Here is a 55600-nt window from a genome sequence, read left to right on the forward strand (position 1 = left end):
GGAGATGTCAGACTTGCCCAGCAAGCAGTCCCCAACGAATCGTCTACCCACGGGTCGAATGTGCGGCACCGGGACTTCCGGGAAGTAATTCCCGGATCACTGAGAGAACTTGAAACTCAGTGAACGGCAGGTTGCGGTCTCGGAGACCGGGCTCTGACGACCATCACGCGCGTTCGGGTGCGACCGGCCGTGGTCATGACGAAGACCGGCTTTCGGCGATGATCGTCCGATAGGTCTGTACCGCGTCGGTCGGCCGACGGGTGAGGCTCGGATCGCTGCGGACATCGACGGTGTAGAGGCCGAATCGTGCGGTGTAGTCGCCCCACTCGTAGTTGTCGGTGAGCGACCAGTAATTGTATCCGAACACCGGGGCTCCGTCGGCGACCGCGCGGCCCATGGCATCGACATGCTCGCGCAAGTGCCGCGACCGGGTCCAGCCGTCGGCTCGCGCCGCCCCGTCGGCTGTGGCCATCCCGTTCTCCACGACGTACAACGGGACCCCCGGATAGCGTCGGGTGTAATCCATGAGGGCGTCGTACATGCCCTGCGGGTGCGGCACGACCGACGCGTACTCGCCGACGGCCGCGTGGGCCGCACTGGGGTTCTGGAGCGTCACACCGTAGTAGTAGTCGACGCCGACATAGTCCAACTCGGCACGGACCCGGTCGAGGAACCACGTGTCGAGATACGGTTGCGCACCGGGAATGTAGGCGGCGTTCGACGTCACCCGAGCATCCGGGTCGAACCGGTGGATCGCTCGGTACGCTCCGCGATGCGCGTCGACCAGCCGATCGAACATCACCGGCACCTCGGCCGGTGCGAGACCGCCGTTCGTCACCTCCTGCCACACGTACTGACTCGGTTCGTTGAACGTCACCCACAGGGCGCCCGCGTCGGCGTAGCGCTCGGCGACGGTCTCGGCGTGGGTGAGCCACGAGCGCACCGTGCCGGGGTCGGACCAGCCACCACGGTCGGCGATCCAGCCCGGATACACCCAGTGATCGAGCGTGAGCATCGGCGTCATGTCGTGGGCACGGATCTCTCGCACGACGTCGTCGTAGTAGTCGAGTTCGGTGTCGTCCCACCCGTACGGCGTGGGCTGGATCCGGGCCCATTCCACGGAGATCCGGTAGACATCGACCCCGAGTTCCGCAGCACGGGCGATGTCCTCGCGATAGCGGTGCCGGAAGTCGACGGACGACCCGACCGGCTCGTGACGGGGACCGTTCGAGTACCGCAGCCAGTTGCTGTCGGGCGATGATCCCTCGGACTGAAAACCGGAACTCGCTACACCCCACAAGAATTCGTTCGGTTGCGCCTGAGCGGGTGCGGCATGCGAGAGGCTGAGGGACGCAGTGAGCGCGAGGACGGCGAGGAGCGCGCGTCTCATCGTAACCTCACGAGATCGCGGTGAGCGTTCGAGCGAACGGAGTCCACACATCGGCCAAGGCTCTGCGACCGATGAACAACCCGATGTGTCCGGTGTCTGCGATCGTCGTCACGATATCCGAGCGCGGGGTGGATACCCGCCCCGCCAGCGCCGTGACCTGTGTGGGTGTCGCGATCATGTCCGCGCTGCCGGCGATCAGACGAATCGGGCAGGTGATCTTGGAGAGGTCGACGACACCGCTGCCGGTGTCCAGGGTTCCGGCGACGAGCTCGTTCCCGACGAACAGGCGCCGCATGATCCATTCGCGGAACGCGGCGGGGATTTCCTGCCGCCAGGTGAACCAGCGCCGCTCGGCTTCCATGCGGGACACCTCGTCCGGGTCGTCGAGGACGCCGAGCAGAGCCATCGCCCGTTCGATCTCGCCGATCGGGTCGGTGGGCTGCAGACCCGTTGCGCGTGCGGTGCCGTAGAGAAGATCGACCATCGAGGTCGCCGCGTCCGTCGGTACATGTGCCAGCGCCGCGAGCGCGGGTTGCTCTGCGTGGAAGTCGATGGGTGTGCCGGCTACGGTGAGGGTGTGCACGGTCTCGGGGTGCAGCGCAGTGTAGATCGTACCGAGCCATCCACCCTGGCTGTCGCCGATGATGTTCACCCGGCCGCCGAGATCAGCGACGGCGTCCGTGATCACGGCGAGATGCTCGTCGATCGAGGCGGGGTCGGTTGCAGCGCTCGCGGGAGTCCACTCGAGACAGTGCAGTCGGGTGAGCCCGCCGGCTCGCAGCGCTTCGACCTGGCTGCGTCCGGGTGAGTGATCGACGAGGCACGAGTGGGTTCCGGCTTGCGGTGGGAGCAGCAGGGTGGGCACCGTTTCCCGTTCGGGAGCGTCGGGAGCGCTGCAGTCGCGCAGGTTCGCGAGTGGCCATCGGCGGTGGACCGGCCACGGGTGGGCCCAGGTCGGTGGTGTGGTGTCGGTCAGCGCCTCGTAATAGCGACCGATGTCCGATGCGATGGTCCAGGGTGTGGGGCCGCGTCGCGCGAGGCCGATGAGATACGAGCTCCAACCGGCGATCGCCGCGACTCCGAGTCGAATCGGGGTCGCGGCGATCTGTGTATGCGTCACCGGAGTCATGTACCGCACCGTAGAGCGCCGTTCGGGCGCGCGGGCGGAATCGCGGTTCGCAAGCGGGATCGTGTCCTACTTGAGAAGGTCGCGTGCTGTGGTGGTGACCGTGCTGGTGAGCTCGCGAGCGAAGGAAACCTGAGCCTTGGTGATGTCGGCGACCCACTCGACCGGGGTGGCCTCGGCGAACTTCTCCTGCAGATCCAGGATGCTGCCGACTGCCTTCTCGTAGGTGTCGACACCGAGGTTGCCGCTCTGCTTGGCAGCCTCGACGAACTTGGCATTGAACTCGTTGACGCGCTCGGTGGTCTCGTCGACGGTCTTGGTCAGGTCGGCAGCGGCCTTCTCGGCAGCGGCAGCGGCGCTCGCCGTGAGCTTCTCAGCGGTCTTCTGAGCGGTCGCGGTGGCGTCGGTTGCGGCCTTGGCGGCAGCGTCGGTGGCCTTGGCGGCAGCGTCGGACGCCTTGGCGTCGGTGGCCTTGGCGGCGGTGGTCTTGGCGGGAGCAGTCATGGTGTTTCCCTTCGTTGAGCGCGGGATGGAGCGCTGTATGAGGTCGGTACGCCCTGAACGACGTTGTTAGCAGGTTAGCAAAATGAATGCTAACGCGCAATGGCTCAGCTGAAGACGAACGTCCCGGGGGCATCACCGAGCACGGGATGGCTCGTGCTGCCCATCGACGGAGGCGAGGTCAGGGCGCCCGCGCGCGTCGTCGACCACGCCGTCCAGTCCTCCCACCACGAAGCCGATGCGTGACGAGTGGCCTTCTCGTGCCACGACTTCGGATCCGACGGGAGCTCGGCCGGTGTGTCGTCAGGAGCGCCGACAGCCTCGAACCAGGCCTTCGGATTCGGCGGATTGACCGCGCCGGCAACGTGTCCGCCGCTCGTGAGGACGTACCGCACGTTGCCGCCCAGCAGGTTCACCGCCTTGTACGACGACGTCCACGGCACGATGTGGTCGTTGATCGCACCCACGATGTAGGTGTCGCAGGTCACATCCGACAAATCGAGTACCGATCCATCCAACTCGTATTTCTTCTCGGCGAGTTCGTTGCGCCCGTAGAGAGTGCGCAGGTAATGCGAGTGCATCGCGGCCGGCATCCGCGTGCTGTCCTCGTTCCATGCCAGGATGTCGAACGCGGCCGGCTTCTCGCCCTTCATCCACCGCGATACCCAGTAGTTGAAGATCAGGTCCTTGGCGCGAATCATGTCGAAAGTGCCGCCCATCTCCGACCCGGACAGGAACCCCTGCCGGCTCATGCGAAATTCGACCCGGTCGAGTGTTGCGGGGTCGGTCAACAGGGCCAGCTCCCCGACCTCGCTGTAGTCGAGAAGGGTGTTGAGCATCGTGAACGAGCTGATCCGCTTGTCGCCGACCGCACCCATCTTCGCAGCGGCCATCGCGGCCATCGCGCCACCGAGGCAGATCGAGAGCACCTCGATGCGCGGGGCTCCCGTGATCTCCTCGACGACATCCAGGGCGGTGGCGATGCCCTGCCGATAGTAATCGTCCATCGTGATGTTCTGCATCGTCTCGTCCGGATTGCGATACGAGATCATGAACACCGTGCGATTGTGCTGGATCGCCCACTCCGCCAGGCTCCGTCCCGGGGCCAGATCGAGGATGTAGTACTTGTTGATCCACGGCGGCGCCGCCAGGATCGGGATCTCATGGACCTTCTCGGTCTGCGGGGCGTACTGGATCACCTCGATCAGATCGTTGCGGAACACGACCTTGCCCGGGGTGGCCGCCATGTTCTCGCCGAGGGTGAACGCCTCACGGTCCACCTTCAGCGGAACTCCCTTGCGGTGCACCAGATCATCCACGGCGAACTTCGCGCCACGGAACAGGCTTGCGCCACCGGTGTCGAGGGCGCGTACGAGCACACCGGGATTGATCAAGAAGTTCGACGGTGCGAGCGCGTCGAACATCAAGTTCGCGAACTGGCGGGCCTTGGCGTCTGCCAGCGCATCACCCTCGCCCGCGTCGACGAGGTCGTCGACGTACTCGCGGGTGGCGAGGTAACTCTGCAGCAACGAGAAGTACGCGGGATTCTCCTTCCAGGCCGTATCGGAGAACCGTCGATCCTTCGGATCCGGCGGTACCGGGGCCTGAGGGTCGCTCGCGTTCCACACCCGCGTCGCCGCTGCCGGAATGTGCGCCAGCCGGTTGGCGTACTCCGTGGTCGCCTCGGCGATCGCACGCGGATTCTTCGCCGCACGGCTGGCGACGGACGCCACCGCCGGTCCCCATCCGATGGGGTCGAGTGATGACGAGATCTTCTTCTGCAGGTTGTTGAGCACCGGGGCAACTCCAGAACTGGGTCGGTTGGTTACCTCGAGGTTGACATCTCCGCAGCGAGCGCGCACCTTACCGCAAGGTACATGCCGAATGCACGTTCGGCTGCGTGGGACGGGAACCTCCCTGACCTGCCATCCAATCGTGGGCCACCCGCCTGACCTGCACACATGTGAATCTGCTCACGTGATGTCGGAACCCGGTGATCCACCACCGCGCCGCCGCTTTGCGACCGTGACCTCCCGGAACGCCTCGTACATCTCCTCGAGGGACCGCCGCTGAGCGCTCGTCAGATCCGGATCCTCGCGAAGTGCCTTGGTCACCGCGGATTCATCGCCGTTCTCCGGTGTCACCTGCGACACCAGTGCGTCCGCCGACACATGCAACTGCTCCGCAATCGCGTGGAGTACCCGATCGCTCGGTGCCCGCAGATTCCGCTCGATCTGCGACAGATACGGATTCGAGATCCCTACCATCGACGCCAGCTGGCGCATGGGGAGTTCCGCGAGCTCGCGCTGACGTCGGATGAGTTCGCCCAATGTCGTCGGGAGCTCGTCGTCCTGCTTCATGCAGCCAGCATAAGTCGGTGCCGACCCGAATCGGTCCCGGTGGGATGAGAACGCGGTGAGCGCGATACGGCCGGGACGCACCCGCGTGTGGTGAACCGGCTCTCAGTGCGGATAATGGGGGACGTTCCCCTGATCAACGAGAGAGGACAACTCATGCTTGCCCGCACCGACCTGCGCGGTCGTACTCCCACCACTGCGGAGCTGAGGGGCGCACTGCCCCGCGGCGGAGTGGACGTGGACGCGGTACTGCATCACGTTCGTCCTGTCGTCGACGACATCCGCGACCGCGGCGCCGACGCCGCGCTCGACTACTGCGAGAAGTTCGACAGCGTACGCCCCGACAGCGTGCGGGTACCGACCGTCGAACTCGAACGGGCCCTGGCCGAGATCGATCCCGCAGTGCGCGCGGCCCTCGAGGTTGCCATCGACCGGACCCGGAAGGTGCACGCCGACCAGCGACGCACCGACACCGTCACCGAGGTGGTGCCCGGCGGCACCGTGACCGAACGCTGGGTACCGGTCGACCGGGTCGGGCTGTACGTCCCGGGCGGAAACGCCGTCTACCCGTCCTCCGTCGTCATGAACGTCGTCCCCGCTCAGGCCGCGGGAGTCGAATCGCTCGTGATCGCGTCGCCCCCGCAGAAGACGTTCGGCGGCCTGCCGCACCCGACCATCCTCGCAGCCGCCGCGCTCCTGGGCGTCGACGAGGTGTGGGCGGTCGGCGGCGGCCAGGGGATCGCCTTGCTGTCCTACGGCGGCACCGACACCGACGGGGTCGACCTCCCCCCCGTCGACATGATCACCGGCCCCGGCAACATCTACGTCACCGCCGCCAAGCGACTGTGCCGGTCGGTCGTCGGCATCGACGCCGAAGCCGGCCCCACCGAGATCGCGATCCTCGCCGACCACACCGCCGACGCCGTGCACGTCGCCGCCGACATGATCAGCCAGGCCGAACACGACGTCATGGCGGCGTCGGTCCTCGTGACCACGAGCCCCGAACTCGCCGACGCCGTCGACACCGCGCTCGCCGCGCAACTCGACCTCACCACGCACCGCGAACGTGTCGCCACCGCGCTGTCCGGAAGCCAGTCCGGCATCGTGCTGGTCGACGACATCGCGCAGGGTCTGAACGTGGTCAACGCGTACGCAGCCGAACACCTCGAGATCCAGACCGAAGACGCGTCGGATGTCGCCGCGCAGGTCCGGGCGGCCGGAGCGATCTTCGTCGGCCCGTGGGCCCCGGTCTCGCTGGGCGACTACTGCGCCGGCTCGAACCACGTACTGCCCACCGCCGGCTGCGCGCGGCACCAGTCCGGACTGAGCGTGCAGACGTTCCTGCGAGGAATACACGTCGTCGAGTACGACGAAGCGGCCCTGAAAGACGTGTCCGGCCACGTGATCACCCTCGCGAACGCCGAGGATCTACCCGCACACGGTGAGGCCGTGCGACTGCGCTTCGAGGCACTGCGGTGAGCGCGGCGATACCGGGTGGTTCCGTCACGCTCGACGACCTGCCCCTGCGCGAGAACCTCCGCGGCAAATCGCCGTACGGTGCCCCGCAGCTGACGGTGCCCGTCCAGCTCAACACGAACGAGAACCCGCACCCGCCGACGCAGGCCCTCGTCGACGACGTCGCAGAGTCGGTCCGTGAGGCTGCGGCCCACCTGCACCGCTATCCCGACCGCGATGCTGTTGCCCTGCGCACCGACCTCGCCGCATACCTCACCGGGCAGACCGGTGTCGCAGTGGGAATCGAGAATGTCTGGGCCGCCAACGGATCCAATGAGGTGCTGCAGCAGATCCTGCAGGCGTTCGGTGGACCGGGCCGCAGCGCAATGGGTTTCGTGCCCTCGTACTCGATGCACCCGATCATCGCCGACGGCACCCAGACCGAGTGGCTGCCCACCTACCGGCGCGACGACTTCACTCTCGACATCGAGGCCTCCGTCGTCGCGATCCGCAACCGGCAGCCCGACATCGTATTCGTGACGAGCCCCAACAATCCGACAGGCCACAGCATCCCGCTCGACGAACTGCGCGCGATCCTCGACGCCGCGCCCGGAATCGTGATCGTCGACGAGGCGTACGCCGAGTTTTCCGCAGTGCCGAGCGCGCTGGCGTTGATCGACGAGTACCCGGCGAAGATCATCGTCTCGCGCACCATGAGCAAGGCGTTTGCCTTCGCCGGCGGCCGGCTCGGTTACCTCGCCGCCGCTCCGGCAGTGGTCGACGCACTGCTGCTGGTTCGTCTGCCGTACCACCTGTCGGTGATCACACAGGCTGCCGCGAGGGCCGCGCTGCGGCACGCCGACGCCACACTCGGCTCCGTTGCCGAACTGGCCGCCCAACGCGACCGCGTTGCAGCCGAACTCATCCGGTTCGGATACGAGGTCATCCCGTCAGACTCCAACTTCATCCTGTTCGGGCGCTTCCCCGACGCCGCAGCCACCTGGCAGCGGTACCTCGACCACGGTGTCCTGATCCGGGACGTCGGCATCCCGGGATACCTGCGTACCACCATCGGACTCGCACACGAGAACGATGAACTTCTGCGGGTCAGTGAAACACTCGCCCCAACCGAAATCGAGGCATTCCGATGAGCGACCGCATCGCCAAGGTCGAACGCACCACGAAAGAATCGTCCATCACCGTCGAGGTGAACCTCGACGGCAGCGGACACACCGACATCGCGACGGGCATCCCGTTCTACGACCACATGCTCACTGCGCTCGGACAACACGGCTCGTTCGACCTGACCGTGCACGCGCAGGGCGACGTCGAGATCGACGCACACCACACCGTCGAGGACACCGCGATAGTTCTGGGGCAGGCATTCCGCCGGGCGCTCGGCGACAAACGCGGCATCCGGCGGTTCGGCGACTGCTTCATCCCCATGGACGAAACCCTCGCCCACGCGTCCGTCGACGTCTCCGGGCGCCCGTACTGCGTATTCACCGGTGAGCCCGACTACATGGCGCACTCGGTGATCGGCGGCTACCCGGGCGTACCCTACTCGACCGTCATCAATCGGCACGTGTTCGAATCATTTGCCTTCCACGCGCACATCGCGCTGCACGTGCGCGTGCTCTACGGTCGCGATCCGCACCACATCACCGAGGCCGAGTTCAAGGCCGTCGCGCGCGCACTGCGCGAGGCCACCGAACCGGATCCACGGGTCAGTGGTGTGCCATCGACGAAGGGCAGCCTGTAGCCGATGGACGTTCTTCTCACATACGCCTGTTTCATCGTTGCGGGAATCACGGCCGGCGGTACCTGGTCGATGTGGAAATCCCGGAACCTGCTGTTCGCGGGGGTTCTTCTTGCGATCGCGGTACTCGCCGCGATCGCGGGTGTGCTCAGGTTGATCTGACGTGACGCAGGACAACCCGGCACTTCTCAGCGTGCGCGGGCTCCCCGCCGCGTGGGTACTGGCCGCCGCCGCCTTCGGCGGGTTCTCACTGCTGCTGCCCGTTGTGCCCTGGGCGATCGCCGAAACCGGAGGATCCGACACACTCGCCGGGTCTGTGACGGCAGTGTTCATGCTCACCACGGTGCTCACCCAGATCGCCATGCCGCGACTGATGCGGACGTACGGCCACCGTGCCACGCTCGTCGCCGGTTGTCTTCTACTCGGCCCGCCCTCACTGCTGTTCCTTCTGTCGATGGCTCCCGCTGCGGTTCTCGGGATCTCCGCGGTGCGCGGGATCGGATTCGGCATGATCACCGTCGCGGCATCCGCGCTCGTGGGCGAACTCGCACCTGCTCGCCTGCTCGGCCGGGCGACAGGAGCCCTCGGCGTCGGGATCGCCGCGTCGCAGATGATCGGCTTGCCCGCCGGGCTCGCGATCGCCGAGCGATACTCCACCACACCGGTGTTCATCCTCGGTGCGGTCGTGACGTCGGCGGCGCTGGTCGCGGCGTTCCGGCTGCCGGCGAGATCGACACGCGCAACCATGCCGGGTGGTCGAATCCCGCTGCGAGTGCTGTTGTTCCCCATGGTGGCGGTCGGAGCGGGTGCCATCGCATACGGCGGACTGACCTCACTCCTGCGCATCGCGGTCGTCGATCTCCCCGTGCCGACCGCACTGGCCGTGCTCAGCGCGTCCACGCTCGTCGGACGCTTCGGGGCGGGTGCCCTCGCCGACCGCCTCGGCGCAGGCAGGATGCTGCCCGTCGGTCTCGGTCTCGCCGCGGTGGCGATGGTGCCCTTCGCGCTCATCGCCGACGGTCGAGCCGGTACCGGTGCTCTGATCGGCGCCTCGGTGTGCTTCGGACTCGGCTTCGGCGTCGTGCAGAACGAGGCCCTGCTCGTGGCCTTTCGGCGTGCCGGTTCCGGGCACATCGGATCCGCGAGCGCGGCCTGGAACATCGGCTTCGACGCCGGCACCGGCGCCGGGTCGTTCGCGCTCGGCGCAGTAGCCGCCGCATCCGGATACCCGGAAGCGTTCGTCGTCGCCGCACTTCTCGTCCCCACACTTCCATTGCTTGCGCGGCTCGCCGGTCCGTCCGAACGTCCCCGTTCCTCCACATAGAATCGACAACCATGAGCGCAACCACGGTGGCCGTCCTCGACTACGGCTCGGGAAACCTCCACTCCGCGACCCGGGCACTTGCCCGCACCGGCGCGCAGGTCGAAGTTACCTCCGACCCCGGGATCGCGCTCGCGGCAGACGGTCTCGTCGTACCCGGTGTCGGCGCGTTCGACGCGTGTATGAGGGGTCTGCGCAGTGTCGGTGGTGAGAAGATCATCGGTACCCGACTCGCCGGGGGCCGTCCGGTACTAGGCATCTGCGTCGGCATGCAGATCCTGTTCGAGAAGGGCGTCGAACACGGCATCGAGACCGAAGGCTGCGGTGAATGGCCCGGCACCGTCGACCGCCTCGACGCGCCCGTCCTGCCCCACATGGGCTGGAATACCGTCGAGGCAGCGACGGATTCGGTCCTGTTCGCCGGGATGGACGACAACACGCGCTTCTATTTCGTCCACACCTACGCGGCGCAGACGTGGGAACTGCCCGTACCTGAACGACTTGCTCCGCCGCGCCTGACCTGGGCGGAGCATGGCAGCAGGTTCCTCGCCGCGGTCGAGAACGGTCCGCTCTCGGCAACCCAGTTCCATCCCGAAAAATCCGGTGACGCCGGCGCTGTACTGCTCCGGAACTGGGTGGCCTCTTTGTGAGCACACCCGGCGAGGGAAGACGGTCCGACGAGCCGACCGGTGCCTTGTCGGTCGGCAGACTCGCGATGTCTGCGCTCGGCGCGGCCGCCGCAGTGCTCCTCGTCGCCGCTGTCGTCATCGTCGTGCTGAAACCGGAACCGGTGATCGGTCTGATCGTGGCGCTGCTCGGAGTGGCCGGCGCGATAGCCGTAATGGGGATCGTGTCGAAGCGGATGACGCGGAAAGCGTTCGGTCCGGAAAAGAAGAAGTAGGTCGTAGCACCGAACCATTCCCGCTGATACGTCCTTCCCTCTTCAACATATATCCCACCCGGGGGCTTGCGGCAAGCCCCCGGGTATACCCCAGAATCATGCTCCTGGCCGAATCCGTGCACGTCACGGTTGCATCCGGCCGGGAGAGGGGAAGTAGCTTTCATGACGTTCGACGACACATACGGGACGCGACGGCGTCCACAGGACCACGAGAAGGAACTGCACTCCGAACGCCGCTACGTGGCACGGCTCCACGCACAGCTCGATTCGGAGCGGGCCGGCGCGAAGGCACGGTACGACGCGGCGCTACGCGAGAACGGGCACTCACCCATGGAACGTGACGTCGAGGTGCGTTCGCAGGCCCGGGCCATCGCACGGTTGGACGTGGCCGACGCCGGATTGTGCTTCGGGCGATTGGACGCAGAGTCGGGCGCGCGCTCGTACATCGGCCGGATCGGGCTCCTGGACGAGGCGAACGACTACGAATCGCTGCTGCTCGACTGGCGGGCACCGGCGGCGAGACCGTTCTACGTGGCGACCGCGGCGAATCCCGAGGGCATGCGTCGACGTCGCCAGTTCCACACCCGCGGACGGGAGATCGTCGACTTCACCGAGGAAGCACTCGGCCGTCCGTCGGGCGACGAGACCGGTGACGCGGCGTTGCTCGCGGCGGTCACCGCGCCGCGCGGGGACGGCATGCGGGACATCGTGGCGACGATTCAAGCGGAACAGGACGAGATCATCCGACTCGACCACCCGGGCGTGCTCGTGATCGAGGGAGGTCCCGGTACCGGTAAGACCGTGGTGGCGCTGCACCGCGTCGCCTATCTGCTCTACACCCAGCGTGAGCGGATGGAACGGCATGGTGTGCTCGTTGTGGGACCAAACCCGGCGTTCCTGCACCACATCGGACGCGTGCTGCCGTCACTCGGCGAAACCGACGTGGTATTCGCGACCACGGGTGATCTGGTTCCCGGCCTGCGTGTCACAGCAGAGGACACACCGGATGTGGCTCGGATCAAGGGGTCGCTGGCGATGCTCGACGTGCTTGCCGCCGCCATCGCCGACCGGCAGCGGCAGCCGCTTGACCCGATCATGGTCGAGTTGACCGATGTCACGGTGCGAATCGACGCAGAGACCGCCGAATGGGCGATCGACGAGGCGCGAGCGAGCGGCCTGCCGCACAACGAGGCGCGCGCTGTATTCACCGAGATCGTCACCTGGGTACTCACCGAGCGGGCCATCGCACGGATCGGTCGCGGATGGCTCGATCGGTCCGATAAGCAGGCCTGGGAGGACATGCGCTCGGACCTGAGTGTGGAACTCGAGGAACACGAACGGTTTACGGATGCACTGCATGAACTGTGGCCGATCATGACACCGGAAGAATTGTTGGCGCAGCTCTACACATCGGATGACCGACTCCACGCGGCCGGTGCCGACCGGGCGCTGCGGCGCGTAGACGGTGACGCATGGACGGTCTCCGATGTACCTCTGCTCGATGAACTCGTCGATCTCCTCGGGCGAACCGGTCCCGTCGACGACACCGCGGACCGCGAACGCGCGGCCGAGGCCGAGTACGCCGCAGGCGTGCTGGACATCCTGGTGAGCCGGGAAGATCATATGGACGACGAGGACCATCTGTTCGCGCAGGACATGCTCCACGGCTCCGATCTGGCGGGACGATTTGTGGAGCGAGACACCCGCGACCTCGCCGAACGTGCTGCAGCGGATCGGGAATGGACCTACCGGCACGTCGTCGTCGACGAAGCTCAGGAACTGTCCGAGATGGACTGGAGAGTGCTGATGCGCCGCTGCCCGGGACGATCCTTCACGATCGTCGGTGATCTTGCTCAGCGGCGATCTGCGGCGGGGGCGACGTCGTGGGGTGAGATGCTCGAGCCGTACGTTCCGGGACGGTGGGTGTACCGATCGTTGACCGTGAACTACCGGACACCCGCCGAGATCATGACCGTCGCCGCGGGTGTGCTCGCCGAGTTCGCACCCGGCATCACGCCGCCGGAATCGGTCCGTTCCTCGGGTTCGGCGCCCTGGTCCAGGCGCGTGAACGGGGGCGAATCAGGGCTCGTGGTAGAAGAATTCGTGAGGGACGAAGCCCTCAGAGAAGGGACGAGCATCGTGATCGGGCCGCCGGACGTCCCCGGCGCGGTACTGCCCTCGGAGGCGAAGGGGCTCGAATACGACGCGGTCCTCGTCGTCGAACCCGAACGGATCCTCGCCGAGGGACCGCGCGGGGCAGCGGAGCTGTATGTTGCGCTGACCCGCGCCACCCAACGTCTCGGCGTCCTGCATCGCGCGCCGTTGCCGCAGATCCTGTCGGGGCTCACGGACAGGACTCCGCTTACGCGGTGAACCAGGGGCGAGGCCTGGGTCAGGGACGAAACTTGATCTGGGCCTGGGCTTTTCCGAGGACGGTGCGGCCCTCGCAGCTCACCGTGATGTCGATCCGCGCCAGGTGTTCGTCGGGGTCGAGTCGGGCGACCTTGGCGGAGATCGACAGGGTCGCGCCGTCGACCGAATCGACGACGACGGGTCGTGTGAACCGTGTCTCGTAGGCGATGACCGCGGTGGGGTCGCCGATCCAGTCCACCACTACCTGTAGCGCCAGGGCTGCAGTGAGCATCCCGTGCGCGAGCACCCCGGGGAGGCCGACCTCGGTAGCGGTGACGTCGTTGTAGTGGATCGGATTCAGATCGACCGAGGCCCCCGCATAGCGCACCAGGTCGTCGCGGGTGATCCTCGGTTCGGCCTCGGCGATCACGGAACCGATCTCGAGGTCGCCGAATGCGCGGCGGGCAGGGAGGCTCATGCCTCGCCTCGATGCAGGAAGCTCGACGTCACCGTCGCCACCAGTGCGCCGGTCTCGTCGCAGACTTCGCAGATCGTCGAGAGGAACGAATTGCCCGCGCGCTCGGACACGTCGACGATGGTCAACGTGGTCGACAGGTCGTCGCCTGCGACGATGGGCCGACGGTATTCGATCTTCTCCGAACCGTGGACGACCCGATGCAGCTCGATGCCGGTGCCGGGGGACTCCATGAGCTGGGCTACAGCCGGACCCAGCACAACGGTGCTGAAGGTCGGTGGTGCGACCACATCGGCGAACCCGGCCGCGCGGGATGCCTCGACGTCGTGATGGAGTGGGTTCGTCGAGCGCACGGCGCGGGCGAATTCACGGACCTTCTCGCGGCCGACGAGATAGTTCGTCGGTGGGAAGACCCGACCTGCGAGATCAGGGTTCAGTGGTGCCATCCGCCGAGCTTATCGGGCAGCGAGGTCGGGTCGGTGCCGGAATCGTCCGTTGCGGTCGACAATCGCCGCGCGAACAGCCGGCACGAGCGTAGAAGCGCCTCGCTGCCGTCGATCCTGAAATCGGCATCGACGAAGGCGAGGATGAGGACGAGCCATTGCCACGAGTCCACATCGAGGCCGACAGCGGTGCGACCCGGTGCGACGGAGCGGATCCGTGATTCCTGGAATTTCAGCGTGTCGACGACATGCTCGAACGATGCATCGATCAGCAGATTCGCCGGTTCCGTGCCCCGTCGGAAGTTCTGTCGAAGGTAGTCCGACGCCGAGCTTGCCGGCAGATCCCGTACTGGGTAGCGGTGTCCGGTACGAACCGGATCGTGCATCCGGTCTACCCGGAACACGCGCCAGTCCTTGCGTCGGGTGTCCCAGCCCATCAGATACCACCGTAGGAGGTGGTGGATCTGGCGGTAGGGGTCGACGCGTCGCTCGGTGGCGTTCCCCGCTGCATCGAGATAGCGGAAGGTGATCGTCTCCCGGTGCGCGATGGCCTCGGCGATGGTGCTCAGGTGCTGTGCAGCAACCGTCGGTGCCTGCTGGGGGCTGGCCTCGAGTCCTGCACGGATCGCGGTGAGCAGCGGGCGGAGCCGAGTAGGAAGGAACTGGTCGAGTTTGCCGTACGCGCGGGTCGCCGCCTCGGTGATGCCGTGTGCTGCCGCATTATCGATGCGATCTGCCGCAGCATTGTCGATGCCACCTGCAGTGGGCCCCACGGCGCTCAGTGCGGCGAGTGCCAGCAGGGTGGCGACGGCTTCGTCGTCGTCGAGAACGAGCGGTGGCATCGTTCGCCCGGCGGCGAGTCGGTAGAAACCGCCGGGACCGGGTTGCGTCTCGACCGGGTACCCGTACCCGCGAAGACGGTCGACGTCGCGGCGCACCGTCCGCGGGCTGACGCCGAGCCGGCGTGCGAGTTCGTCGCCACCGATCGCGCGGCCGGTCTGCAGGAGTGACAGCAGTGCGAGCGTCCGTTCGGTCACATCGGCCATGTTCCGATTCTCCCCGAAAATGCGGTCAGGATCCGGCCGCATCCGGTCGTATCGTCGACCTATGGCACCAACGCGACACATCACCGTCCGCCGGGCACGCACCAACAACTTGGCCGATCTCGACCTCGACATCCCGCGCCACCGGCTGGTCGTCGTCGTCGGGGTGTCCGGCTCGGGCAAATCGTCGCTGGTGTTCGACACGATCGCGGCCGAGGCGGGTTACCAGCTGGGCGAGACGTTCCCGCCGTTCACCAGGAACCGACTGCCGAAATGGAACCGGCCGGACGCCGAACACATCGCGGGCCTGACCCCCGTCATCGTCATCGATCAGCGCAGGATCGGCGGAAACGCCCGTTCGACCGTCGGCACCATCACCGATACGTGGACCTACCTGCGATTGTTGTACTCGCGCATCGGGACACCGCACGTGGGCGAATCGAATTGCTTCTCGTTCAACGATCCCGCGGGAATGTGCCCCACCTGCTCGGGCCTGGGCGACGTCGTCGCCAGTGCGGTCGACCGCTTCCTGGACCTCGACAAGTCGCTCGCCGACGGCGGCATCGTGCTCCCCGGCTTCGGTCACGGCGGATACTGGTACTCGCTCTACGCCGACATCGGTACGTTCGACGCTCACACCCCGCTCCGGAAGTGGAGCGAGGCCGAACTCGACGCACTCTTGTACGGCGGCGAGGCCGCGGCGAAACTGGGTCGCAAGACACCGAAGGAGTACGAGGGCGTCGTCCCGCGATTCGAACGCATCTATCTGCACACCTCCGACAACCTGTCCGAGCGCAAGCAGGACACCATCCGCCGGTTCACGAGAGCGCAGACCTGTCCCGAGTGCGATGGCGACCGGCTGAACAAAGCCGCCCGCACCGCGGTCGTGCTCGGCCGTACCCCCGGCGAGATGTCCCGTCTCGAAGTCGCCGAACTCCTCGGCCTCGTCCGCGCGATCGACTCCGCCCACGTCGCGCCGGTCGTCGCAGCACTGACGGAACGGCTCGACGCCATGGTGAGGATCGGACTCGGGTACCTGACGCTCGCCCGCGCGACCACGAGCCTGTCCGGCGGCGAATCCCAGCGCATCAAGACGGTCCGACATCTCGGATCGAGCCTGACCGAGATGACCTACGTGGTCGACGAACCGACGGTGGGGCTGCATCCGAGCGATGTCGAGTCGATGGTCGAATTGCTCGAACACCTCTGCAACAGTGGTAACAGCGTGCTGGTCGTCGAACACGACCCCGCGGTGATGGCCCGGGCGGACGAGGTGATCGAGATCGGCCCGGACGCCGGCGCTACCGGTGGCCGGCTCGTGTTCCAAGGAGCATTCGACGACCTGCGCCGCGCCGACACTCCGACCGGACGTGCTTTGCGTCGACGAACGCCGCCCGAACGAGCATCACGGCCCGCGACCGGGTCCTTCACCGTCGCCGACGCACGACGCAACAATCTGCAGCACCTCACCGTGCAGATCCCCAGAGGCGTGATGACCGTGCTCACCGGTGTGGCGGGATCCGGGAAGTCCAGCCTCGCTGCGGAACTCGTCGACCAGCGCGAGGCGATCGTGATCGATCAGAAGCCGGTGAGCGCCAACCGGCGCTCCACCCCGATCACCTATACCGGCATCGCACCCGCGATCCGCAGGCTCTTCGCACGCCACAACGACGTGCCTTCGAGTCTGTTCAGCGCCAACTCCGACGGCGGATGCCCCGACTGTAGGGGCACTGGTGTGATCTACACCGACCTCGCGTTCATGGAGGGGCAGGAAGTCGGGTGCGAGACCTGCCGCGGACGTCGATTCACACCGGAGGTCCTCGCGCACACCGTCGACGGGCTGTCCATCGCGGACGTGGACGATCTGACCGTCGAACAGGCCGTGACCCGGTTGCCCGACAAGGGTATCGCTCGCGCGCTGGAACAGCTCGCGACTGTCGGCCTGGGCTACCTGCGCCTGGGCCAGTCGTTGAGCACGCTCTCGGGAGGCGAATGCCAACGAGTCAAGATCGCCAAGGAACTGCGGCAGGCGCAGCAGACCACCACCTATGTCCTCGACGAACCGACCACCGGGCTCCACATGAACGACATCGACGTCCTACTGCACGTCCTCGACAGGCTCGTCGAGCAAGGAAACGACGTGGTGGTCATCGAGCACAACCTCGACGTCATCCGCCGCGCCGACTGGCTGATCGATCTGGGCCCCGGACCCGGCAAGCACGGTGGGACGATCCTGTTCGAGGGGCACGTGCCCGACTACACGGGATACGACACGCCCACGTGTCGCGCGTTGACCGCTACCGGTGTGCAGTGACCCCACGCCGATCCGCCGCGCAAGCGATACCGTTTTCGGGCCTCGCCGAAGCAGGCACTACTGTAGATCCAGTGAGCCTGGTCCTTTTGCCTGCAGTCGACGTCGCCAACGGTGAAGCAGTTCGCCTCGTCCAGGGAGAGGCGGGCAGCGAAACCGGCTACGGCTCCCCGCGCGACGCCGCCTTCGAATGGCAGAACGCCGGTGCCGAATGGGTGCACATGGTCGATCTCGACGCGGCGTTCGGTCGGGGAGACAACCGTGAACTCATCGCGCAGGTCGTCGGCGATCTCGACGTGTCGGTCGAACTGTCCGGTGGCATCCGCGACGACGCCACCCTCGCTGCGGCCCTCGCGACCGGCTGCGCCCGGGTGAATCTCGGCACCGCCGCCATCGAGAATCCCGAGTGGTGTGCACGGGTCATCGGTGAGCACGGCGACCGTATCGCCGTGGGCCTCGACGTCAAGCTCATCGACGGTGAATGGCGTCTCCGGGGACGTGGATGGGTGTCCGACGGCGGCGATCTGTGGGAGACACTCGAGCGACTCAACGGCGAGGGTTGTTCTCGGTATGTCGTCACGGACGTGACCAAGGACGGCACCCTCAGCGGCCCGAACCTCGATCTGCTCGGCTCGGTGTGCAATGCCACCGACGCTCCCGTCGTTGCGTCCGGTGGTGTCTCGACGGTGGACGATCTGCGTGCAATCGCCACGCTCGTCGACGAAGGTATCGAGGGCGCGATCATCGGCAAAGCACTCTACGCAGGCCGCTTCACCCTGCCCGAAGCACTCGACGCGGTCTCGCGCTGACGTCGATGGCCGCGAACACGGACCTCGAACACCTCCTCGCAGTGGCGAGTGAGGTCCTCGACGGTGCGTCCGAACGGTTCGTCACAGGCCATGGCGCGCCGCGCTCGGTGGACAAGGGGCGCAACGACTTCGCTACCGATCTCGATCTCGAACTCGAACGCCGCATCAGCGGTGAGCTCGCCGAGCGCACGGGGATCGCTGTGCACGGCGAGGAGTTCGGGGGTCCGTCGGCGAGCAGCGGGACCGTGTGGCTGCTCGACCCCATCGACGGCACCGTCAACTACTCGGCCGGACTGCCCACCGCGGGGATCCTGCTGTCGCTCGTCCAGGACGGCGAACCGGTGGTAGGCCTGACGTGGATGCCGCTGATCGGCCACAAGTTCGCTGCGGTGGTCGACGGTCCGCTGCTGTTCAACGGTGAGGTCCGCAAGCGGCTCGCACCTCAGCGGCTCGAAGACCACATGATCGCCGTCGGCAGTTTCGATGTCGACAGCCGCGGTCGCGTGCCCGGACGCACCCGGCTGTCCGTCATCACCGAACTGAGCCGGCGAGTGGCGCGGCTGCGCATGCACGGCTCGACGGGTATCGACCTCGCCTACACGGCGGCGGGGGCGCTCGGCGGTGCGGTGGTGTTCGGGCACCACCCCTGGGACAATTCGGCCGGTGTTGCGCTTGTCCGCGCGGCGGGTGGGATCGCCACCGACTTCGACGGCAAGCCGTGGCGCATCGGCTGTGGATCCGTCTTGGCCGCAGCACCCGGTATCCACGATGAAATATTCGACATTCTGAGATCCGTGAGGACGGAATCTCGTTCAGAAGGAGAATCTCAATGACGCTCGCCGTGCGAGTGATCCCCTGCCTCGATGTCGACGCCGGACGGGTCGTCAAGGGAGTCAACTTCGAGAACCTCCGCGACGCCGGCGACCCTGTCGAGCTCGCTGCCCTCTACGACGCTCAGGGCGCCGACGAGCTGACCTTCCTCGACGTCACCGCCTCGACCGGTGATCGCGGCACGATGCTCGACGTCGTGACCCGCACGGCCGAGCAGGTCTTCATTCCGCTCACCGTCGGCGGCGGTGTCCGCACGGTGGACGACGTCGACCGGTTGCTGCGCGCGGGCGCAGACAAAGTGTCTGTGAACACCGCTGCGATCGCACGCCCCGAAGTGCTGCGCGAGATGTCCGAGCGGTTCGGATCCCAGTGCATCGTGCTGTCCGTCGACGCCCGCACTGTTCCGGACGGCCAGGAGCCCACGCCGTCCGGCTGGGAGGTCACCACCCACGGTGGTCGTCGCGGCACGGGTATCGACGCAATAGAATGGGCCCGGCGCGGCGAGGAACTCGGGGTGGGGGAGATCCTGCTCAATTCGATGGATGCCGATGGAACCAAGGCCGGGTTCGACCTGAAGATGATCGAGTCCACGCGCGCCGCGGTACACGTTCCGGTCATCGCCTCGGGCGGTGCCGGCGCTGTGGAGCACTTCGCGCCCGCCGTGCAGGCGGGTGCGGACGCGGTGCTCGCGGCGAGCGTGTTCCACTTCCGCGAACTGACGATCGGGCAGGTCAAGGACGCGATGCGCGCGGAAGGAATTGTGGTCCGATGAGCGACATCCTGAATCCGGAGATTGCGGCCAGGCTCAAGCGTAACGAGGACGGGCTGTTCGCCGCGGTCGTGCAGGAGAAGTCGACCGGTGCGGTCCTGATGATGGCGTGGATGGACGACGAGGCGCTCGCGCGCACCCTCGCCACCCGCAAGGCAACGTATTTCTCGAGGTCCCGCAATCAGTACTGGGTCAAAGGTGAGACGTCGGGACATACCCAGTACGTGCACGAGGTGCGCCTCGATTGTGACGGCGACACCGTGTTGCTCATCGTCGACCAGGTTGGCGCAGCGTGTCACACGGGTACGCACACGTGTTTCGACGCCGACGTGCTGCTTCGGAACTCCCGCGAATAGGTGTGCACTGAATCAGGTCCCGTTGCTAGGGTTCAAGGCATGTCAGGCGCTTCGAGTTCGGCCGCGTGCGCGGCAGTGACCAGGACGTCCCGCTAGCGGCGGGGCGTTCCGATCACAGACCCTTCTCAACCAGGACGTCCAGCCGCTTCGTGATCAGTCCGAAGCGGCACTTCAGTGCTGCTCGGGAAATCTTTCTGAGCAACGGAGCACCTGATGTTTCAGGCATTCTCTTCACGCAGACGACCCCGGTCCCCGGCGCGCGCATGGCTCGTGTTGGGCGCGATGTCGCTGCTGCAATTCTTCATCGCGGTCGACGTGACCGTGGTCAACATTGCCTTGCCCTCGATCGGCGCGGACCTCGGCGTCGATGGCCACTCCCTGACCTGGTCGTGGTCGGCTACACCATCACCGGTGGCGGGCTGCTGATGCTCGGCGGCCGCCTGAGCGACCTGCTCGGGCGCCGCCGCGTGCTGCTGGCCGGCACCATCGTGTTCGGTGCCGCGTCGCTACTGGCGGGGCTGGCGCCTTCGTTCGAACTTCTCGTTCTCGCGCGACTCCTGCAGGGAGCCGGGGAGGCCATCGCGCTCCCGGCGGCGATGGCCACCATCGTGTTGATATTCCCCGAGGGATCGGCCAGGTCGCGGGCCCTGAGCGTGTGGGCCGCGGTGGCAAGCTGTGGGCTTGTGCTCGGCTTCGTCTTGTCGGGACTCATCACCGCACACTTGGGCTGGCGATGGATCTTCCTGATCTCCGTGCCGTTCATCCTGGTCGTGGTTGTCTTGGCTCTGGTCCTCGTCGAGGGTGATCGGCCGGTGCGCGAATACGCCCCGCTGGACGTCCCGGGAGGCGTGCTGCTGACCACATGCCCGCTGCTGTTCACCTACGGTGTGGTCGAAGCCGGTGAACCCGATACTCACTACGGGGTGAGTCTTGCGGCTCTGACGGGTGCGGCGCTGGCAGGTGTCGGGTTCGTGCGTGTGGAGGCACGTTCCCCGAATCCGCTGGTGCCGCTGGGCTTCTTCGCCAACCGTGCGCGCGTCACAGCAAATTTGACGACAATGCTGATCAGCGGAGCATTGTCGACATCCTTCCTACTGTTCACGTTCTACCTGCAAGACAACCTCGGGATAGGCCCACTGGGAGCCGGACTCACGATGCTGCCTCTGGCCGTCGCGTTGGTCGTGGCGTCTCTGTTCGTGCCCCGGTTGCTCGACCGGTGGGGAGCAATCCCGTGTGTACTCGCTGGTCTCGGCTTCGTTGCGGTCGCGCTGACCACTATCGCGCTCGTTGCAGTACTCGAGGCCGGAGCTCTGTGGCTGATCCCGGCCATGGTGCTGATCGCTTCCGGGATGGGCTTCGGCCTTGTCGGCCTGCAGTACATCGCAGTCAGCGGCACGACCGACGACGATGCCGGAATCGCTTCTGGGGTCCAGCGAGCAGCAGACCAGCTCGGCGGCGGTAGTGGGGTGGCGGTGTATGTGGGGATCGGGTTCGCTCCTGCGCTGCATTCTGCAGACCCGTTCCTGATCGCGACTCTGCTGGCGGGCGCCGGACTGGTTGTCGGTGCTCTGATGATGCGGCGCTCAGCCGCCGCAGACCGGTAAGGAACAAGCCGGGTAGGTGGGCGCCCGCCGCCGCGTTGCCGTGACGTCCGACCCGACCGCGACGTTGTGTCACATCACGACCTCGCGGACTTGATCTGTGTGATGTGACACAGATGTGTATCGAGTTGCGTTTCTGATGGTCGATCTCGTGCCTGATGCCGATGGGGCGAACACGGGCGCGGAAAGTGCCGGCCCCGGGCCGGTGGGCGAGCCCCGGTCGGGTCGGGGCGGAATCCGGATCGAAGACGAATAATATTGCAGCACAGTTGGTGCGGTCTCATCGTCCGGCTGGAGGTGGCGCCGGGGCGGGCGTGCCATCGCGCTGTCGGATGTCGTGTTCGGGGCTGTCGTCGAACATCTCTGAACGGCAGAAGCCACCAGCGAAGAGAGATGGCGCAGAAAATGTGCTCTGAAGTGTCGTCAGTCACTATCGCTTGAACCCGCGATCCCGGCAGCGTTACCTGGTTGTGACCTTAGGGCCGCTGAATCGTGATCTTCCAGGGGTGGACGACCCCCCCGGTGAATGCGCGTGGCCCCATTTCCGGAGGCCGAACCGAACTCGGTCGAATCTTGGAGCACGATCCATGTCTCTTTCACATTCGCGCCACTTCCGTGCCGCCATCGCGGCTGCGGCCTTGATCGGCACGGCGACCACCACCGTCCTCGGGGTGGCCGACGCGAACGCCGATCCGGTGACCTCGGCGCCCACTCGCTACGAGGAACCCGGCAACCTGCTCGAGATTCTGGAGTTTTCCACTCTTGCTGAGGGCGCGTGGGCCGCCGCCGATGAATCTCCGGCCTCCGTGCCGGTCGAGTCCCCGGACACCTCCGTGGACGTGCCGCAGGCTCCCCCGGCCGAGGCGCCTGCGCCACTCGCTGTCACGTCAGGCGAATTGAGTCGAATCGTGCCGGGTATTCCGGCGGAGAAGGTCGATCAGTACATCACACCGTTGAACAACGCGATGGCGCGCAACGGCATCGACACGCCGGTTCGTCAGGCGGCGTTCATTGCGCAACTCGCGGTCGAGTCCGACTCCTTCCGGACTTTCGAGGAGTACGCGTCGGGGCGCGCCTACGAGGGCAGGGCCGACCTGGGCAACGTCGAACCCGGAGACGGGGAGCGATACAAGGGGCGCGGTGCGATCCAGGTCACTGGTCGTCACAATTACGAGGAGCTGAGCCGGCACGCAGGGGTGGACTTCGTCGCGAACCCCGAGTTGCTCGCCGCGCCGGAGAACGCCTTCGTCAGCGCTGCGTGGTATTGGACGTCGCGTCATCTCAATCAGGTCGCAGACACCGCGGGGATCGTCCGGGTGTCGGAACTCGTCAATGGCGGTCACAACGCGCTCACTCGTCGGGTCGCTGACTTCGAACGCGGCTTGAACGTACTGCTCGCACCGTAGGCGCCGTGAGTACAGTGCGTTCATGCCTCTGATCCAGATCAGCCAGACGCCCGGACTCACGAGCGAGCAGAAGGCCGAGGTGATCGCCGCGGTGACCCGCGCCTACGCCGAGGCTGCAGGCAAGGACGAGTCGTCGGTGTGGGTGACCGTCACCGAGGTGCCGCGCGAGAATTGGGGTGTCGGCGGGACGCCGCTGGGGTGAAAAGAGTCGGGCTGCGTGGGGTAGCGGTCAGAATGATCGGACCATGGTGAGTTGGTGCACTCGGGTACCCTCGTAGCGAAGTCCGGGAACCGGTGGAGTACTGCCGTGCGGAGTAAATCCCATCCGCTCGAAAAATCGTGCTGCCCTAGTATTTTCGACCAGCGTCTGCAAGTGGCAACCCGGTACCTGTTCGGAGCGTAGACGCTCGAACCAGGCATCCATCAGTGCTGCAGCGGCCCCGGTGCCGCGAGCTTCCGGTGCGACGTTGATGTGCAGGTGCGCAGGCCAGCGGGGATCGTTGATCTCGCTTGCCGGCGGTATCCGGCGGATTGCTGCTGTGGCTGCGTCGAGCATGCTGCGGCCGAAGAATGCGGCGGCCTGCTTGCTGAAGAACGGCCGGTGTCGACGGAGTGCGTCGGTGATACGTGTGTCCTCGTTGGGGAACGCGTCGGTGTCGGTGCAGCCGGTGAGGTAGCCGACGAGCGTTCCGTCGTTCTCCGCTACGAACAGTGAGGCGGGTTCGAGGTCCATGTATGGATCGAGGTAGACAGCTGCCTCGGAATCGACGTGCCCCCAGAGTGATTCGGTGGGGGATCCTTGGCCTGCGCGTGCGAACAAGGTGCGCAGCTCGGTGCGGTCGCCGTCGTGGAATACCCGAATCCCCATTCGGTCAAGATACCGCAACGTTCATGCCTTGCCGGTGCCCTCGGCGATGCCTTTGTCGAGTTGGGTCAGCAAGGCGGTCCCGATGGTCTCGAGAGTGCTCACTTGTTCGTCGTCGAGACCGTCGAATACGAGCCGCCGCACCGTGTCGACGTGCGCGGGCGCGGCGTCGACGACCTTGGCGTACCCGTCGTCGGTGAGGACGGCATACGATCCCCGGCTGTGCGGGATGGCTTCGCGGCAGACCCAGCCGCGTTTGGCGAGTCGGGTGATGACGTGCGAGAGCCGGGACAGTGACGCGTTGGCTTCCTCGGCGAGGGTGGAGAGTTGCAGGCGGCGATTCGGGGTCTCCGAGAGGAGGGCGAGAACGAAGTACTCGAAGTGGGTGAGATCGGCGTCGCGCTGCATCTGGGTGTCGAGCGCCGCCGGCAATCGCGTGCTCACTGCCACGAGCGAACGCCAAGCTTTCTGTTGCCGGTCGTCGAGCCACCGGGGTTCGTCGCTGCTCATGGTCGAAGAAGCCTCTCTTGAAACGTTGCGATCCAATCAGCCTGCCAAACCGGAGTGTTGTGTCCCTCGGTGGGGAATGCAATCGGTGCAGGGGAGTGTTCCCTATGGTTTCGCGAAGCGCTCGTTCCAGGTTGTCCAGAACCGCCGACGCGCCGCGGCGACCGCGGCGCACCCCGTCGACGCGGTGCCTGGGATGATGTGCACATGTCCGGCGAGCCCACCACCATTCCCGCAGCCACCACGACCGCATCCGTCGGGGGGTGGTCCGATTCGACAACCTCCCGCGAGCAGTTCAGGTTTCTCGCAGCCGAGCACCGTGTGGTCCCGGTGACCCGCAAGGTGCTCGCCGATGCAGAGACCCCGCTCTCGGCATACCGGAAGCTTGCGGCCGACCGCCCCGGCACCTTCTTGCTCGAGTCCGCCGAGAACGGCCGGTCATGGTCGCGCTGGTCGTTCATCGGCGCGGGGAGTCCGGCCGCGTTGACTGTCGTCGACGGCGAGGCAGCATGGTTCGGTCAGGTACCCAACGGTGCGCCGTCGGGTGGAGATCCGATCGAGGTGCTCCACGAGACCCTTTCGGTGCTGCATACCGACCGCATCCACGGATTGCCGCCGCTCACCGGCGGCATGGTCGGGTATCTCGGCTACGACATCGTCCGCCATCTCGAGAGACTGCCCTCGCTTGCCGTCGACGACCTGCAGATACCCGAGATGGTCATGCTGCTCGCGGCCGACCTTGCTGCGGTCGACCACCACGAAGGCACGATCTGGTTGATCGCGAACGCGGTCAACTGGGACGGCTCCGACGAACGCGTGGACGAGGCGTACGACGACGCCGTAGCGCGACTCGACCGAATGACCGCCGACCTCGCCGCTCCGGCGTCCTCGACCGTCACCACCTTCTCGAAGCCGGACCCGGACTACCGGCGGCAGCGCACCACCGACTCGTTCTGCACCGATGTGCGCAAGCTCATCGGCGACATCGAAGCGGGTGAGGCATTCCAGGTGGTGCTCTCGCAGCGATTCGAAATCGATTGTGAAGCGGAACCGTTCGACGTCTACCGGATGTTGCGTGCCTCGAATCCGAGCCCATACATGTTCCTGCTGCACATTCCCGACACCGACGGAGGGACGGCGTTCTCGATCGTCGGGTCCAGCCCCGAAGCGCTCGTGACAGTTGCCGACGGCGTCGCCACCACCCACCCCATCGCGGGCACCCGCTGGCGCGGTAAGGACGAAGAGGAGGACGTCCTCCTGGAGAAGGACCTCATCGCCGACGAGAAGGAGAACGCCGAGCACCTCATGCTCGTCGATCTCGGCCGCAACGATCTGGGACGCGTCTGCGAGCCCGGCACCGTCAAGGTGCACGACTACCGGCACATCGAGCGCTACAGCCACGTCATGCATCTTGTGTCGACCGTCACCGGTCGCCTAGCGGACGGCAAGCACGCTCTGGATGCCGTGACCGCGTGCTTCCCGGCGGGAACCTTGTCGGGCGCACCCAAGGTGCGTGCGATGGAACTGATCGAGCAACTCGAACCGACCCGCCGCGGCGTCTACGGCGGGATCGTCGGATACCTCGACTTCACCGGTGACGCCGACACGGCAATCGCGATCCGGTCTGCCCTCATCAAGGACGGGGTGGCCTACGTGCAGGCCGGCGCGGGCGTGGTGGCCGATTCGGTACCGGAGGCCGAGGATACCGAGGCGCGCAACAAGGCCATGTCGGCGCTCGCCGCGGTCGCCGCGGCAGCCACCCTGACCCGATTCGGAGGTGACCCCGAGTGACAGGTCCAGAATCGTCGCAACCGGAAGCTGGACAGCCGGCAACCACCGCGGATCACTCCCGGCCGGTGCGGCGCCGATCGCCCGCGCTCGCCGCCGTGCTTCTCGTCGTAGCGGCCGCGGCCCTGTGGGCATCGAGCCGGATGACCTGGGTGCAGGTGGATTCGGCCGACGGTCTCGGTACCGACCGGATCACCGATCTGGGCGGCGGCGCCTGGGCTGCCGCGACCACCCCGCTCGCCCTGGCGCTGCTCGCCGCGGTCGCCGCCGCGTTCGCGGTCCGCGGTCGCGCGGTACGGATCGTGGCCGGCGCGGTGGCGCTCGTGGGGGTGGCGGCGGCGATTCCAGTGGTGCAGTTGTTCACCTCCGGGGCGGATCCGGAGACCGCCAAGCAGGTCGCGGAGCTGCCCGACCGCGCCACGGTGGTGGCCACCGAAGTCTTTCCGCTGCCCGCGGTCATTGCCGGTGTCGGTGCGTGTGTCGCACTGGCCGCGGCCGTTGCGCTGTGGCGCACACCGAGTACGCAAGCCGGCCTGTCCTCGAAATACGACCCTCCCGCTGCGCGCCGCGAGGCCGCTGCGCGAAGCGCCGAGAAGGGCGAACCGATGACCGAGCGAACCCTGTGGGACAGCATCGATGCGGGGCACGATCCGACCGTCGACGGCGAGGGCGGCGATGCCGATGACAACCCGGATGCGAATCCGGGCGAATCGGGGACCCGCCGCTGAGCGGCGTCGCGAGGCGGACTAGGCTGAGACCGTACTCCCGATGAAGTTGATCACATCGGGATTGACATGGGGCGAAAGGACTCGAGCCACGATGACAGTTCTCGACTCGATTCTCGAAGGAGTGCGCGCAGACGTCGCCGCCCGGGAGGCAGTCGTCGACTTCGCTGCCGTCAAGGCCGCCGCGGCCGCCGCGCCCTCGCCGATCGACGCCAAGGCGGCGTTGCTCGAACCGGGTATCGCGGTCATCGCCGAGGTGAAGCGCGCGAGTCCGTCGAAGGGCGCGCTCGCCGACATCAGCGACCCGGCGGAGCTTGCCAAGGCGTATGAGGCCGGCGGCGCCCGCGCGATCAGCGTGCTGACGGAAGAACGTCGATTCCGCGGTAGCCTCGCCGATCTCGACGAAGTGCGTCGTGCCGTAGGTATTCCGGTGCTGCGCAAGGATTTCGTGGTCGGCCCGTACCAGATTCACGAGGCTCGCGCGCACGGCGCCGACCTCGTGCTGCTGATCGTCGCGGCTCTCGAGCAGACGGTGCTGCACTCGCTCATCGAGCGGGTCGAATCGCTCGGAATGACGGCGCTGGTCGAGGCACACACCGAGGAGGAGGCCGATCGGGCCCTCGAAGCCGGTGCCAGCGTCATCGGAATCAACGCACGCAATCTCAAGACCCTCGAGGTCGAGAAGAACACCTTCGGGCGTATTGCGCCGGGGTTGCCGTCCGACGTCTTGAAGATCGCCGAGTCCGGTGTTCGGGGACCGGCCGATCTGCTCGCGTACGCGGGGGCCGGAGCCGACGCCGTGCTCGTGGGTGAAGGTCTGGTCACCAGTGGGGATCCGCGTCAGGCTGTCGCGGAACTCGTCACGGTGGGTACACACCCGTCGTGCCCGAAGCCGGCGCGCTGAGGGCCGATACGGACCGCGCCCCGTACCGGGGCGGACCGCACAACCCGGCGGTGAACAGACGCCGCCGGTGGGGCAGACTGGACGTGTGACTGACGATCCCGCACTGTCCGCCAAAGGTCGCGGACTTCCCCTCATGAGCGAAGCCGTCTCGACTTCGACCGCGCATGAACCCGATGCCAGAGGGCATTTCGGTGTGTTCGGCGGGCGCTATGTCCCCGAAGCGCTGATGGCGGTCATCGAGGAGGTCACGGCGGCGTTCGAGAAGGAACGCACTGATCCGGGGTTCCTCGGCGAACTCGACCGATTGCAGCGCGACTACACCGGGCGGCCGTCGCCCGTCTACGAAGCCGCTCGCCTGCGTGAACACGCCGGAGGTGCCCGCATCCTGCTCAAGCGCGAAGACCTCAACCACACCGGCTCCCACAAGATCAACAATGTGTTGGGGCAGGCGTTGCTTGCCAAGCGCATGGGCAAGACCCGCGTCATCGCCGAGACGGGAGCGGGTCAGCACGGCGTCGCCACCGCCACCGCATGCGCACTGCTCGGGCTCGAATGCCGCGTGTACATGGGCGAAGTAGACACCGAACGACAGGCACTCAACGTCGCCCGTATGCGCCTGCTCGGTGCCGAGGTGATTCCCGCGAAGACCGGCTCGCGCACCCTCAAGGATGCGATCAACGAGGCCATGCGCGATTGGGTCACCAACGCCGACAACACCTACTACTGCTTCGGCACCGCAGCCGGACCGCACCCATTCCCCGCGATGGTCCGCGACTTCCAGCGGATCATCGGACTGGAGGCGCGCGCGCAGGTCCGGGAGCTGACCGGTCGTCTGCCCGATGCTGTTGTGGCATGCGTGGGCGGCGGCTCGAACGCGATCGGAATCTTCCACCCCTTCATCGACGACGCATCGGTCAAACTCGTCGGTTTCGAAGCCGGCGGCGACGGAGTCGAGACCGGCCGTCACGCCGCGACCATCGGCGGCGGTACCCACGGGGCACTGCACGGCGCGTACTCGTACCTGTTGCAGGACGAGGACGGCCAGACCATCGAATCGCACTCGATCTCGGCGGGCCTCGACTACCCCGGTGTCGGCCCCGAACATTCGTGGCTGAACGACACCGGTCGCGCCGAGTACCGCGCGGTCACCGACACGGAAGCAATGAACGCGTTCGCGTTGCTGTGCCGCACCGAAGGGATCATTCCCGCGATCGAGTCGGCGCATGCCGTCGCGGGTGCATTGAAGCTCGGCCCCGAACTGGGTGAGGGCGCGATCGTCCTCGTGAGCCTGTCCGGGCGCGGCGACAAGGACGTGGACACCGCAGCCAAGTGGTTCGGGTACCTTCCCTCGGACGAGGACACCAGCAGCGAAGGAGCAGCGCAGTGAGCGCCCCGCACGAACGCCTCAGCGAGATCTTCGCGACCTGCCGCGCCGACAAGCGCGCAGCACTCGTCGGATATCTGCCCGTCGGATACCCCACGGTCGACAAGTCGATCGAGGCCATGATCACCCTCGTGGAGGGGGGATGCGACCTCATCGAGGTCGGCATCCCCTACAGCGACCCCGTGATGGACGGCACCACCATTCAGGACGCAGCATTCGAAGCGATCGCGAACGGCGTGCGGGTGCGCGACGTGTTCACGGCAATCGAGGCGATCACCGCCGCCGGTGGCGCGGCCGTGGTCATGACGTACTGGAACCTGGTGATGAAGTACGGCGTCGAGAGTTTCGCCCGCGACCTCGCCGCCGCGGGTGGGCTCGGCATCATCACCCCGGACCTGATTCCGGACGAGGCTGCCGACTGGATTGCCGCGTCCGACAAGTACGGGCTCGGACGTACCTTTCTCGTCGCACCGTCGTCGACGAACGAACGTCTCGTGAACACCCTCGAGCAGTGCCGCGGATTCGTCTACGCCACCTCCACCATGGGCGTGACCGGCGCGCGCGACGCCGTCGACAATCGCGCGCCCGCACTCGTGGCCCGGGTGCGCCCGCATTCGGATATCCCGGTCGGTGTCGGACTCGGTGTCCGCAATGGCGCTCAGGCCGCGGAGATCGCCGGTTACGCAGATGGTGTCATCGTCGGTTCTGCCCTGGTCACCGCCGTCGTTCAGGGACCCGGCGCGCTGCTGGCGCTGACGCAGGATCTCGCGAAGGGCGTGCGCTCGGCTACCGTGGCGTCGTGACTTCGACTGCAGCAGTCCTGGCTTATCTGCCGAGCCCTCCGCAGGGCGTCTGGTACGTGGGGCCGTTTGCCCTCCGCGCCTACGCCCTCTGCATCATCGTCGGCATCATCGTCGCAATCTGGTGGGGGGATCGCCGCTGGGTGGCTCGAGGTGGGCAGTCGGGGACCGTGCTCGACATCGCCGTGTGGGCGGTACCGTTCGGACTGATCGGCGGCCGGCTCTACCACGTCGCAACCGACTGGCAGAAGTATTTCGGCGAGGGCGGTGACCCCGTGGATGCCCTCAAGATATGGGAGGGCGGCCTCGGGATCTGGGGCGCGGTGGCGTTCGGCGCGGTGGGTGCGTGGATCGGGTGCCGCCGGCGGGGGATACCGTTGCCGGCGTTCGGTGACGCCCTGGCACCGGCGATTCTGCTCGCGCAGGCCATCGGCCGTCTCGGAAACTGGTTCAACCAGGAGCTTTACGGCCGTGAGACCACGGTGCCGTGGGGTCTCGAGATCTACGAGCGCACCGACGACGCCGGCCGGAGTGCACCGGGACTGATCGACGGCGTCTCGACCGGTGAGGTGGCGTTCGTCGTCCACCCGACGTTCCTGTACGAACTGCTGTGGAACGTGGCGTTCGTCGTTCTGCTGGTGCTCGTCGATCGCAAGTTCGCAATCGGTCACGGTCGTCTCTTCGCGCTCTACGTGGCCGGGTACTGCGCGGGCCGATTCTGGATCGAGCTCATGCGTGCCGACCCCGCAACCGAGATCGCGGGCATCCGCATCAACACGTTCACCTCGGGAATCGTGTTCGTGCTCGCCGTCGCCTATGTGATCTTCGCGCGCAAGGGCAGGGAAGCACCCGACACCCTCGACCCCGACGCAGCGAAAGCCGACGACGCCGCAGCCGACCGCCCAGCAGCCGACGAGGACGCCGGTGCCGAGGTCGTCGAAAAGCAAGCAGAGTCGAAGAAGGGCGACGAGGATCCGGCTCCGGACGACTCCGATTCCGCCGGTAAGGTCGGAAACGGCACGCCCGGTAGCAGCAAGGGGGAAAAGTAGTGACTACACCCGATTCCGGTAACTCGGACAAGCGCGACGACTCGTCGGGGCGCGATCCCGTCGACAGGCCGGATCTTTCCAAGAAGACCGATTCTCCACCGCAGCCGTCGTCCACGGAGAGCACTCCGGAGAGCGCTATCGGGGCCGCCCACGAATTCGGCCGGACCTTCGACTACGACGCGACCGCACAGGCATCACTGTCCGAGCAGCCGCCGACCCCGGAATCGCTCGGGGGCTCGGTCGGTACGCCGGGGCCGGGCTGGGACACCTACTCGGGTGTGGGCAACGGACCGGGGTGGGGCACCACCCCGAGTTATCCGCCGCCGTCGGAGAATCCGCAGTCCGACTACCCGGCACCGGGAAGTGCAGAGTTCGGTGCGGCTGCACCGCACTCGCCTCCGGGCGGTCCGCAACAGGGATTCACACCGACGCAGTACGGCGCACCAGGTCCGGTCTACGGCACGCCCGATCCGCAGTACCCGATCGGTGGCGCCCCCGGGTACACCACCCCCGGATACACCACGCCGACCCCGCCCAACGCGCCGCAGGACCCGTACGGCAACCCGCAGCCCTACGGTGCATACGGTCCACCACCCGGATACGGCTCACCCGTCGGGTATGTCGACCCGTCCGCGCCCTATGGCCGCGATCCCTATACAGGTGAGCCGTTCTCCGACAAATCCAAGATCACGGCGGGTATCCTCGAGATTCTCCTCGGCCCGTTCGGTGCCGGCCGCTTCTATCTCGACCAGCCCGGAATTGCGATCGCTCAGATCGCTGTCACGTGGCTGACCTGCGGTATCGGCGGAATCTGGCCGCTGATCGACGGTATCCTGATGCTCACCGGTAAGGTCCGCGACAACCATGGGCGTCCGCTGCAACCGTAACGAAGCGGCTACCGGCCGGTAACCGATGCGACATGGTGGCGTAGAGCGGAGGGGACTAGGCTCGTCTCGTGACCCGACGCACCAAGATCGTTTGCACCATGGGCCCCGCGACCGCCGATCCCGATGTTCTCCGAGAACTCGTCGATGCCGGCATGAACGTGGCCCGACTCAACTTCAGCCACGGAGAGTATTCGGAACACGAAGGCCACTTCAACCGGGTCCGCGCGGCCGCAGAGGCCACCGGCAACGCAGTGGGTGTCCTCGCCGACCTGCAGGGACCGAAGATCCGGCTCGGGCGCTTCGCCGAGGGTCGCACCGTGTGGGAAAACGGCGAGACCGTGCGGATCACCGTCGATGATGTCGAGGGCACGCACGACCGCGTGTCCACCACCTACAAGCAACTCGCGGAGGACGCTGCCGCGGGCGACAGGCTCCTTGTCGACGACGGAAAGGTCGGCCTTGTCGTCGAATCCGTCGAGGGCAACGACGTGATCTGTCGTGTCACCGAAGGCGGACCGGTCAGCAACAACAAGGGCGTGTCACTTCCCGGCATGAACGTGTCCGTTCCTGCCCTGTCGGAGAAGGACATAGCCGACCTCGAATTCGCGCTGCGGCTCGGAGTCGATTTCATCGCTCTCTCGTTCGTCCGTTCACCGGCCGACATCGAACTCGTCCACGAGGTCATGGACCGGGTGGGGCGTCGCCTTCCGGTCATCGCCAAACTCGAGAAGCCGGAGGCGATCGAGAACCTCGAGGCCGTCGTTCTCGCGTTCGACGCGGTGATGGTGGCGCGCGGCGATCTCGGTGTGGAACTTCCCCTCGAGGAAGTGCCGCTGGTGCAGAAGCGTGCGATCCAGATCGCGCGCGAGAATGCCAAGCCCGTCATCGTCGCGACGCAGATGCTCGAGTCGATGATCGAGAATTCGCGGCCGACCCGCGCCGAGGCGTCGGATGTCGCCAACGCGGTGCTCGACGGTGCCGACGCGGTGATGCTCTCCGGTGAGACCTCCGTCGGCACGTTCCCGATCGAGACCGTCAAGACCATGGCCCGGATCGTCGCGGCCGTCGAATCGGACTCGACGGACGTGCCCGCTCTGACGCACGTGCCACGCACCAAGCGCGGCGTGATCTCGTACGCGGCGCGCGACATCGGCGAGCGCCTCGATGCGAAGGCTCTGGTGGCGTTCACTCAGTCGGGCGACACCGTTCGACGTCTTGCGCGACTGCACACCCGGCTGCCGCTGTTGGCGTTCACGCCGGCGCCGCACATCCGCAACCAGCTCGCGTTGACGTGGGGCACCGAGACGTTCTCGGTCGAACCCGTGGACACCACGGACCAGATGGTGGAGCAGGTCGATTCGGCGTTGTTGTCGCTCGGCCGGTACGAGCGCGGCGACCTTGTGGTGATCGTGGCGGGTGCCCCTCCGGGACGATCCGGATCGACGAACTTGATCCACGTGCATCGCTTGGGGGAGAAGGACAGTCGGTGACGGATACCGAGTCGAGAGGTCATGCTGCCGGCGACCTCGACGTGCTCCTCGGTCTGCTCGCTCTCGAGCAGACCGAGGAGCACGTCTTCGTGGGGCAGCATCCGGAGCAGACCGGTGCCCGGACCTTCGGTGGCCAACTCGTCGCGCAGGGGCTCATCGCTGCCGGGCGCACCGTCGGGGATCGACCCGTGCATGCCGTCAATGCGCACTTCATTCGGGGTGGCGACGTCAAAGAGCCGATCGAATACCACGTGACCTCGCACCGTGACGGCCGCGATTTCGCCAACCGCATGGTCACCGCCGTGCAGGACGGCCGTGAATTGTGCGTCATGCTCGTGGCGTTCCAACGGTGGGGTAAGGGCCTCGAGCATTCGGTCGAGGTACCCGAAGTGCCTATGCCGGAAGCGCTTCCGCCGATCGGTGACCGGCTGAGCGGGTTCGAGGAGCAACTGCCGCACTTCGTCGGCGCGCTCAAGCCCATCGACATGCGTTACGCGAACGATCCGGCGTGGGTACTCAAGGGAACCGGGGAACGCTTGAATCACAACCGCGTGTGGATGCGCTCCGACGGCGATCTTCCCGACGATCCGATGCTCCACGTCGCGACGCTCGCCTACGGGTCCGACACCACGGTCCTCGATTCGATCCTGACGACGCACGGTCTGTCGTGGGGGTTGGATCGTATCGTCGCCGCCACGGTCAACCATTCGATCTGGTTCCACCGCCCACTGCGCTTCGATGACTGGCATCTGTACGCCACGGAGTCTCCGGTCGCTGCGGGTTCGCGGGGGATGGCGACGGGCCGCTATTTCACGCTCGAAGGTGAGTTGGTGGCGACAGTGGTGCAGGAAGGGCTCGTGCGGCACTTCCCACGTCGTTCCTGATTTTCGCTGATCCGGGTCAGTCCTCGGTGATCGCGTCGAGAGCGGTGGTGAGTCGCCGCATCGCGTCGAGGGCCGCGTCCAGTTCGTCCCTACCCATCAGTTCGGTGAGTCGCGTGGCGGCGGCAGCGTGAGCGGGGTCCAGTGCGGTCACGGCGTCGAGTCCGGCCTGTGTCGGTGCCACGAGTTTTGCGCGTCGGTGCGCGGGATTCGGCCGATACTCGGCCATGCCGCGCTCGACGAGGAGATCGGCGATGCGCTGCACGCTCTGCCTGGTGATACCCATCTCGCGGGCTATCGCGGCGACGGGCAACGGCTTGCGCAGGACGGCTCCGAGTACCTGCCACCACGCGGCGGTCAGGCCGACGGGTCGCGCCAGGGTCTCGGCAAGCGCCAGGAACTGACCGTTGAGGCGGAACGATGTGAGCGCGACTCCGCTGAGTAGGTCTTGATCTCTGCGTGTGTGCGTGGTCGCCGCTGTTTCGTTGGTCGCCGCTGTTTCGTTGGTCACTGCTGTTCCATCAGCGCGTAGAAGCCTGCGGGGTTGCGGTCCGCGTAGAGCGCGAACCATGCGTCGAGGACCTCCGGTTCGTAGAGGTCGAGTCGTTCGAAGATGGCGCGCGCGAAGTGGATCGGTGCAATTCCGGTAGCGGTGATCAGCGTCCCGTCGGTCACTGCCGGCTCGTCGCGGTACAGGGCGCTGCCTGCATAGCCGACTTCGTCGAGGAACTCCGCCGCGTTGCTGGTGTGGGCCCGCTCGTCGAGAAGTCCGGCGGCTGCCAGGGCGCCGGTGGCGCCGCAGATCGCTGCGACCGGGACGTCTACGTCGAGGAAGTCGTGGGCCTTGTCGGTGAACGGGGCGAACGCATCGGTGTTCCAGATGTCGTTGCCCGGGAGGATCAGCATGGCGCTGTCGTCCGGCCGGAGTTCGTCGAGGGTCAGATCCGGAATGATCCGCAACCCTCCTCTCGTCGTGATCGGGTCGCGGGTCGCGGCGACGGTGGCGATGGCGAGGTTTCCGGGGTTTTTTTGGAATTCGGGATTGTTGATTCCCGCGACGGCGTATCCGTATTCCCAGTCGGCGAGTGTGTCGTACAGGGCGAGGTGAACTGTTCGCGTCATGACAGCAGTGTGTCATTGTCGACAGCATGCTGTCAATACTCGCTGGAGCGCCTCGCGGGACGGGTTTCTGCTCGAGGTCGAAGTCGACTCCGGCGGTCGCCGTTATGACGTCGATCATGGTGGGTGCGACTCGAAGGTGCTGCGCGCCCCGACCTATGGGTAATTTGCCCTCCGGAGGCCCGCGCGGCTAGCGTTGAGCACCATGTTCGGGACAGATCGCGCGCAGTTCGTGAGCACACGCATGGTGGGCGTCGTCGCTCCTGCGTGTCGTTGTCGCCGCTGTTTCTGAGGGGCCTGCACGAGCGATCTACCGTAAGTTCTGCCTGTTCCGGATGCTGGGTTCGATATCGGTGCCGGAATAAATCCGTGATTGCACCCGTTCCGTTTCGGGACTGTGCGACTCGGCTCGAAAGGATCCACCATGCCTGGATCGGCAACATTGCCCATTATCGATCTCGCCGACCTCGACCGGGGCGACGACGAGCGCGCCGCGCTCCTCGACCGCCTGCGGGTGGTCACGCACGAGATCGGATTCTTCCACCTCGCCGGACACGGTATCGATGAGGCGCTTGCGGATCGCCTCATCGGGGCATCACGCCAGTTCTTCGCTCTCCCCGATGTCGACAAACTCGAGATCGAGAACTCGTACTCACCCCACTTCCGCGGGTACACCCGTGTCGGCGGCGAACGTACTCAGGGATACATCGACTGGCGGGAGCAACTCGACATCGGGCCCGAGCGCGCTGCGGTAGCGAATGTGGATCCGGAGCGGCCCTGGGAGGTACTGCACGGGCCGAACCTGTGGCCGTCGCAAGTGCCGCAGCTGCGCGACCTGGCGTTGGAATGGATCACGCGCACCAGCGACGTCGGCCTGACCCTGATCCGCGCATGGGCCGAATCATTGGGTGCCCCAGCCGATTTCTTCGACGATGCGTTCGCCGATCCCGATCCGCTCCTCAAGATCGCCCGGTACCCTGGGCGCGACCGGACCGTCACGGGCCAGGGTGTCGGCAGCCACAAGGACGTCGGTGCGCTCACCCTGCTGTACCCCGAACCCGGCAGCGGCGGATTCCAGGTCGAACGTGACGGCGAGTGGCTCGACATCGACCCGCTGCCCGGCCACTTCATCGTCAACATCGGCGAACTCCTCGAAGTCGCGACCGGGGGCTATCTCAAGGCCACCGTGCACCGTGTGCTGCCGCCGCCCGCAGGATCGGATCGCGTGTCGCTACCGTTCTTCCTCAACCCCGGACTCGACAAGGCTCTGCCCACCGTCCCGCTGTCCGCAGACCTGGCCGCTGCCGCAAAAGGCGTGGGCAGCGACGTCCACGGCGGTACGTTGCATTCTGTGTACGGACTCAACGCCTTGAAGTCGAGACTGCGGGCGCACCCCAACGTCACCGAGCGCTACCACGCAGAATTGGCCAATTCATTCGTCAGGTGACAGATGGTCTGCTCGACCCGGTACCGCGCCGCGGACCGGTCTCCACCCACGGAAGGTAAGAAACGATGTTCCTGCGCCGCACCGCCGCCGCAACGGCAGCTGTTGTCCTCGGTCTCGGCCTGGCGGCCTGCGGCGCCTCAGGTGGTGACGAGAACACCCTGGTCATCTCCGCATCGTCCACACCGCACGTCGAAATCCTCGAGCAGGTCGTCAGCAGCGGAGCGCTCGGCGACTACTCGCTCGACATTCGTGAAGTCACCGGGGAGATCGACCCCAACGAACTCCTCGCTGCAGGCGATGTCGACGCCAACTTCTTCCAGCACGAGCCATACCTCGTGGACTGGCAGACGCAGAACGGAGTCGACAACCTCGTCGCCGTCGCCGACGTCCACCTCGAGCCGATCAGCCTCTACTCGAACAAGGTCGGTTCGCTCGATGAGCTCGCCGACGGCGACTCGATCGCGATCCCGCGCGACACCACGAACTACGCGCGTGCGCTCTACATTCTCGAATCCGCGGGCCTGATCACGATGGATGTGCCGTTCACCGAAGCCGATCTGTCCGTGGTCACCGAGGCGAACATCGCCGAGAACCCCAAGAACCTGCAGTTCATCCCGATCGAACGCCCGCAGCTCGCCCGTCAGCTCGACGACCCGCAGATCACCGCCGCAGTGATCAACTCCAACTATGCACTCGAAGCCGGGCTCACCCCGGCGGACGATTCCATCTTCACCGAAGAAGTGGCGAACAACCCGTTCTCCAATCTCCTCGTGGTTCGCGCGGAGAACGAGAACGACCCGATCGTGGTTGCGCTTGCCGACGCCCTCGAATCGCCCGAGACTGCCGCATGGATCGACGAGACCTACTCGGGTTCCGTGGTTCCGGTGCACCCGGCGAACTGATGATCGTCGTCGACACCCTGGTCAAGACCTTCCCCGGTGCGGGCGGCGCCGGGGAAGTTGCGGCGCTGCGCGGCATCGAACTCGAGATCGGCGACGGCGAGATCTTCGGGATCGTCGGACCGTCCGGGTCGGGCAAATCCACCCTGCTGCGCTGCCTCAACCTTCTGGAACACCCCACGTCGGGTCGGATCCTGCTCGGCGGCGACGACCTGTCGACCTTGTCGGGAAGCGAACTGCGGTCGGCTCGGCGTCGTATCGGCACGGTCTTCCAGCAGTTCAATCTGCTGCACTCGCGCACCGTGCTCGGCAACATCGAGTTCCCCCTCGAGGTCGCCGGGGTCGGCAAGACCGAACGACGGACACGCGCGAAGGCACTGATCGACCTCGTCGGGCTTGCAGGCAAGGAACAGTCGTACCCGTCGCAACTGTCCGGTGGCCAGCAACAGCGTGTCGGTATTGCCCGCGCACTCGCCGCCGAACCGGATGTGCTGTTGTGTGACGAGGCGACGAGCGCACTCGATCCCGATACCACCGACCAGATCCTCGATCTCGTCGCGGAAGTCAACCGCCGGCTCGGGGTCACCGTCGTCATCATCACCCACGAACTCGGTGTACTGCGGCGCGTCTGCACGTCCGCGGCCCGGCTCGAAGCCGGCCGAATCGTCGAAACCGGCCGCATCTCGGATCTCGTGGCGAACCCCCACTCCGCGCTCGGCGCCGCGATCGTACCGGTCGGCGACGACCCGTCGGCCGGGCCGATCAGCGACACAGCGCTCGTCACTGCGATCGGCGACTACGCGCACGGACCGTGGCTCTCGGAGATGATCCGCGAACTCGACACCGACATCGCGGTGGTCGGAGGTCGTGTCGAGACGGTCGGCGACACCACCGTCGGCAGACTGCGCCTGCGTTTCGACGCGGGCGTCGATCGTGCTCGGATTGCCCGATTCGTCGACGAACGCGAGCGGCTGACGTTGTCGTGGGGAACCGACACCGATCTCGAAGGGCTTTCTGCATGAACAAGACTGCCTGGTACGAGGTTTTTCCCGAGGTCTGGGTCGCGTCACTCGAGACCCTCTACATGGTCGGGGTCTCGTTTGCGCTCACCGTGATCGGCGGAATACTCGTCGGGATCATCCTGCAGATCACCGGGCCGAGCGGCCTGTGGCCCCAGCCGCTGATCAACGGTGTGCTCGGGGTGATCGTCAACCTGTTCCGTTCGTTGCCGTTCTTGATCCTGCTCATCGCCCTGATCGGCGTGACCCGGTTCATCGTCGGGACCGCGATCGGCCCCACTGCGGCGATTGTGCCGCTCACCATCGGCGCGATCCCATTCTTCGCGCGCATCGTCGAATCCGCATTGCGGGAAGTGCCCCGCGGACGCGTGGAGGCGGCGGAGGTGATGGGTGCGACGAACACTCAGATCGTGCGCAAGGTGCTGCTTCCGGAGGCGACGACCGCGCTCGTGGCCGGTGCGACACTCACCCTGGTACTTCTCGTCGGTTACTCGGCGATGGCCGGTGTGATCGGTGCCGGTGGCCTCGGCGACTTCGCGCTCGTCTACGGCTACCAGCGTTTCAACACCCCCGTACTGCTCGTCGCCGTCGTCGTACTCATCGTGATGGTGCAGATCATGCAATCGATCGGCGACACGATCATCAAGCGGATGGCGCACCGGCGTTGATGACCGGCACTCGGATGAACGCTGCGCATCGGCAACGTGATTCCCGGATCCGATTCGACTGGGGATTGCAGGGTGCCGCGGCTGTTGCCGAGGGCGCGGATGTCGCGGTCGTGGTGGACGTGCTGTCGTTCACCACCACACTGTCCGTCGCAATCGACGCCGGCATCGAGGTCCTGCCGTACCGGTGGCGGGACGAGACCGCGGCGGACTATGCAACCGCACACGACGCTGTGCTCGCAGTGGGGCGGCGGGAGGCGATCTCCGGCGCAGTGAGCCTGTCGCCCGGAACGATCCGGTCCGCCCGCACTGTCGAGCGGTTGGTGCTGCCCTCCCCGAACGGGTCGTCGATCGCGTACGACCTGGATTCGCGGGCCGCGACGTGCCTCGGTGCGTCGCTTCGGAATTTCCATGCCGTAGCCGAGTGGATCGCCCGATATCGCCCGACCGCGGTGGTCGCCGTAGTGGCGGCGGGGGAGAAATGGCCCGATGGGTCGCTGCGCCCGGCCGTCGAAGACCTGTGGGGAGCGGGCGCGGTGATCGCCGAGTTGGTGGACACATTCGGTGCGGAGGCGTTGTCGCCTGAAGCCGAACACGCACGCTGCGCATGGGTCGCGGTCGCCGATCGAGTCGCCGGTGCCCTGCGCGACTGTGCTTCGGGCCGCGAGCTTGCCGCGGTCGGGTTCGCCGACGACGTCGCAGTCGCAGCCGAGGTTCGGGGCAGCGACTGCGTTCCGGCACTCGTCGACCACCGGTTCGTCGATGTCGATGCCGTTGAAACTACGTCCAGATGATTATGTCCAGATGATGGTGATGCCGTCGTGCACGGTGATGCTGTCGTGCACACGGACACGACCGAAGAACCGCTTTCCGATATCGGTACCGTCGCGGTTGTATTCGCCCATCAGGTCTGCGAGGGCCTGGGCGAGCGCGTGTAACGCCGGACTCGGGGTCTCGACGCCGTACTCCGGCACCCATCCCCAGTCCTGAGGGACGTTGCCGAGAGTGATGACGATCTCGGTATCGTTCCGAGTGGAGACGGTGTAGTCGATGTCGGCCGGCGCATCGGCGATCGGGTCGGATTCCGCGGGGAGGCAAGGCTGTCCCGGCGTCGACAGGACCGCTCGCGCCACAGCGATGTCCTCGCGGACCATCTCCGCGATGCGTGACAGATCCGCATGCCGGCCGACACGATGGTGCCGCTGGCCGTAGGTGCGGCCTCCGGCGTTTTGCGAAGGCCGTGACGCGGCGAAGACCCGCTCGAACATGCGCTGCGCCGCAGCGCGTTCGGCGTCTCCGGTGCGAGGATGGTCGATCAGTGCGCGCAGCCGTGAGAGCCGAGCGGCCGTGGTGCCTGCCATGTGCGCACGATACCGCGCACGGTGCCGATGCTCGACCGGGCACGCCACCACCTGTGTGGCCGGCGAGGTGCGTGTTGCGACAATGTCCGGCATGAGCAGGTCCCGCGGGGTGGAGGACGCCGACGACGTCCGATCGTGGTTCGTCGAACGATTCGCCGACTACTGGCAGACGGGTGGAGCATCGAGGATCGAGGGGCGCATCGCAGGTTATCTGCTCGTCGATGAATCGGGTGGGGTCAGCGCGGACGAACTTGCGCGTGCGCTCGGCACGAGCCGAGGTTCGGTCTCCACGTACACCCGCCGACTCGTCGCCCGCGGCTTCGTGCAGCGCGTCCGGCGGGCGGGGGAGCGTGCCCACTATTTCGTGATGGCAGACGACGTATGGGGCGGCTTCCTCGACATCGAGGAGGAGTACTTGCGTAGCCAACGGGCCCTCGCCGAGGAAGCGCTCGCGCGGGTGGACCCGGAATCGGCAGCGCACATACGCGTCGAGAACATGCGTGATTACATGGGCTGGCTGCTCGACAACCGGAAATTGAGTGCCGAATGGAAACGGTTCAAGACCGCACGCGACGACGAAAGAGGGTGAGGGGTGGACACTCGTCCGCCCTCACCCTCTCGGTGTGTCCTCGCCGCTTACCGGTCGAGCTTCGAGATCGCCTCGTCGATCATCGGAACATAACGGTCGAGGGCCCACGGCACCGTGAGCGGATTGATGATCGACGATCCGGTGACGAACGGCTGCTCGTCGGGTGCCACGATCGAACCCCGCGAGATCGCAGGGATCTGCTGGTAGACCGGCTGCGCCTCGATCTCGGCACGGTTCGCCGGATCGCTGTAGAACGTGAAGATCAGGTCCGAGTCTTCGAGCAGGTTCGCGTTCTCGAGGCCGATGACCGACGAGTCGGTGCCCTCGGTCTCCTCGAGGGTGTCGACAACCGGGTCGACGGTGAGCCCGAGTCCGCGGACCATCGCGACACGCTGCTCGTTCGCGAGGAACACGCCGAGGGTCGCGGGGCCGGTGTTGTAGATGTAGGAGAACGTGACGTCTTGGTACTCGGGATGCGCGGCGGCCGCATTCCTGAACGTGTCGTCGATCTCGGTGATGAGGTCGAGGGCCTTGTCGCGTTTGCCCATTGCGGTGCCGATCGTCTCGATCTGATCCTGCCAGGTGATGGTCCAGGGCAGTTCCGGGTAGGCGACGGTCGGTGCGATGCCGTCGAGCAAGTCGTACTGCTCTTGGGTGACTCCGGACCACGGAGCGAGGACCAGATCGGGCTCCAGCGCCGCGATCGCTTCTATATCGACCTCGGTTCCACCGGTGAACTGGGCCGGAAGTTCGTCGCCGCGCTCGGTGAGTTCTTCGTGGATCCACGGCAGATAGCCGGTCTCGTCGCTGCCCCACGCGTACTCTTCGATGCCCACCGGAACAGTGCCGAGCGCGATCACGGTCTCCGCGGATCCCATTCCGAGCGTGACGATGCGTTCGGGTTCCTCGGTGATCTCGGCGGTGCCGAGGGCATGCTCGATGGTCACCGGTTCGAAGTCTCCGGACGCGGCAGAGTCGGATCCGGTGTCGCCGCTCGAACATGCCCCGAGCAGAAGTGCGCCGGCCGCGACCATCGCGACGAGTTGGGGCCGGCGGAGGGCGCGGCCGAATCTGTGGTGCATGGATACCTTTCGACAGGGTCGGGCGAGGGGTCGCCCCAAACCGAACGGTCGGGTCAGCCTAGCCTTACCTAGCTACTGGATTCAAAATTTCTGAAACTTTCGGTGGTGGGCGCGTTTGCATCGACGTAGTCGCCTACGGTGGACCGGGCGGAAACGGGAGGTGCGGTGCACACGGAAGATCGGGTGTCGCGCGGAAACGCGCTGATGTGGCGGACACTGCGGCGACACCGCGGAAGTATGACCGTCGCCGTGGTGCTGTGTGGTCTGCATCAGTTGTTCGAGGCACTCGTCCCGGTCGCGATCGGGGCGATCGTCGCGAACGCGATCGCCCCGAGCGATCGGACCGCGATGGTGGCCTGGCTTGTCGCCCTCGCACTACTGTTCATCGCCCTGACCTATTCCTGGCGCCTCGGTGCACGTCTCGTCGTCGCAGCGATGGAGGGGGAAGGACACCGGCTCCGCGTCGAAGTCACCGACACCCTCCTGCGGCCACGCGGTGTCCGCACCGACATGCGTGCGGGTGAACTGCTTTCCGTCGCCACCTCGGACGCCGATCGCACGACCTGGATCCTCGACCTCGTCGCGCGGGCCGTCGCGAGCGCGGTCGCGGTGATCGCGACGGCGGTGATCCTGTTCGTGATCGATGTTCCGCTCGGGCTCGGCGTTCTCGTCGGAACGGCAGCGCTGTTGGCAGCACTGCACTTCGCGGCACCCGTCATTGCACACCGCACCGCCGAGCAACAGGCTCGCATCGGTACCGCGTCCGCCGTGGCGACAGATCTCGTCACCGGGCTGCGGCCGCTGCGCGGTGTCGGTGGTGAGGCCGCAGCAGGGGATCGATTTCGCGCCGTCAGTGCCGACGCCCTGACCGCCACGCTCAGCGCTGCGAAGGTCCGCTCGCTGTTCGCGGGTGTCTCGACCACCTCGAGCGCGTTGCTCGCCGTGGCGATCGCCGGGTGGGCGGGCTGGCTGGCACTCAGCGGCCGCATCGGTCTCGCCGAGGTCATCACGGTGGTGGGTCTTGCCCAATTCCTGATCGAACCACTCACTACTCTGGCTCGGGTTCCCGCCATCGTCGCGGCGTCACGAGGGTCGGCCGACCGCGTGGCGCGCGTCCTCGACAGCGCACCGCTGCTGGATCCCGGACGCGACGACGCGAGTCACCGCGACCAGGGTCCGGTCCTCGAACTGGCCGACCTCCGCTACCGGACACTCGACGGACTCGACCTCACCGTCGCGCGTGGCGAATTCGTCGGAATCGTGGCATACCGACCGGAAGACGCCGATGCGGTGTTCGCGCTGCTGTCGTCGCAGGTGCCTGCCGACGACTACAGCGGCTCGTTCACTGTCGGATCGGTGCGTGCCCGTGACCTTCCGATCGAGCTGGCTCGTACCCTGATCCTCGCCGAACCACACGACACCTTCCTGTTCGCGGGCACCCTGGGGTCCAACATCACCGCGGGGCGTGGTTCTGCTTCGTCGGCATATCTCGAACGCGTGCTCGACGCGTCCGCAGCCCGCGATGTCGTGGACCTGCATCCTGCCGGTCTCGATCACCCGGTCGGTGACGACGGCACCACCCTGTCCGGTGGTCAGCGGCAGCGCATCGCGTTGGCGCGCGCTCTCGTCGCGGATCCCCCGGTGCTCGTCCTGCACGACCCCACCACCGCCGTGGACTCGGTCACCGAACTGAACATCGCGGAGGGGCTCCTCGAACTCCGGCACGGAATCGACCCGCGCACCACGATCGTGCTCACCTCGAGCCCCGCCCTTCTTGCCGCCGCCGACCGCGTCATCGTGATCGACGACGGTCGCGTTGTGGCCACCGAGACCCACCACCGACTCGCCGAGACCGACGCGGTGTATCAGACGGTGGTCGTCCGATGACCGACCTGAACCCGGCCACAGAGCGTCAGCTGCTGCCGGTCGCCACCGCCCGCGAATCGTGGGCCTGGCTCGGCCGGGCGGTCCGCACGAGATCGGTCGTCGCTGCAGCCGGGGTCGTCACGGCAGCGCTGGGCGCCGCGGCCACCGTGCTACCCGTCTACATGTTCGGGGTCCTCATCGACCGCGTTCGTGAGTCGGCACCGATCACCGCGCTCGGCGGGATCGTCGCGGTCATCGCCGTCGCGGCGATAGCGGCGGGCGTGTTCACCGGACTTGCCGGATATTTCGTCGCGGTGCTGGGATCCACGGTGCTCGCCCGCCTCCGTGAAGCCGCCGTGGCGCGCACCCTGCGGTTACCGATGCGCACGGTCGAGCAGGCCGGTAAGGGCGACGTGCTCGCGCGGGTCGGCGATGACGTCGCCGTGATCGACAAGGCGGTGTCCGAGGCCGTCCCACCGGTGATCTCCGCGCTGCTTCTCGTCGCAGTGAGCCTGGCGACGATGGTCGGAATCGACTGGCGCCTGGGACTGGCCGGTGCGATTGCCGTGCCCATGTACACCCTGGCACTGCGTTGGTATCTGCCTCGGTCCGCGCCTCGATATGCCGCGCAGCGCGTCGCGATGGGGGCGCGATCGCAGGCACTGATCAGCAGCATCCAAGGGCACCGCACCGTACGGGCCTACGGCACGGAAGCCGTACACCGCGACCTCGTGGACCAGGCATCCGACCGCGCACGGCTGCTGGGTATCGACGTGTTCGGTATCTTCGCGCGGTTCGCGAGCCGTGGGAATCGCGCCGAGTACGTGAGCCTGGCATGCATCCTGGCCGCGGGATTCGTCCTCGTCGACAACGGGTCGGTCTCGGTCGGGCAGGTCACCGCCGCAGCACTGTTGTTCCACCAGTTGTTCAACCCCATCGGCGCGATCCTGTTCACCTTCGACGAAGTGCAATCGGCCGGCGCGAGCCTGGCGCGGCTCGTCGGTGTCGTGTCGATTCAGGACGAACCTCCGCCGGCGGAGGTTCGTCCGCCCACCGACTCCGGTTTGCGCCTGAGCGGCGTCCGACACGGCTACGACGGGCACGAGGTGCTCCACGGCATCGACCTGACGATCGCCCCCGGCGAGCGGATTGCCCTCGTCGGCCCGACCGGGTCGGGCAAGAGCACGCTGGCGTCGATCGCAGCCGGCAGCCTCACCCCGGATTCCGGCGAGGTGCTCCTGGGCGGCGTGCCGCTTGCCGAACTCACCGGCACGATCCGCGACCACCTCGTGATCGTGACCCAGGAGGTGCACACCTTCGCGGGCACACTGCGCGACGACCTGCGACTTGCCGCGCCGCACGCCGACGACCGGGCGGCCGAGTTCGCGCTTGCGTCGGTGGGTGCGACAGGCTGGATCCGTGCGCTACCCGCCGGCCTCGACACGGTAGTGGGTGAGGGTGGCCATCGGCTCACCGCCGCACAAGCACAGCAACTCGCGCTCGCGCGCGTCGTCCTCGCAGACCCCGCGGTCGTGATCCTCGACGAGGCGACCGCGGAAGCCGGAAGTGCCGGAGCCAGGGATCTCGAGGTGTCGGCGGCCTCGACGGTGGCCGGCCGGACCTCGCTGGTGGTGGCACACCGTCTCACACAGGCGATCACCGCGGACAGGATCGTCGTACTCGCGCACGGTCTCGTCTGCGAGTCGGGTACCCACGAGGAACTGATTGCTGCGGAAGGCCAGTACGCGCGGCTGTGGGCAACCTGGTCGGGAGGCAGTGTGCTGCGGGACGGTGCTCCCGAGGATGTCTGACGCAGGTCGGCCTGTCGATGCAACAGCTTAGTGACGCACCACAGGCAAGTTGCGAGATATTCATCACATTTGGTAGTGTTTCGTTATGCGTTACGCTGCCAGCTCGGCGTGACGGGGGAACAGGGGAACCTTCAGGCACTCGGATACCGCGATCGCGCATCTCGACGACGGTCGGGTCGGTCGAATCGCTCCGGGGGCGGAAACGGGGAGGGGATCATGGGCGAACATCGCGCCGAGACGGGGGACCGATCGTCACAGGGCCGAGCGCTGGCGATCCTCGTTCTGTCAGCGGCACTCATCATCGGAACGACGGTGGTCGTGGTCACCGGATCGGTCGTGGCGGGCGTTCTCTATGGCGCGCTCACCGGCGTCTGTGTCGTTGCGGCGCACCTGATGATCACTCCGGGGCCGGCCGCCGGACGGTTTCATGCCGTCGGTGAACGAGTCCGGAGACTGCGCCGATCGTATTTACGCCGATCGCATGTGGGTGGCGGCAAACACTCGGTCGCGTAGAGCCCAGGCGCGTCAGTCGCAGCGGCGTAGGGGAACTAGCGGGGCTCATGGAATCACTGTGACGCAGCAGAGTTCGGGCAGCGTCCACTGCCAAGGTTCCTGCTGGATCGGTGTGCACGCACGTCCTCGCCTACTCTCGTGAGCCATGAGCACTGGTGACGGGTCGCTGGCGATCGATTTCGGTACGTCCAACACTGCCGCGGCCGTGACCGACCGGCAGACGGGTATCCACACACTCTCGTTGACGCATCACGGCAGTCTCATGTCGTCGTCGGTTTTCGTCAGGTCGGTACCGGTTCGGTCGCTCGACGATCTCCTTGTCGGCGATGCCGCGGTCAATGCCGCCGAGTCGGATCCGGGAGCGTTCGTTCCCTCGCCGAAGCGGCTCGTGACCATGCCCACCGTGTCGGTCCATGGCACACCCGTGCCCCGCACAGCCCTGTTCGCGGCCGTGATCGGTAACGTCTACCACCGCGCCCTTCGTCACAACAACGGCATCCCGCCATCCCGTGTCGTGCTCACCCACCCCGAAGGATGGTCGGCGGACCTGATCGCCGTCCTCACAGACGCTGCCGCGCAGGTCGGTATCGATCCGTCCACCGTCGTGACGGTGTCCGAACCGCGGGCTGCCGCACATTTCTACTCCCGAAGCACACCTGTCCCGGCCGGATCGGCAATCGCCGTCTTCGACTTCGGCGGCGGTACCGCCGACGTGGCAATTCTGCGCAGCACCCCGGATGACGAATTCGAAGTCGTCACCGCTGTCGGCGACAACGGGCTCGGCGGTAAGAACTTCGACGCACTCGTTCGCGGCTGGGCGGAATCCCAACTGGCCGATCTCAACCCCGAACTCGCCGAGTACCTGCGCGGATCCGGCCCCGATCAATTGCAGGCGCGGCGGGCACTCGAGGAATCCGCACGGCGGGCCAAGGAAGTGTTGTCCGACGCGCCGTCCGCGACGGTGACAGCGGCAGGCGGTCCGTGGCGCGAGAACCTGCTGCTGACCCGCGACGAGTTCGAAGACCTCATCGCACCCCAGATCGAGCAAGCGGCAGCACTCGTCCGCACCGCCCTCACGCAGGGCCACGTGCCGCACGATCGGCTGCAGGCGATCTATCTCACCGGAGGGTCCTCACGGATTCCGCTGGTGCACAGTGCGCTCGGGCGAGTCGGCCCCGTTGCGACCCTCGACGACCCGAAGACCGTCGTCGTGCGGGGTGCGCTCATCGCCACCGGCCGCTCCGGACGACCCGCGGCCGCACCCACCGTGCCGGTGCGCGCACCCCGGTCACCGGACGCCCCGAACCGCGGCGGTGTATCCGCCCGAACACTGACGGTGCTCGGTGCGGTGGTGGCGGTGATCGCTGCCGCCATCGGTGTCGCGGTGTACTGGCCCGAGTCGGGCGCCGGTGAGAGCACCACGGCGAGCGGAGGCCCGGCGCCCTCCTCGAACGACGTGTTCACCGTCTCCGCGGGCGGGTGGTTCACCTGCGCGGATTCTCTCGGTGATGTCAGCTGCTGGGGACACAACGCCTCCGGTCAACTCGGAGACGGAACCGCCGACTCCCGATACTCACCCGTCCCGGTCTCGCTACCCGCACCCGCGGCCGCACTCGGAACGGGTCGTGAGCACACCTGCGCGGCCCTGGACGACGGCGAGACCTACTGCTGGGGCTACAACACGTTCGGTCAGCTCGGCACCGGCACCACCGACCCGAGCACCGAACCGGTGCGAATCGACATGTCCAGCCGCATCTCGGCGCTGAGTGCCGGCGAAGATCACACGTGCGCCCTCACCGAGGGTGGTGAAGGATACTGCTGGGGTCGCAACACCAACGGACAGATCGGCGAGGAAGGGACCGACCTGATCGAATCGCCCCACCGCATCGACCTGCCCACCATGAGCTCGCTGGCCGCGGGAGGTAACCACAGCTGCGCCTCGACCGTCGTCGGGGATGTCTTCTGCTGGGGCGCGAACACGTCCGGCCAACTCGGCCGCGGGTACACCAATGACTCCGATGTGGCGATCGCCGACCCACTGCAGGTGGCGCTCCCGGGCCCCGCTGACTTTGTCGTGGCAGGAAGCGGGCACACCTGCGCCGTCCTCGAGGACTCTCGGACATTCTGCTGGGGTGAGAACGGCTGGGGACAACTCGGGGACGGCACCCACGATTCGCACTCCGAACCAGTGCAGACCTCCCTGTCCGGCCGGGCCGTCGCCGTGTCTGCCTCAGTGCGGCACACCTGCGCCCTGACGGAGGACGGCGTCGTCTCCTGCTGGGGCACGGCGGACTGGGCGCAGCAGACAAGCGGGCCAGGCGGCACATCGACCGAACCGACCCCGGTGACGCTGCCGGCCGCGGCGACGACCATCACGACCGGTGCCGTCCACAGCTGTGCGACCACCGTCGACGACCAGGTGTTCTGCTGGGGAGAGAACGGAAACGGGGAACTCGGCAACGAATCGACGACGGCGAGTGCCGTACCGGTGCGAGTCCCTGTCTGATCATGAGTCGCGGTCGACGGTCCCGGACATCGTCACAGCGCCTGTTCAGTGGTGCCGAGCCGGCGGGCCCAGTCGAATTCTGCGTCGAGGAAGGCTTCACCGCCGGACGCGAAGGCATCGCGCAGCGTGGTGAACGCGGCGATGAACTGGTCGACGCGCTCCTTGGCCGATTCAGGTGTCCCTGCGCCCTTGCGGGCGAAACCGGCGGCGAGTTGTTTGGCGGACTCGAATTCGCCGAAGCCGTCAGCTCTGCTGAGGGTTTTCGCGATCTCGCCCGCCTCCTCGAGTTCGGCGAGTACGGTGTCGCAGATGGCGAGGATCTCCTCGATGACGTGTGGTTCGAGGCGGACGAATTCACTCACTGCGGCTTCTTTCCGGGGTTGTTGTCGATGAACGGTTCGAACAGCGCGACGGTGTCGTGCAGTCCGCCGCAGCGCTCGTCGTAGCCGAGAGTGCGGGTGTGGTCCGCGTGATACGACCGGTCGAAGATCACGATGCCGAAATCGGTCTGCAGCGTGATTGCGCAGGTGTTGTCCGGTTTCGGGTCGTATTCCAGTAGCGCGCGGCGACCGTTGACCGTGGTTTCACTGGCGATGTCGCCGACCTTGGCGAGTTCCTCGTCGATCGTGACGTTCCCGGCGAGGATGACGAGCCCGTAGGCACGGATCACCCCGGGGATCGCGACCGCTGCCCGATACCTGCACACCATGAAGGTGTAGTGCTCCATCAGGTAGTCGGCTACGTCCCTTGTGCGGGGGTCATAGCCCGCTTCGGCGAGGACGTCGTCGGGGAGGTCTAGGCAGGGGTCGAAGGTGATGTCGGGCCGGCCCGACTCGTCGGTGATGCGTGGGGCGCGGGTCGTCGGTGTTGTCGTGGTGTCTTCGGCGGCGACCACTGCGGTATCGCTCGCGGTGGTGCAGCCGCTCAGTGTGATGCCTGCGGTGATGAGTGCCGCTCCCACCCGTGCGGCACTGTGGCGACGTGGATACGTCATTGCCAAGGATCCCCCCGATCCGTCCGGTCGGGCAGATACTAACGCAGATCCGGGTACGGGCGTCGCGTAGGTGTCTGAAATGGCGGTTGACGTATCGAAATATTGGGCACCAGCCATCATTTCGGTCGTCGATAGCTCATGGTCGATGACGTGGAGGGCACACCGTCACGATCGACTTACGGTGGTCGTACTAGTCTCCTGACGCATGAGTGAAGACCGGTGGTGGCTCGCGATCGATTTCGGGACGTCGAACACAGCAGCCGCACACACCCGGGCAGGTGACGGTTCGATCCATCCGGTGTCGCTCACCCATCGGTCGAACCTGATGCCGTCAGCGGTGTTCGTAGGTGCCGCCGGGGAGATTCTCACCGGTGACGCCGCCCGGAACGTGGCGGACCATCACCCTGACAGGTTCGTTTCGGCGCCCAAACGCCTGATCTCGCAGCCGTTCATCCGAACCGGCGACGTAGATCTGGCGCCATCACAGATGATCGCGGCCGTGGTACGAGGTGTCGTCCGCCGGGCAGCGGCACTGCACAACGATGTGCGGCCCGAGCGTGTCGTGCTCACTCATCCCGAAGCGTGGTCGCAGAGCACCATTGCGGTGCTGGTGGACGCGGCGTCGCGGGCAGACATCGACCCGGCCACGATCATCACGGTGTCGGAGCCCCGCGCGGCGGCCTATTACTACACCCGCAGCGCACCGCTGCGGCCGGGGACTGCGGTCGCCGTATTCGACTTCGGCGGTGGCACCGCCGATGTCGCCGTACTGCGGATAGCGGACTCCGGAGCGTTCGACGTTGTGGCCGCGCGGGGCGACAACGCGCTCGGCGGCAAGAACTTCGACGCACTCATCCGGCGCTGGGCCCTCGACCATGTGGCCGACCGCGACCCCGCCCTGCGCGCCGAATTCGTCGACGGGTCGCCGGGCAGCATCGAAGCCGTCGCGGCGCTCGACGACACTGCTCGCGCCGCCAAGGAAGTGTTGTCGGAGACACCGTCGGCGACGGTCGTCGTCGCCGGAGCCGGATCCCGCACGACTCTGTCGCTGACCCGAACGGAATTCGACTCGCTGATCGCCCCGCAGGTCGAGTCGGCGGTGGACCTGGTCCGCGACACGCTCGCCGATGCCCGAATCGCGCCCGGTTCCCTGCAGGCGCTCTACCTGACCGGCGGATCCTCGCGGATTCCGGCTGTGCACCAAGCGTTGTCTCCGGTGGCGCGGGTCGCGACCCTCGACGACCCGAAGACCGTGGTGGCGCAGGGCGCACTGATCGCTGCACGGCACCTGTTCCCATCGGATCGAAACCTTGCGGTGTCCGCAGATCCGGAGACGGCCCCACACGCCCCGGGGCCGTCGTCCGGCCCTTCCGTGAGCAACAGTCGTCGCGGAGTGCTGACGGGCGCGGTGACCGCCCTCATCGCCGCCGGTGTCGTGGCCATGTGGATCAGTACGCGCGGCGATTCGGGCGATCCGCAGACGCTTGCCGGTGCACCCACCGGCGTCAGCACCGTGACGGTCGCCGCGGACGCCGCAACCACACCTGCCCACACGACGACAGCGGTGACGACGATCAGTGCTACACCCACGACCAGCGCTACACCCACGACCAGCGCCGCACCCGCGACGGCACAGACCCCCGGTGCGACATCGCCACGGGGACTGGTGACGGTCGCGAATGCGGATGCGCAGGGGTTCGTCGACGAGATGGGCCCCCGATGCAACGCCGACAACGAGGCCGTCGGTGTCGCGCGCACTGCAGACTCGCGCATCGTCGTGTGCCGGACCGGCGTCGACCGCCTCTACTACAAGGGCATCAGGGTCATGAGCGGATCCGGCATCGAGATCGACGACCCGGTCGCGACCGCCGACGGATTCCAGGCCACCAACAGCGGAGTGACCTACCGGTTCGATGACGATGCCCTGCTCATCACCGAAGGCGGAACGGAACTCGCGCGAGAACCCATGCTCGAATTCTGGTCGATCTACAACTGAACGGAGCGGCCGGGTCGGTGCGACACGCCGCGCGAGTTCGACCGAACGGTCCGGTGACGTCCGCGAGGATCTAGCATCGGGCGCGTGAGTGATGCCGTGAGCCGTCCCGCAACTCTGAAGGTCCTCGTGTACAGCGACGACGCCACCGTGCGCGATCGAGTGCAGGGAGCGCTGGGTGCGACGCTGCATCCGGACCTCCCGCCGATGGAGTATGTCGAGGTGGCCACGGCGCCCGTCGTCCTCTCACATCTCGACGCGGGCGGAATAGATCTGGTGATTCTGGACGGTGAGGCTGCGCCGGCCGGAGGGCTGGGAATTGCGAAACAGCTCAAGGACGAACTCGACCCGTGCCCGCCCGTCGTCGTCATCATCGGGCGCCCCGACGACACGTGGCTCGCCTCGTGGTCGCGGGCCGAGGCCGTCGTGTCGCACCCGATCGACCCGATGAAGCTCGGTCGCGAGGTGGTCCGGCTGCTGCTGCCCGGCCCCGATTCGGCACCTGTGCGCTGATCCGATCCGCCCTTGTCGGGGCGTGAACTGTACTCCTCTCGAGGGCCTCGAACAGGCGGACACGCCGCGCCGAAGAATGCGTGTCGAATCCTGGACAAGTCCGGCGTTATCAGCACTAGTGTGTGTGCCGTGGCTCACAGGATGTCCGATTGTCCGTCAGCTGCACGACCGGGGATCGACGTTCGGAACCGGAGGTGCCGATGAACGTCTACGTGCCGATTCTGGTGCTCGGCGCGATCGCGCTCGCGTTCGCCCTCTTCTCCGTGGTCGTGGCGAGCATCGCCGGTCCGAGTCGCTACAACCGAGCAAAACTCGATGCCTACGAGTGCGGCATCGATCCGACACCGCAGCCGACCGGAGGCGGCAGGTTCCCGGTGAAGTACTACCTGACGGCCATGCTGTTCATCATCTTCGATATCGAAATCGTCTTCCTGTACCCATGGGCGATCCATTTCGATGCACTCGGGGTGTTCGGTCTGCTCGCCATGGGCCTGTTCATGTTCAACGTGTTCGTCGCCTACGCATACGAGTGGAGGCGGGGTGGCCTGACATGGGATTGACCGGATGAACGACAACGATCCCCTCCGTAGATCGATTGCACCCGAATAAGATCCACAACCATGTCGAAGGTGGTATGAGTCGGATATGGGTCTCGAAGAGAAGGTCCCGAGCGGATTTCTGCTCAGCACGGTCGAAGTGCTCGCCGGCTTCGCCCGCAAAGGCTCGCTGTGGCCCGCCTCGTTCGGTCTCGCGTGCTGCGCCATAGAAATGATGTCGACTGCGGGGGGACGCTTCGACATCGCCCGATTCGGTATGGAGGCCTTCCGTGCGTCGCCGCGTCAGGCCGATGTGATGATCGTCGCGGGGCGCGTCAGCCAGAAGATGGCACCGGCGCTCCGCCAGGTCTACGACCAGATGGTCGAGCCGAAATGGGTTCTGTCGATGGGGGTATGCGCGTCGTCCGGGGGAATGTTCAACAACTACGCGATCGTGCAGGGCGTCGACCATATGGTTCCGGTCGATATCTATCTGCCGGGATGCCCGCCACGCCCCGAGATGCTGATCAATGCGATCCTTGCGCTGCACGACAAAATCCAGCACATGCCTCTGGGGGTCAACCGAGCGGAAGCGGTACGGGCGGCCGAGCAGGCTGCTCTCGCGCAGCGCCCGCTCATCGAGCTGAAGGTGCCGCGACGATGACCGATGACCCCGCGTCCGATTCGGGCCCACCAGAGACCATCGCCCAGCGTCGCGGAATGTTCGGCATCCGCGGCAGCGGCGACACCAGCGGCTACGGTCGGCTCGTGCGCCGGATCACCCTTCCGGGCAGCAGCCCGAGACCGTTCGGTGGGTACCTCGACGACGTCGCCGACACACTCGAAGATGCACTGAACGACACCGCCACCGGCCGATTCGGTATCGCGGTGGAGAAGATCGTGGTGTTCCGAGGAGAGATGACGGTGCATGTCTGCCGAGAGCATCTTCAGTCGGTCGCCCGCACCCTACGCGACCATCCCGCATTGCGATTCGAACTGTGCCTCGGTGTCAGCGGCGTGCACTACCCCGAGGACACCGGTCGCGAACTGCACGCGGTGTATCCGCTGATGTCGATCACCCACAACCGTCGCATCCTCGTCGAGGTCACCGCGCCCGACGCCGATCCGCACATTCCGTCGCTGACCACCGTCTACCCGACCACGGACTGGCACGAACGCGAGACCTACGACTTCTTCGGTCTCGTTTTCGACGGGCATCCGGCCCTCACCCGAATCCAGATGCCCGACGACTGGAACGGCCACCCGCAACGCAAGGACTACCCGCTCGGCGGGATTCCCGTCGAGTACAAGGGCGCACAGATCCCGCCACCGGACGAGCGGAGGGCCTACAGTTGACGAACGGTGCTGCGAGGGAACCGGGCACAGACACGACCGTCTACGACGCGGTAGGACAGGACTGGGGCGAGATCAGCGCCGCAGCACGCGCTGCTGGTGAAGACCACATCGTGGTCAACATGGGGCCGCAGCACCCGTCCACCCACGGCGTACTGCGCCTGATCCTCGAGATCGACGGCGAGATGGTGACCGAAGCCCGGTGCGGAATCGGCTACCTGCACACGGGAATCGAGAAGAATCTCGAGTTCCGCAACTGGACGCAGGGCGTCACCTTCGTGACCCGGATGGACTACCTGTCGCCGTTCTTCAACGAAACCGCGTACTGCCTGGGAGTCGAGAGGCTCCTCGGCATCACCGACCTGATCCCCGAACGCGCGTCGGTCATCCGGGTGATGCTCATGGAACTCAACCGCATCTCATCCCACCTGGTTGCGCTCGCGACCGGAGGCATGGAACTCGGCGCCACCACACCGATGCTCTTCGGATTCCGCGAACGTGAACTCGTCCTCGAAGTGTTCGAGATCGTCACCGGTCTGCGCATGAACCACGCCTACATCCGGCCCGGTGGTCTCGTGCAGGATCTCCCACCCGAGGCCGTGCCCAAGATCCGCGACCTGCTGAAACTCATGCCCAGCCGCCTGCGCGACATGGAGCTTCTGCTCAACGACAACCCGATCTGGAAGGCGCGAACCGAGGGGATCGGATACCTCGACCTCACCGGGTGTATGGCGCTCGGCGTCACCGGCCCCATCCTGCGCGCCACCGGACTGCCGCACGATCTACGCCGGGCACAACCGTATTGCGGATACGAGAACTATGAATTCGATGTCGTCACCCACACCGGA

General features: G+C 66.4%; 58 protein-coding genes (1 of these 58 cut by a window edge). 42 read left to right on the plus strand and 16 right to left on the minus strand.

Annotated elements, in window-relative coordinates; all coding sequences use genetic code 11:
- Window positions 1–193 precede the first annotated feature (193 nt).
- The 5 genes from ACZI8W_RS19945 to ACZI8W_RS19965 form a co-directional block, all read right to left on the minus strand.
- The gene (locus ACZI8W_RS19945; protein ID WP_463370246.1) at window positions 194–1390 is read right to left on the minus strand and encodes a glycoside hydrolase family 1 protein; all 1197 of its coding nucleotides are present in this window, start codon (window positions 1388–1390) and stop codon (window positions 194–196) included.
- 7 nt (window positions 1391–1397) lie between these two features.
- Window positions 1398–2519, minus strand: a complete 1122-nt coding sequence (locus ACZI8W_RS19950; protein WP_463370247.1) for an esterase — start codon at window positions 2517–2519, stop codon at window positions 1398–1400.
- Between the two features lie 66 nt (window positions 2520–2585).
- On the minus strand, window positions 2586–3020 hold the full coding sequence (locus ACZI8W_RS19955) for a hypothetical protein (protein ID WP_463370248.1): 435 nt from the start codon (window positions 3018–3020) through the stop codon (window positions 2586–2588).
- Between the two features lie 104 nt (window positions 3021–3124).
- Window positions 3125–4813 (minus strand): PHA/PHB synthase family protein, encoded by a 1689-nt coding sequence (locus tag ACZI8W_RS19960; protein WP_463370249.1) that lies wholly within the window; start codon window positions 4811–4813, stop codon window positions 3125–3127.
- Window positions 4814–4990: 177 nt separating this feature from the next.
- A complete protein-coding gene (locus ACZI8W_RS19965) occupies window positions 4991–5377 on the minus strand; it encodes a helix-turn-helix domain-containing protein (RefSeq protein ID WP_463370250.1) in 387 nt (128 codons plus the stop codon).
- A 153-nt stretch (window positions 5378–5530) separates the two neighbouring features.
- Here ACZI8W_RS19965 and hisD point away from each other — a divergent pair, with 153 nt between their 5' ends.
- The 8 genes from hisD (at window position 5531) to helR (ending at window position 13183) form a co-directional block, all read left to right on the plus strand.
- Window positions 5531–6853, plus strand: coding sequence for a histidinol dehydrogenase (hisD, locus tag ACZI8W_RS19970; protein ID WP_463370381.1), 1323 nt, complete (start codon window positions 5531–5533; stop codon window positions 6851–6853).
- Window positions 6850–7980: a histidinol-phosphate transaminase gene (locus ACZI8W_RS19975; RefSeq protein WP_463370251.1), complete on the plus strand. Its 1131-nt coding sequence runs from the start codon at window positions 6850–6852 to the stop codon at window positions 7978–7980. The genes hisD and ACZI8W_RS19975 overlap by 4 nt, the downstream gene beginning before the upstream one ends.
- On the plus strand, window positions 7977–8591 hold the full coding sequence (gene hisB, locus ACZI8W_RS19980) for an imidazoleglycerol-phosphate dehydratase HisB (RefSeq protein WP_463370252.1): 615 nt from the start codon (window positions 7977–7979) through the stop codon (window positions 8589–8591). Before ACZI8W_RS19975 ends, hisB begins: the two co-directional genes overlap by 4 nt.
- A 3-nt stretch (window positions 8592–8594) precedes the next feature.
- Complete coding sequence (locus ACZI8W_RS19985) at window positions 8595–8750, plus strand: hypothetical protein (protein ID WP_463370253.1); 156 nt, start codon at window positions 8595–8597, stop codon at window positions 8748–8750.
- A gap of 1 nt (window position 8751) precedes the next feature.
- Entirely contained in the window at window positions 8752–9912 is a 1161-nt protein-coding gene (locus ACZI8W_RS19990; RefSeq protein ID WP_463370254.1) for an MFS transporter, read from the plus strand.
- An 11-nt stretch (window positions 9913–9923) separates the two neighbouring features.
- Window positions 9924–10559: an imidazole glycerol phosphate synthase subunit HisH gene (gene hisH / locus ACZI8W_RS19995; RefSeq protein WP_463370255.1), complete on the plus strand. Its 636-nt coding sequence runs from the start codon at window positions 9924–9926 to the stop codon at window positions 10557–10559.
- On the plus strand, window positions 10556–10810 hold the full coding sequence (locus ACZI8W_RS20000; RefSeq protein WP_463370256.1) for a hypothetical protein: 255 nt from the start codon (window positions 10556–10558) through the stop codon (window positions 10808–10810). The genes hisH and ACZI8W_RS20000 overlap by 4 nt, the downstream gene beginning before the upstream one ends.
- A gap of 162 nt (window positions 10811–10972) precedes the next feature.
- The gene (helR, locus tag ACZI8W_RS20005; RefSeq protein ID WP_463370257.1) at window positions 10973–13183 is read left to right on the plus strand and encodes an RNA polymerase recycling motor ATPase HelR; all 2211 of its coding nucleotides are present in this window, start codon (window positions 10973–10975) and stop codon (window positions 13181–13183) included.
- 19 nt (window positions 13184–13202) lie between these two features.
- Here the strand turns inward: helR and ACZI8W_RS20010 are convergent, their stop codons facing one another.
- Genes ACZI8W_RS20010 through ACZI8W_RS20020 form a run of 3 tightly spaced genes read right to left on the minus strand, consistent with a single transcriptional unit; the run spans window position 13203 to window position 15126 of the window.
- The gene (locus tag ACZI8W_RS20010; RefSeq protein WP_463370258.1) at window positions 13203–13640 is read right to left on the minus strand and encodes a MaoC/PaaZ C-terminal domain-containing protein; all 438 of its coding nucleotides are present in this window, start codon (window positions 13638–13640) and stop codon (window positions 13203–13205) included.
- Window positions 13637–14083, minus strand: a complete 447-nt coding sequence (locus ACZI8W_RS20015) for an FAS1-like dehydratase domain-containing protein (protein WP_463370259.1) — start codon at window positions 14081–14083, stop codon at window positions 13637–13639. Before ACZI8W_RS20015 ends, ACZI8W_RS20010 begins: the two co-directional genes overlap by 4 nt.
- Window positions 14071–15126 (minus strand): helix-turn-helix transcriptional regulator, encoded by a 1056-nt coding sequence (locus ACZI8W_RS20020; RefSeq protein ID WP_463370260.1) that lies wholly within the window; start codon window positions 15124–15126, stop codon window positions 14071–14073. The genes ACZI8W_RS20015 and ACZI8W_RS20020 overlap by 13 nt, the downstream gene beginning before the upstream one ends.
- A 61-nt stretch (window positions 15127–15187) precedes the next feature.
- Between ACZI8W_RS20020 and ACZI8W_RS20025 the strand changes: the two genes are divergently transcribed.
- The 9 genes from ACZI8W_RS20025 (at window position 15188) to ACZI8W_RS20065 (ending at window position 23408) form a co-directional block, all read left to right on the plus strand.
- A complete protein-coding gene (locus tag ACZI8W_RS20025; protein ID WP_463370261.1) occupies window positions 15188–17437 on the plus strand; it encodes an ATP-binding cassette domain-containing protein in 2250 nt (749 codons plus the stop codon).
- Between the two features lie 71 nt (window positions 17438–17508).
- Complete coding sequence (gene priA / locus ACZI8W_RS20030; protein ID WP_463370262.1) at window positions 17509–18243, plus strand: bifunctional 1-(5-phosphoribosyl)-5-((5-phosphoribosylamino)methylideneamino)imidazole-4-carboxamide isomerase/phosphoribosylanthranilate isomerase PriA; 735 nt, start codon at window positions 17509–17511, stop codon at window positions 18241–18243.
- 5 nt (window positions 18244–18248) lie between these two features.
- Complete coding sequence (locus ACZI8W_RS20035) at window positions 18249–19076, plus strand: inositol monophosphatase family protein (RefSeq protein WP_463370263.1); 828 nt, start codon at window positions 18249–18251, stop codon at window positions 19074–19076.
- Window positions 19073–19846, plus strand: coding sequence for an imidazole glycerol phosphate synthase subunit HisF (gene hisF / locus ACZI8W_RS20040; RefSeq protein WP_463370264.1), 774 nt, complete (start codon window positions 19073–19075; stop codon window positions 19844–19846). Before ACZI8W_RS20035 ends, hisF begins: the two co-directional genes overlap by 4 nt.
- Window positions 19843–20199, plus strand: coding sequence for a phosphoribosyl-AMP cyclohydrolase (gene hisI / locus ACZI8W_RS20045; protein ID WP_463370265.1), 357 nt, complete (start codon window positions 19843–19845; stop codon window positions 20197–20199). Before hisF ends, hisI begins: the two co-directional genes overlap by 4 nt.
- A 213-nt stretch (window positions 20200–20412) precedes the next feature.
- Entirely contained in the window at window positions 20413–20625 is a 213-nt protein-coding gene (locus ACZI8W_RS20050) for a hypothetical protein (protein ID WP_463370266.1), read from the plus strand.
- Window positions 20589–21803 carry an MFS transporter gene (locus tag ACZI8W_RS20055; protein ID WP_463370267.1) on the plus strand — a complete coding sequence of 405 codons (1215 nt, stop codon included), beginning with the start codon at window positions 20589–20591 and terminating at the stop codon, window positions 21801–21803. The genes ACZI8W_RS20050 and ACZI8W_RS20055 overlap by 37 nt, the downstream gene beginning before the upstream one ends.
- A gap of 584 nt (window positions 21804–22387) precedes the next feature.
- Window positions 22388–23206 (plus strand): glycoside hydrolase family 19 protein, encoded by an 819-nt coding sequence (locus ACZI8W_RS20060; protein ID WP_463370268.1) that lies wholly within the window; start codon window positions 22388–22390, stop codon window positions 23204–23206.
- Window positions 23207–23228: 22 nt separating this feature from the next.
- On the plus strand, window positions 23229–23408 hold the full coding sequence (locus ACZI8W_RS20065; protein WP_463370269.1) for a tautomerase family protein: 180 nt from the start codon (window positions 23229–23231) through the stop codon (window positions 23406–23408).
- Between the two features lie 27 nt (window positions 23409–23435).
- Here ACZI8W_RS20065 and ACZI8W_RS20070 read toward each other — a convergent pair whose 3' ends face one another.
- The gene (locus tag ACZI8W_RS20070; protein WP_463370270.1) at window positions 23436–24074 is read right to left on the minus strand and encodes a GNAT family N-acetyltransferase; all 639 of its coding nucleotides are present in this window, start codon (window positions 24072–24074) and stop codon (window positions 23436–23438) included.
- A 21-nt stretch (window positions 24075–24095) separates the two neighbouring features.
- A complete protein-coding gene (locus tag ACZI8W_RS20075; protein WP_463370271.1) occupies window positions 24096–24581 on the minus strand; it encodes a MarR family winged helix-turn-helix transcriptional regulator in 486 nt (161 codons plus the stop codon).
- Between the two features lie 204 nt (window positions 24582–24785).
- Between ACZI8W_RS20075 and ACZI8W_RS20080 the strand changes: the two genes are divergently transcribed.
- The 9 genes from ACZI8W_RS20080 (at window position 24786) to ACZI8W_RS20120 (ending at window position 34489) form a co-directional block, all read left to right on the plus strand.
- The gene (locus ACZI8W_RS20080) at window positions 24786–26369 is read left to right on the plus strand and encodes an anthranilate synthase component I (protein WP_463370272.1); all 1584 of its coding nucleotides are present in this window, start codon (window positions 24786–24788) and stop codon (window positions 26367–26369) included.
- 65 nt (window positions 26370–26434) lie between these two features.
- Window positions 26435–27094: a TIGR02234 family membrane protein gene (locus ACZI8W_RS20085; RefSeq protein ID WP_463370382.1), complete on the plus strand. Its 660-nt coding sequence runs from the start codon at window positions 26435–26437 to the stop codon at window positions 27092–27094.
- Between the two features lie 91 nt (window positions 27095–27185).
- Window positions 27186–27995, plus strand: coding sequence for an indole-3-glycerol phosphate synthase TrpC (trpC, locus tag ACZI8W_RS20090; protein WP_463370273.1), 810 nt, complete (start codon window positions 27186–27188; stop codon window positions 27993–27995).
- 133 nt (window positions 27996–28128) lie between these two features.
- Entirely contained in the window at window positions 28129–29382 is a 1254-nt protein-coding gene (trpB, locus tag ACZI8W_RS20095) for a tryptophan synthase subunit beta (protein WP_463370383.1), read from the plus strand.
- Complete coding sequence (gene trpA, locus ACZI8W_RS20100; protein ID WP_463370274.1) at window positions 29379–30182, plus strand: tryptophan synthase subunit alpha; 804 nt, start codon at window positions 29379–29381, stop codon at window positions 30180–30182. The genes trpB and trpA overlap by 4 nt, the downstream gene beginning before the upstream one ends.
- The gene (lgt, locus tag ACZI8W_RS20105) at window positions 30179–31228 is read left to right on the plus strand and encodes a prolipoprotein diacylglyceryl transferase (protein WP_463370275.1); all 1050 of its coding nucleotides are present in this window, start codon (window positions 30179–30181) and stop codon (window positions 31226–31228) included. Before trpA ends, lgt begins: the two co-directional genes overlap by 4 nt.
- Entirely contained in the window at window positions 31228–32115 is an 888-nt protein-coding gene (locus ACZI8W_RS20110) for a TM2 domain-containing protein (RefSeq protein ID WP_463370276.1), read from the plus strand. The genes lgt and ACZI8W_RS20110 overlap by 1 nt, the downstream gene beginning before the upstream one ends.
- A gap of 68 nt (window positions 32116–32183) precedes the next feature.
- Window positions 32184–33605 (plus strand): pyruvate kinase, encoded by a 1422-nt coding sequence (gene pyk / locus ACZI8W_RS20115; protein ID WP_463370277.1) that lies wholly within the window; start codon window positions 32184–32186, stop codon window positions 33603–33605.
- Window positions 33602–34489, plus strand: a complete 888-nt coding sequence (locus tag ACZI8W_RS20120) for an acyl-CoA thioesterase (protein ID WP_463370278.1) — start codon at window positions 33602–33604, stop codon at window positions 34487–34489. The genes pyk and ACZI8W_RS20120 overlap by 4 nt, the downstream gene beginning before the upstream one ends.
- A gap of 16 nt (window positions 34490–34505) precedes the next feature.
- Here the strand turns inward: ACZI8W_RS20120 and ACZI8W_RS20125 are convergent, their stop codons facing one another.
- Both ACZI8W_RS20125 and ACZI8W_RS20130 read right to left on the minus strand, forming a co-directional pair.
- On the minus strand, window positions 34506–34997 hold the full coding sequence (locus tag ACZI8W_RS20125; protein ID WP_463370279.1) for a MarR family winged helix-turn-helix transcriptional regulator: 492 nt from the start codon (window positions 34995–34997) through the stop codon (window positions 34506–34508).
- The gene (locus ACZI8W_RS20130) at window positions 34994–35608 is read right to left on the minus strand and encodes a DJ-1/PfpI family protein (protein ID WP_463370280.1); all 615 of its coding nucleotides are present in this window, start codon (window positions 35606–35608) and stop codon (window positions 34994–34996) included. The genes ACZI8W_RS20125 and ACZI8W_RS20130 overlap by 4 nt, the downstream gene beginning before the upstream one ends.
- Window positions 35609–36029: 421 nt before the next feature.
- Here ACZI8W_RS20130 and ACZI8W_RS20135 point away from each other — a divergent pair, with 421 nt between their 5' ends.
- The 5 genes from ACZI8W_RS20135 (at window position 36030) to ACZI8W_RS20155 (ending at window position 40429) form a co-directional block, all read left to right on the plus strand.
- The gene (locus ACZI8W_RS20135) at window positions 36030–37052 is read left to right on the plus strand and encodes an isopenicillin N synthase family dioxygenase (RefSeq protein ID WP_463370281.1); all 1023 of its coding nucleotides are present in this window, start codon (window positions 36030–36032) and stop codon (window positions 37050–37052) included.
- Between the two features lie 65 nt (window positions 37053–37117).
- Window positions 37118–37954, plus strand: a complete 837-nt coding sequence (locus tag ACZI8W_RS20140; RefSeq protein WP_463370282.1) for a MetQ/NlpA family ABC transporter substrate-binding protein — start codon at window positions 37118–37120, stop codon at window positions 37952–37954.
- Window positions 37900–38973 (plus strand): methionine ABC transporter ATP-binding protein, encoded by a 1074-nt coding sequence (locus ACZI8W_RS20145; RefSeq protein WP_463370283.1) that lies wholly within the window; start codon window positions 37900–37902, stop codon window positions 38971–38973. Before ACZI8W_RS20140 ends, ACZI8W_RS20145 begins: the two co-directional genes overlap by 55 nt.
- Window positions 38970–39638, plus strand: a complete 669-nt coding sequence (locus ACZI8W_RS20150) for a methionine ABC transporter permease (protein WP_463370284.1) — start codon at window positions 38970–38972, stop codon at window positions 39636–39638. Before ACZI8W_RS20145 ends, ACZI8W_RS20150 begins: the two co-directional genes overlap by 4 nt.
- Before the next feature lie 14 nt (window positions 39639–39652).
- Window positions 39653–40429 carry a 2-phosphosulfolactate phosphatase gene (locus ACZI8W_RS20155; protein ID WP_463370384.1) on the plus strand — a complete coding sequence of 259 codons (777 nt, stop codon included), beginning with the start codon at window positions 39653–39655 and terminating at the stop codon, window positions 40427–40429.
- On the opposite strand, the gene ACZI8W_RS20160 is transcribed toward ACZI8W_RS20155, so the two are convergent.
- The gene (locus ACZI8W_RS20160; RefSeq protein ID WP_463370285.1) at window positions 40430–40996 is read right to left on the minus strand and encodes a hypothetical protein; all 567 of its coding nucleotides are present in this window, start codon (window positions 40994–40996) and stop codon (window positions 40430–40432) included.
- Between the two features lie 82 nt (window positions 40997–41078).
- Here ACZI8W_RS20160 and ACZI8W_RS20165 point away from each other — a divergent pair, with 82 nt between their 5' ends.
- Window positions 41079–41585 (plus strand): GbsR/MarR family transcriptional regulator, encoded by a 507-nt coding sequence (locus ACZI8W_RS20165; protein WP_463370286.1) that lies wholly within the window; start codon window positions 41079–41081, stop codon window positions 41583–41585.
- 47 nt (window positions 41586–41632) lie between these two features.
- Here the strand turns inward: ACZI8W_RS20165 and ACZI8W_RS20170 are convergent, their stop codons facing one another.
- A complete protein-coding gene (locus ACZI8W_RS20170) occupies window positions 41633–42667 on the minus strand; it encodes an iron-siderophore ABC transporter substrate-binding protein (protein ID WP_463370287.1) in 1035 nt (344 codons plus the stop codon).
- Window positions 42668–42871: 204 nt separating this feature from the next.
- On the opposite strand from ACZI8W_RS20170, the gene ACZI8W_RS20175 reads away from it, so the two are divergent.
- The 4 genes from ACZI8W_RS20175 to ACZI8W_RS20190 all read left to right on the plus strand — a co-directional run bounded on the left by ACZI8W_RS20175 (window position 42872) and on the right by ACZI8W_RS20190 (window position 49363).
- Window positions 42872–44554, plus strand: a complete 1683-nt coding sequence (locus ACZI8W_RS20175; protein ID WP_463370385.1) for an ABC transporter ATP-binding protein — start codon at window positions 42872–42874, stop codon at window positions 44552–44554.
- Window positions 44551–46344 (plus strand): ABC transporter ATP-binding protein, encoded by a 1794-nt coding sequence (locus tag ACZI8W_RS20180; RefSeq protein ID WP_463370288.1) that lies wholly within the window; start codon window positions 44551–44553, stop codon window positions 46342–46344. Before ACZI8W_RS20175 ends, ACZI8W_RS20180 begins: the two co-directional genes overlap by 4 nt.
- Window positions 46345–46560: 216 nt before the next feature.
- Complete coding sequence (locus ACZI8W_RS20185; RefSeq protein ID WP_463370289.1) at window positions 46561–46857, plus strand: hypothetical protein; 297 nt, start codon at window positions 46561–46563, stop codon at window positions 46855–46857.
- A 145-nt stretch (window positions 46858–47002) separates the two neighbouring features.
- Entirely contained in the window at window positions 47003–49363 is a 2361-nt protein-coding gene (locus ACZI8W_RS20190) for an RCC1 domain-containing protein (protein ID WP_463370290.1), read from the plus strand.
- 32 nt (window positions 49364–49395) lie between these two features.
- Here ACZI8W_RS20190 and ACZI8W_RS20195 read toward each other — a convergent pair whose 3' ends face one another.
- Complete coding sequence (locus ACZI8W_RS20195; protein ID WP_463370291.1) at window positions 49396–49725, minus strand: hypothetical protein; 330 nt, start codon at window positions 49723–49725, stop codon at window positions 49396–49398.
- Entirely contained in the window at window positions 49722–50357 is a 636-nt protein-coding gene (locus ACZI8W_RS20200; protein ID WP_463370292.1) for a DUF3558 domain-containing protein, read from the minus strand. The genes ACZI8W_RS20195 and ACZI8W_RS20200 overlap by 4 nt, the downstream gene beginning before the upstream one ends.
- A gap of 205 nt (window positions 50358–50562) precedes the next feature.
- On the opposite strand from ACZI8W_RS20200, the gene ACZI8W_RS20205 reads away from it, so the two are divergent.
- The 6 genes from ACZI8W_RS20205 to nuoD all read left to right on the plus strand — a co-directional run.
- Complete coding sequence (locus ACZI8W_RS20205) at window positions 50563–52353, plus strand: Hsp70 family protein (protein ID WP_463370293.1); 1791 nt, start codon at window positions 50563–50565, stop codon at window positions 52351–52353.
- 84 nt (window positions 52354–52437) lie between these two features.
- Window positions 52438–52863: an Rv3143 family two-component system response regulator gene (locus tag ACZI8W_RS20210; RefSeq protein ID WP_463370294.1), complete on the plus strand. Its 426-nt coding sequence runs from the start codon at window positions 52438–52440 to the stop codon at window positions 52861–52863.
- Window positions 52864–53063: 200 nt separating this feature from the next.
- Window positions 53064–53423 (plus strand): NADH-quinone oxidoreductase subunit A, encoded by a 360-nt coding sequence (locus tag ACZI8W_RS20215; protein ID WP_463370295.1) that lies wholly within the window; start codon window positions 53064–53066, stop codon window positions 53421–53423.
- Window positions 53424–53508: 85 nt separating this feature from the next.
- A complete protein-coding gene (locus ACZI8W_RS20220) occupies window positions 53509–54063 on the plus strand; it encodes a NuoB/complex I 20 kDa subunit family protein (RefSeq protein WP_463370296.1) in 555 nt (184 codons plus the stop codon).
- On the plus strand, window positions 54060–54755 hold the full coding sequence (locus tag ACZI8W_RS20225; protein WP_463370297.1) for an NADH-quinone oxidoreductase subunit C: 696 nt from the start codon (window positions 54060–54062) through the stop codon (window positions 54753–54755). Before ACZI8W_RS20220 ends, ACZI8W_RS20225 begins: the two co-directional genes overlap by 4 nt.
- A protein-coding gene (gene nuoD, locus ACZI8W_RS20230) for an NADH dehydrogenase (quinone) subunit D (RefSeq protein WP_463370298.1) crosses the window boundary here: on the plus strand, window positions 54752–55600 show its 5' portion. The gene runs 471 nt beyond the window's last position; 849 of the gene's 1320 nt are visible here — the first part of the coding sequence; the start codon lies at window positions 54752–54754; its stop codon lies off the right edge, out of view. Before ACZI8W_RS20225 ends, nuoD begins: the two co-directional genes overlap by 4 nt.

Source organism: Rhodococcus ruitaii (assembly GCF_055230935.1).

What these genes read in the sequence shown, in the direction of transcription:
- ACZI8W_RS19945 (WP_463370246.1), bottom strand. Translation starts at nt 1,390, where the DNA reads ATGAGACGCGCGCTCCTCGCCGTCCTCGCGCTCACTGCGTCCCTCAGC.
- ACZI8W_RS19950 (WP_463370247.1), bottom strand. Translation starts at nt 2,519, where the DNA reads ATGACTCCGGTGACGCATACACAGATCGCCGCGACCCCGATTCGACTC.
- ACZI8W_RS19955 (WP_463370248.1), bottom strand. Translation starts at nt 3,020, where the DNA reads ATGACTGCTCCCGCCAAGACCACCGCCGCCAAGGCCACCGACGCCAAG.
- ACZI8W_RS19965 (WP_463370250.1), bottom strand. Translation starts at nt 5,377, where the DNA reads ATGAAGCAGGACGACGAGCTCCCGACGACATTGGGCGAACTCATCCGA.
- hisD (WP_463370381.1), top strand. Translation starts at nt 5,531, where the DNA reads ATGCTTGCCCGCACCGACCTGCGCGGTCGTACTCCCACCACTGCGGAG.
- hisB (WP_463370252.1), top strand. Translation starts at nt 7,977, where the DNA reads ATGAGCGACCGCATCGCCAAGGTCGAACGCACCACGAAAGAATCGTCC.
- ACZI8W_RS19985 (WP_463370253.1), top strand. Translation starts at nt 8,595, where the DNA reads ATGGACGTTCTTCTCACATACGCCTGTTTCATCGTTGCGGGAATCACG.
- hisH (WP_463370255.1), top strand. Translation starts at nt 9,924, where the DNA reads ATGAGCGCAACCACGGTGGCCGTCCTCGACTACGGCTCGGGAAACCTC.
- helR (WP_463370257.1), top strand. Translation starts at nt 10,973, where the DNA reads ATGACGTTCGACGACACATACGGGACGCGACGGCGTCCACAGGACCAC.
- ACZI8W_RS20010 (WP_463370258.1), bottom strand. Translation starts at nt 13,640, where the DNA reads ATGAGCCTCCCTGCCCGCCGCGCATTCGGCGACCTCGAGATCGGTTCC.
- ACZI8W_RS20015 (WP_463370259.1), bottom strand. Translation starts at nt 14,083, where the DNA reads ATGGCACCACTGAACCCTGATCTCGCAGGTCGGGTCTTCCCACCGACG.
- ACZI8W_RS20020 (WP_463370260.1), bottom strand. Translation starts at nt 15,126, where the DNA reads ATGGCCGATGTGACCGAACGGACGCTCGCACTGCTGTCACTCCTGCAG.
- ACZI8W_RS20025 (WP_463370261.1), top strand. Translation starts at nt 15,188, where the DNA reads ATGGCACCAACGCGACACATCACCGTCCGCCGGGCACGCACCAACAAC.
- ACZI8W_RS20035 (WP_463370263.1), top strand. Translation starts at nt 18,249, where the DNA reads ATGGCCGCGAACACGGACCTCGAACACCTCCTCGCAGTGGCGAGTGAG.
- hisF (WP_463370264.1), top strand. Translation starts at nt 19,073, where the DNA reads ATGACGCTCGCCGTGCGAGTGATCCCCTGCCTCGATGTCGACGCCGGA.
- hisI (WP_463370265.1), top strand. Translation starts at nt 19,843, where the DNA reads ATGAGCGACATCCTGAATCCGGAGATTGCGGCCAGGCTCAAGCGTAAC.
- ACZI8W_RS20050 (WP_463370266.1), top strand. Translation starts at nt 20,413, where the DNA reads ATGTTTCAGGCATTCTCTTCACGCAGACGACCCCGGTCCCCGGCGCGC.
- ACZI8W_RS20060 (WP_463370268.1), top strand. Translation starts at nt 22,388, where the DNA reads ATGTCTCTTTCACATTCGCGCCACTTCCGTGCCGCCATCGCGGCTGCG.
- ACZI8W_RS20065 (WP_463370269.1), top strand. Translation starts at nt 23,229, where the DNA reads ATGCCTCTGATCCAGATCAGCCAGACGCCCGGACTCACGAGCGAGCAG.
- ACZI8W_RS20070 (WP_463370270.1), bottom strand. Translation starts at nt 24,074, where the DNA reads ATGGGGATTCGGGTATTCCACGACGGCGACCGCACCGAGCTGCGCACC.
- ACZI8W_RS20075 (WP_463370271.1), bottom strand. Translation starts at nt 24,581, where the DNA reads ATGAGCAGCGACGAACCCCGGTGGCTCGACGACCGGCAACAGAAAGCT.
- ACZI8W_RS20080 (WP_463370272.1), top strand. Translation starts at nt 24,786, where the DNA reads ATGTCCGGCGAGCCCACCACCATTCCCGCAGCCACCACGACCGCATCC.
- trpC (WP_463370273.1), top strand. Translation starts at nt 27,186, where the DNA reads ATGACAGTTCTCGACTCGATTCTCGAAGGAGTGCGCGCAGACGTCGCC.
- trpB (WP_463370383.1), top strand. Translation starts at nt 28,129, where the DNA reads ATGAGCGAAGCCGTCTCGACTTCGACCGCGCATGAACCCGATGCCAGA.
- ACZI8W_RS20130 (WP_463370280.1), bottom strand. Translation starts at nt 35,608, where the DNA reads ATGACGCGAACAGTTCACCTCGCCCTGTACGACACACTCGCCGACTGG.
- ACZI8W_RS20135 (WP_463370281.1), top strand. Translation starts at nt 36,030, where the DNA reads ATGCCTGGATCGGCAACATTGCCCATTATCGATCTCGCCGACCTCGAC.
- ACZI8W_RS20140 (WP_463370282.1), top strand. Translation starts at nt 37,118, where the DNA reads ATGTTCCTGCGCCGCACCGCCGCCGCAACGGCAGCTGTTGTCCTCGGT.
- ACZI8W_RS20145 (WP_463370283.1), top strand. Translation starts at nt 37,900, where the DNA reads ATGGATCGACGAGACCTACTCGGGTTCCGTGGTTCCGGTGCACCCGGC.
- ACZI8W_RS20150 (WP_463370284.1), top strand. Translation starts at nt 38,970, where the DNA reads ATGAACAAGACTGCCTGGTACGAGGTTTTTCCCGAGGTCTGGGTCGCG.
- ACZI8W_RS20155 (WP_463370384.1), top strand. Translation starts at nt 39,653, where the DNA reads ATGAACGCTGCGCATCGGCAACGTGATTCCCGGATCCGATTCGACTGG.
- ACZI8W_RS20160 (WP_463370285.1), bottom strand. Translation starts at nt 40,996, where the DNA reads ATGGCAGGCACCACGGCCGCTCGGCTCTCACGGCTGCGCGCACTGATC.
- ACZI8W_RS20165 (WP_463370286.1), top strand. Translation starts at nt 41,079, where the DNA reads ATGTCCGGCATGAGCAGGTCCCGCGGGGTGGAGGACGCCGACGACGTC.
- ACZI8W_RS20170 (WP_463370287.1), bottom strand. Translation starts at nt 42,667, where the DNA reads ATGCACCACAGATTCGGCCGCGCCCTCCGCCGGCCCCAACTCGTCGCG.
- ACZI8W_RS20175 (WP_463370385.1), top strand. Translation starts at nt 42,872, where the DNA reads ATGTGGCGGACACTGCGGCGACACCGCGGAAGTATGACCGTCGCCGTG.
- ACZI8W_RS20180 (WP_463370288.1), top strand. Translation starts at nt 44,551, where the DNA reads ATGACCGACCTGAACCCGGCCACAGAGCGTCAGCTGCTGCCGGTCGCC.
- ACZI8W_RS20185 (WP_463370289.1), top strand. Translation starts at nt 46,561, where the DNA reads ATGGGCGAACATCGCGCCGAGACGGGGGACCGATCGTCACAGGGCCGA.
- ACZI8W_RS20190 (WP_463370290.1), top strand. Translation starts at nt 47,003, where the DNA reads ATGAGCACTGGTGACGGGTCGCTGGCGATCGATTTCGGTACGTCCAAC.
- ACZI8W_RS20200 (WP_463370292.1), bottom strand. Translation starts at nt 50,357, where the DNA reads ATGACGTATCCACGTCGCCACAGTGCCGCACGGGTGGGAGCGGCACTC.
- ACZI8W_RS20205 (WP_463370293.1), top strand. Translation starts at nt 50,563, where the DNA reads ATGAGTGAAGACCGGTGGTGGCTCGCGATCGATTTCGGGACGTCGAAC.
- ACZI8W_RS20215 (WP_463370295.1), top strand. Translation starts at nt 53,064, where the DNA reads ATGAACGTCTACGTGCCGATTCTGGTGCTCGGCGCGATCGCGCTCGCG.
- ACZI8W_RS20220 (WP_463370296.1), top strand. Translation starts at nt 53,509, where the DNA reads ATGGGTCTCGAAGAGAAGGTCCCGAGCGGATTTCTGCTCAGCACGGTC.
- ACZI8W_RS20225 (WP_463370297.1), top strand. Translation starts at nt 54,060, where the DNA reads ATGACCGATGACCCCGCGTCCGATTCGGGCCCACCAGAGACCATCGCC.